General features: G+C 70.0%; 50 protein-coding genes and 6 pseudogenes (1 of these 56 running past the window's edge). 34 read left to right on the forward strand and 22 right to left on the reverse strand.

All coding sequences use genetic code 11. The annotated features are described in order from the left end of the window. The first annotated feature begins 1088 nt into the window (after positions 1–1088). Together ACZ58N_RS26975 and ACZ58N_RS26980 are read left to right on the forward strand one after the other, a co-directional pair. On the forward strand, positions 1089–1397 hold the full coding sequence (locus ACZ58N_RS26975) for a DUF6247 family protein (protein WP_471164768.1): 309 nt from the start codon (positions 1089–1091) through the stop codon (positions 1395–1397). Beyond that, on the forward strand, positions 1394–1657 hold the full coding sequence (locus ACZ58N_RS26980) for a hypothetical protein (RefSeq protein WP_471164771.1): 264 nt from the start codon (positions 1394–1396) through the stop codon (positions 1655–1657). Before ACZ58N_RS26975 ends, ACZ58N_RS26980 begins: the two co-directional genes overlap by 4 nt. On the opposite strand, the gene ACZ58N_RS26985 is transcribed toward ACZ58N_RS26980, so the two are convergent. Then, positions 1654–1875, reverse strand: coding sequence for a hypothetical protein (locus ACZ58N_RS26985; protein ID WP_471164774.1), 222 nt, complete (start codon positions 1873–1875; stop codon positions 1654–1656). The two genes, ACZ58N_RS26980 and ACZ58N_RS26985, sit on opposite strands and share 4 nt — an antisense overlap. A gap of 279 nt (positions 1876–2154) precedes the next feature. Continuing rightward, positions 2155–2520, reverse strand: coding sequence for a winged helix-turn-helix transcriptional regulator (locus ACZ58N_RS26990; protein ID WP_471164776.1), 366 nt, complete (start codon positions 2518–2520; stop codon positions 2155–2157). A gap of 65 nt (positions 2521–2585) precedes the next feature. On the opposite strand from ACZ58N_RS26990, the gene ACZ58N_RS26995 reads away from it, so the two are divergent. Next, entirely contained in the window at positions 2586–3434 is an 849-nt protein-coding gene (locus ACZ58N_RS26995; RefSeq protein WP_471164778.1) for an NmrA family NAD(P)-binding protein, read from the forward strand. 126 nt (positions 3435–3560) lie between these two features. Here the strand turns inward: ACZ58N_RS26995 and ACZ58N_RS27000 are convergent, their stop codons facing one another. Next, positions 3561–3875, reverse strand: a complete 315-nt coding sequence (locus ACZ58N_RS27000; RefSeq protein ID WP_471164781.1) for a hypothetical protein — start codon at positions 3873–3875, stop codon at positions 3561–3563. Between the two features lie 107 nt (positions 3876–3982). Here ACZ58N_RS27000 and ACZ58N_RS27005 point away from each other — a divergent pair, with 107 nt between their 5' ends. Then, entirely contained in the window at positions 3983–4258 is a 276-nt protein-coding gene (locus ACZ58N_RS27005; protein ID WP_471164784.1) for a DUF6354 family protein, read from the forward strand. Between the two features lie 223 nt (positions 4259–4481). Here the strand turns inward: ACZ58N_RS27005 and ACZ58N_RS27010 are convergent, their stop codons facing one another. Continuing rightward, a complete protein-coding gene (locus tag ACZ58N_RS27010) occupies positions 4482–5777 on the reverse strand; it encodes a hypothetical protein (RefSeq protein WP_471164786.1) in 1296 nt (431 codons plus the stop codon). Positions 5778–6695: 918 nt separating this feature from the next. Here ACZ58N_RS27010 and ACZ58N_RS27015 point away from each other — a divergent pair. From ACZ58N_RS27015 to ACZ58N_RS27035, 5 genes are all read left to right on the forward strand, one after another. Continuing rightward, positions 6696–7952: a beta-propeller fold lactonase family protein gene (locus tag ACZ58N_RS27015; protein ID WP_471164789.1), complete on the forward strand. Its 1257-nt coding sequence runs from the start codon at positions 6696–6698 to the stop codon at positions 7950–7952. Positions 7953–8656: 704 nt separating this feature from the next. Beyond that, entirely contained in the window at positions 8657–9091 is a 435-nt protein-coding gene (locus ACZ58N_RS27020; protein ID WP_471164791.1) for a nucleoside/nucleotide kinase family protein, read from the forward strand. Beyond that, positions 9084–9836 (forward strand): ABC transporter ATP-binding protein, encoded by a 753-nt coding sequence (locus ACZ58N_RS27025; protein ID WP_471164794.1) that lies wholly within the window; start codon positions 9084–9086, stop codon positions 9834–9836. The genes ACZ58N_RS27020 and ACZ58N_RS27025 overlap by 8 nt, the downstream gene beginning before the upstream one ends. A gap of 5 nt (positions 9837–9841) precedes the next feature. Then, complete coding sequence (locus ACZ58N_RS27030; protein WP_471164797.1) at positions 9842–11212, forward strand: FtsX-like permease family protein; 1371 nt, start codon at positions 9842–9844, stop codon at positions 11210–11212. A gap of 103 nt (positions 11213–11315) precedes the next feature. Next, the gene (locus tag ACZ58N_RS27035) at positions 11316–12548 is read left to right on the forward strand and encodes a sensor histidine kinase (RefSeq protein WP_471164799.1); all 1233 of its coding nucleotides are present in this window, start codon (positions 11316–11318) and stop codon (positions 12546–12548) included. Between the two features lie 9 nt (positions 12549–12557). Here the strand turns inward: ACZ58N_RS27035 and ACZ58N_RS27040 are convergent, their stop codons facing one another. Beyond that, positions 12558–13223: a response regulator gene (locus ACZ58N_RS27040; protein ID WP_471164802.1), complete on the reverse strand. Its 666-nt coding sequence runs from the start codon at positions 13221–13223 to the stop codon at positions 12558–12560. A 428-nt stretch (positions 13224–13651) separates the two neighbouring features. Between ACZ58N_RS27040 and ACZ58N_RS27045 the strand changes: the two genes are divergently transcribed. Next, complete coding sequence (locus tag ACZ58N_RS27045; RefSeq protein WP_471161533.1) at positions 13652–13789, forward strand: hypothetical protein; 138 nt, start codon at positions 13652–13654, stop codon at positions 13787–13789. A 463-nt stretch (positions 13790–14252) separates the two neighbouring features. Here the strand turns inward: ACZ58N_RS27045 and ACZ58N_RS27050 are convergent, their stop codons facing one another. From ACZ58N_RS27050 to ACZ58N_RS27060, 3 genes are all read right to left on the reverse strand, one after another. Next, positions 14253–14729 (reverse strand): hypothetical protein, encoded by a 477-nt coding sequence (locus ACZ58N_RS27050; RefSeq protein WP_471164805.1) that lies wholly within the window; start codon positions 14727–14729, stop codon positions 14253–14255. Next, positions 14726–21814, reverse strand: a complete 7089-nt coding sequence (locus ACZ58N_RS27055; protein ID WP_471164807.1) for a polymorphic toxin-type HINT domain-containing protein — start codon at positions 21812–21814, stop codon at positions 14726–14728. Before ACZ58N_RS27055 ends, ACZ58N_RS27050 begins: the two co-directional genes overlap by 4 nt. 116 nt (positions 21815–21930) lie before the next feature. After that, entirely contained in the window at positions 21931–26304 is a 4374-nt protein-coding gene (locus ACZ58N_RS27060) for a LamG domain-containing protein (RefSeq protein WP_471164810.1), read from the reverse strand. Between the two features lie 361 nt (positions 26305–26665). On the opposite strand from ACZ58N_RS27060, the pseudogene ACZ58N_RS27065 reads away from it, so the two are divergent. Beyond that, a pseudogene (locus ACZ58N_RS27065) lies at positions 26666–26773 on the forward strand (HipA family kinase); the annotation flags it as partial. A 266-nt stretch (positions 26774–27039) separates the two neighbouring features. Here ACZ58N_RS27065 and ACZ58N_RS27070 read toward each other — a convergent pair. From ACZ58N_RS27070 to ACZ58N_RS27080, 3 genes are all read right to left on the reverse strand, one after another. Beyond that, positions 27040–27297, reverse strand: coding sequence for a hypothetical protein (locus ACZ58N_RS27070; RefSeq protein WP_471164812.1), 258 nt, complete (start codon positions 27295–27297; stop codon positions 27040–27042). A gap of 23 nt (positions 27298–27320) precedes the next feature. Further along, on the reverse strand, positions 27321–27569 hold the full coding sequence (locus ACZ58N_RS27075) for a hypothetical protein (protein WP_471164815.1): 249 nt from the start codon (positions 27567–27569) through the stop codon (positions 27321–27323). A gap of 117 nt (positions 27570–27686) precedes the next feature. Further along, entirely contained in the window at positions 27687–28145 is a 459-nt protein-coding gene (locus ACZ58N_RS27080) for a hypothetical protein (RefSeq protein WP_471161486.1), read from the reverse strand. 291 nt (positions 28146–28436) lie between these two features. Between ACZ58N_RS27080 and ACZ58N_RS27085 the strand changes: the two genes are divergently transcribed. The 4 genes and pseudogenes from ACZ58N_RS27085 to ACZ58N_RS27100 all read left to right on the forward strand — a co-directional run bounded on the left by ACZ58N_RS27085 (position 28437) and on the right by ACZ58N_RS27100 (position 30103). After that, complete coding sequence (locus ACZ58N_RS27085; protein WP_471164817.1) at positions 28437–28637, forward strand: hypothetical protein; 201 nt, start codon at positions 28437–28439, stop codon at positions 28635–28637. After that, a pseudogene (locus tag ACZ58N_RS27090) lies at positions 28609–29130 on the forward strand (DUF6879 family protein); the annotation flags it as partial. The gene ACZ58N_RS27085 and the pseudogene ACZ58N_RS27090, both read left to right, overlap by 29 nt. A gap of 80 nt (positions 29131–29210) precedes the next feature. Further along, a pseudogene (locus ACZ58N_RS27095) lies at positions 29211–29543 on the forward strand (helix-turn-helix domain-containing protein); the annotation flags it as partial. After that, entirely contained in the window at positions 29495–30103 is a 609-nt protein-coding gene (locus tag ACZ58N_RS27100) for a hypothetical protein (protein WP_471165182.1), read from the forward strand. The pseudogene ACZ58N_RS27095 and the gene ACZ58N_RS27100, both read left to right, overlap by 49 nt. Positions 30104–30198: 95 nt before the next feature. Here ACZ58N_RS27100 and ACZ58N_RS27105 read toward each other — a convergent pair whose 3' ends face one another. The 3 genes from ACZ58N_RS27105 to ACZ58N_RS27115 form a co-directional block, all read right to left on the reverse strand. Further along, positions 30199–30792, reverse strand: coding sequence for a class I SAM-dependent methyltransferase (locus ACZ58N_RS27105; RefSeq protein ID WP_471164820.1), 594 nt, complete (start codon positions 30790–30792; stop codon positions 30199–30201). Positions 30793–31567: 775 nt separating this feature from the next. After that, positions 31568–31927: a hypothetical protein gene (locus ACZ58N_RS27110; protein ID WP_471164823.1), complete on the reverse strand. Its 360-nt coding sequence runs from the start codon at positions 31925–31927 to the stop codon at positions 31568–31570. A 301-nt stretch (positions 31928–32228) separates the two neighbouring features. Then, entirely contained in the window at positions 32229–33845 is a 1617-nt protein-coding gene (locus ACZ58N_RS27115) for a sulfatase-like hydrolase/transferase (protein ID WP_471164826.1), read from the reverse strand. A 642-nt stretch (positions 33846–34487) separates the two neighbouring features. Between ACZ58N_RS27115 and ACZ58N_RS27120 the strand changes: the two genes are divergently transcribed. Together ACZ58N_RS27120 and ACZ58N_RS27125 are read left to right on the forward strand one after the other, a co-directional pair. Further along, entirely contained in the window at positions 34488–35255 is a 768-nt protein-coding gene (locus tag ACZ58N_RS27120; RefSeq protein WP_471164829.1) for a hypothetical protein, read from the forward strand. Between the two features lie 429 nt (positions 35256–35684). Continuing rightward, positions 35685–35783, forward strand: coding sequence for a zinc finger domain-containing protein (locus tag ACZ58N_RS27125; RefSeq protein ID WP_471164832.1), 99 nt, complete (start codon positions 35685–35687; stop codon positions 35781–35783). A gap of 87 nt (positions 35784–35870) precedes the next feature. On the opposite strand, the gene ACZ58N_RS27130 is transcribed toward ACZ58N_RS27125, so the two are convergent. Next, positions 35871–36635, reverse strand: a complete 765-nt coding sequence (locus ACZ58N_RS27130) for an ASCH domain-containing protein (RefSeq protein ID WP_471164835.1) — start codon at positions 36633–36635, stop codon at positions 35871–35873. Between the two features lie 226 nt (positions 36636–36861). Between ACZ58N_RS27130 and ACZ58N_RS27135 the strand changes: the two genes are divergently transcribed. Together ACZ58N_RS27135 and ACZ58N_RS27140 are read left to right on the forward strand one after the other, a co-directional pair. Beyond that, positions 36862–37119, forward strand: a complete 258-nt coding sequence (locus ACZ58N_RS27135) for a hypothetical protein (RefSeq protein WP_471164838.1) — start codon at positions 36862–36864, stop codon at positions 37117–37119. A gap of 107 nt (positions 37120–37226) precedes the next feature. Beyond that, complete coding sequence (locus ACZ58N_RS27140) at positions 37227–37616, forward strand: hypothetical protein (RefSeq protein WP_471164841.1); 390 nt, start codon at positions 37227–37229, stop codon at positions 37614–37616. A gap of 664 nt (positions 37617–38280) precedes the next feature. On the opposite strand, the gene tnpA is transcribed toward ACZ58N_RS27140, so the two are convergent. Beyond that, positions 38281–38700 carry an IS200/IS605 family transposase gene (gene tnpA / locus ACZ58N_RS27145; protein WP_471165162.1) on the reverse strand — a complete coding sequence of 140 codons (420 nt, stop codon included), beginning with the start codon at positions 38698–38700 and terminating at the stop codon, positions 38281–38283. Between tnpA and ACZ58N_RS27150 the strand changes: the two genes are divergently transcribed. From ACZ58N_RS27150 to ACZ58N_RS27170, 5 genes and pseudogenes are all read left to right on the forward strand, one after another. Continuing rightward, positions 38648–39277: a hypothetical protein gene (locus ACZ58N_RS27150; protein ID WP_471165185.1), complete on the forward strand. Its 630-nt coding sequence runs from the start codon at positions 38648–38650 to the stop codon at positions 39275–39277. The genes tnpA and ACZ58N_RS27150 overlap by 53 nt on opposite strands. Beyond that, positions 39199–40101: an RNA-guided endonuclease TnpB family protein gene (locus ACZ58N_RS27155; protein WP_471165165.1), complete on the forward strand. Its 903-nt coding sequence runs from the start codon at positions 39199–39201 to the stop codon at positions 40099–40101. Before ACZ58N_RS27150 ends, ACZ58N_RS27155 begins: the two co-directional genes overlap by 79 nt. Positions 40102–40888: 787 nt before the next feature. Further along, the gene (locus ACZ58N_RS27160) at positions 40889–42073 is read left to right on the forward strand and encodes a serine hydrolase domain-containing protein (protein WP_471164843.1); all 1185 of its coding nucleotides are present in this window, start codon (positions 40889–40891) and stop codon (positions 42071–42073) included. Between the two features lie 22 nt (positions 42074–42095). Continuing rightward, positions 42096–42323, forward strand: a pseudogene (locus ACZ58N_RS27165) (ISAzo13-like element transposase-related protein); the annotation flags it as partial. 830 nt (positions 42324–43153) lie between these two features. Then, positions 43154–43639 carry a WapI family immunity protein gene (locus ACZ58N_RS27170; RefSeq protein WP_471164845.1) on the forward strand — a complete coding sequence of 162 codons (486 nt, stop codon included), beginning with the start codon at positions 43154–43156 and terminating at the stop codon, positions 43637–43639. A gap of 175 nt (positions 43640–43814) precedes the next feature. Here the strand turns inward: ACZ58N_RS27170 and ACZ58N_RS27175 are convergent, their stop codons facing one another. The 5 genes and pseudogenes from ACZ58N_RS27175 to ACZ58N_RS27195 form a co-directional block, all read right to left on the reverse strand. Then, positions 43815–44333: a hypothetical protein gene (locus ACZ58N_RS27175; protein ID WP_471164848.1), complete on the reverse strand. Its 519-nt coding sequence runs from the start codon at positions 44331–44333 to the stop codon at positions 43815–43817. Positions 44334–44622: 289 nt separating this feature from the next. Further along, complete coding sequence (locus ACZ58N_RS27180) at positions 44623–46029, reverse strand: TerD family protein (RefSeq protein ID WP_471164850.1); 1407 nt, start codon at positions 46027–46029, stop codon at positions 44623–44625. Between the two features lie 631 nt (positions 46030–46660). Next, a complete protein-coding gene (locus ACZ58N_RS27185; protein WP_471164852.1) occupies positions 46661–47221 on the reverse strand; it encodes a hypothetical protein in 561 nt (186 codons plus the stop codon). Between the two features lie 282 nt (positions 47222–47503). Further along, positions 47504–47818, reverse strand: coding sequence for a hypothetical protein (locus ACZ58N_RS27190; RefSeq protein WP_471164855.1), 315 nt, complete (start codon positions 47816–47818; stop codon positions 47504–47506). Positions 47819–48617: 799 nt separating this feature from the next. After that, a pseudogene (locus ACZ58N_RS27195) lies at positions 48618–48818 on the reverse strand (IS5/IS1182 family transposase); the annotation flags it as partial. Between the two features lie 1226 nt (positions 48819–50044). Between ACZ58N_RS27195 and ACZ58N_RS27200 the strand changes: the two are divergent. After that, entirely contained in the window at positions 50045–50629 is a 585-nt protein-coding gene (locus ACZ58N_RS27200) for a hypothetical protein (RefSeq protein WP_471164858.1), read from the forward strand. A 47-nt stretch (positions 50630–50676) separates the two neighbouring features. On the opposite strand, the gene ACZ58N_RS27205 is transcribed toward ACZ58N_RS27200, so the two are convergent. After that, the gene (locus ACZ58N_RS27205; RefSeq protein ID WP_471164861.1) at positions 50677–51048 is read right to left on the reverse strand and encodes a VOC family protein; all 372 of its coding nucleotides are present in this window, start codon (positions 51046–51048) and stop codon (positions 50677–50679) included. A 1853-nt stretch (positions 51049–52901) separates the two neighbouring features. Between ACZ58N_RS27205 and ACZ58N_RS27210 the strand changes: the two genes are divergently transcribed. The 9 genes and pseudogenes from ACZ58N_RS27210 to ACZ58N_RS27250 all read left to right on the forward strand — a co-directional run. Beyond that, positions 52902–53315 (forward strand): PPOX class F420-dependent oxidoreductase, encoded by a 414-nt coding sequence (locus ACZ58N_RS27210; protein ID WP_471164864.1) that lies wholly within the window; start codon positions 52902–52904, stop codon positions 53313–53315. Between the two features lie 465 nt (positions 53316–53780). After that, the gene (locus ACZ58N_RS27215) at positions 53781–54320 is read left to right on the forward strand and encodes a VOC family protein (RefSeq protein ID WP_471164867.1); all 540 of its coding nucleotides are present in this window, start codon (positions 53781–53783) and stop codon (positions 54318–54320) included. A gap of 7 nt (positions 54321–54327) precedes the next feature. Continuing rightward, complete coding sequence (locus ACZ58N_RS27220; RefSeq protein ID WP_471164870.1) at positions 54328–54798, forward strand: CGNR zinc finger domain-containing protein; 471 nt, start codon at positions 54328–54330, stop codon at positions 54796–54798. Between the two features lie 164 nt (positions 54799–54962). Beyond that, on the forward strand, positions 54963–55421 hold the full coding sequence (locus ACZ58N_RS27225) for a DUF5946 family protein (RefSeq protein WP_471164872.1): 459 nt from the start codon (positions 54963–54965) through the stop codon (positions 55419–55421). Then, positions 55418–55927: a DUF5946 family protein gene (locus ACZ58N_RS27230; RefSeq protein WP_471164873.1), complete on the forward strand. Its 510-nt coding sequence runs from the start codon at positions 55418–55420 to the stop codon at positions 55925–55927. The genes ACZ58N_RS27225 and ACZ58N_RS27230 overlap by 4 nt, the downstream gene beginning before the upstream one ends. 138 nt (positions 55928–56065) lie before the next feature. After that, positions 56066–56293, forward strand: coding sequence for a hypothetical protein (locus ACZ58N_RS27235; protein ID WP_471164875.1), 228 nt, complete (start codon positions 56066–56068; stop codon positions 56291–56293). 62 nt (positions 56294–56355) lie between these two features. Beyond that, positions 56356–56646, forward strand: coding sequence for a S1 RNA-binding domain-containing protein (locus tag ACZ58N_RS27240; protein WP_471164877.1), 291 nt, complete (start codon positions 56356–56358; stop codon positions 56644–56646). A 56-nt stretch (positions 56647–56702) separates the two neighbouring features. After that, positions 56703–56882 (forward strand): annotated as a pseudogene (locus ACZ58N_RS27245) (transposase); the annotation flags it as partial. Between the two features lie 451 nt (positions 56883–57333). Beyond that, positions 57334–57671, forward strand: partial view of an SDR family oxidoreductase gene (locus ACZ58N_RS27250; RefSeq protein ID WP_471164879.1) — the start only. Its footprint extends 478 nt past the window's final position; only the first 338 of its 816 coding nucleotides appear in the window; its start codon is at positions 57334–57336; its stop codon lies beyond the right edge, outside the window.

Here is a 57671-nt window from a genome sequence, read left to right on the forward strand (position 1 = left end):
AACTCCGGCGGGTAGTTCTTCATGACCACGAGATGTCCGTTCTCAGATCCTCAGGATCCAGTGTCTCGTGTGTTCAGGATTCGGGGTCAAGGCCCTTCACCCTTGCCGACGTCCAGGCCGAGGAACACGTCGATGGTGCTGGTGTCGATCACGTGCAGGCCCCTCCATCACGCTTTCGTCCGGCCTGCCTCGGCACCGAGCTGCCACATCCACGTTACGGAGAGCTCCGGACCCGAAGGCCGGAGGCCCCATTGCGGAGCCACGAAAACGGTAACGGGGGGGGCACCGCCCCGAGCACCGGCGGACGCGGTACGAGGGGGGTGGACCTCAGGGTCTCCCGCAACCGGGCGGCGTCGTCGAAGGGTGGCGGTAGCGGATGCCCGTGCGTCAACGCGGTGAGCGCCGGGGCGACCCAGGCCACCCTCGGTCAGGTCCGCCGCCTCGCATGCCCGCCGTGCAGCGAGCAATGCCACTGCACGCCGGACCTCAGGACCCGCTGCACCGAGGGCGTGGACCAGGTCACTGTCGATGGTGAGCAGACCCAGGACGTTGCTTCCGTGGACACGGCGCAGCCTCTCGTTCGGCAGCCTTCCGCCTCACTGCCACCTCTCATGGTGCAGTTGCGGATCCCCCGTGATGCCTACCTCATCTGCGACCAACTTGTGCACAAGGCCCCCTGTTGGGGACGGCCTCGGAAGTCCCTGTCGGATCGGCCGTCCCATGCCTCGCATCATGTCGCAGGCCACTGACACGCCCGGCACCACGGCCGGGTGATCGACGATGAACCGTCCGGCGACTCAGGCGTGCATGGGCAGCGCCACGGCCGGCTGTTCAGATTGCTGTGGTGTGCAGATCGAAGCGGAGGCTTCGTCGCGGAGGCTCCGGGCGTACGGTCGACATGTCCTGCTGATGCCCCGGGGCGAACCGTGGAACGAGGGTCGCGACGAGGTGCGCGGCCGCCCTGGCGGCTTCGGGCGTCTCGTCGCGCGTCCGGTCGTGGCCCCGTGCTGCGGCATCCGTCCGTACCTCCCCGGTTTGGCCTGCGGCGCTCTATCGTTGCCGCTAGCACCCGCTGCCAGGAAGAGCCGATGAGAGCCCAGCCCGACCACGCACGCACCACCCCGTACGCACCACCCGCGTCCGGCGTTGCGGCTGAACTCCTGGCCCAGCTCCGCGCGGACCGCCGTGCCGAGCAGTGGGTGCCGGCCTTCGAGCGGGACTGGCCGAAGGCGCTGGAGGAGGCCCGCCACGCGTTCAGGCTGACTCCGCTGCACGAGGTGGTGCGCACCTGGCAGCTGAGCGTGGCCGAAGGCCCGGTCATCGACGCGTCCATGGACTTCGGACAGGATGACGCCGACCTCGTGGGCCTGGACGAGGTCCTCGGCGGCCGCCCGTGACCGACGAGCAGACCTGGGCGGCCCGTCTGTCCCCACAGGCCGCGAAGACCCTCGCGGAGCTCCCCGAGACGGCCCGGGAGATGGTCCGCGACGTCCTCGACATCGCGGTGCGCTCCCCCTGGGGATGGCCGCAGTGGAACGCCGGCGACCCGGAGGGCCAGGACGTCCGCGCCGCGTCCGTCGGCCGCCTGTCCGTCGTCTACGTGGCCAATCGGCTGACCCGGCGGCTCTCCGTTCTGGGCATCGTCTGGCTCGCCTAGGTCCGGTCCGTGGCCGCAGTCCGGTGTCGGCCGACACATCGGCTGCCGCCCGCGGCGAGCTCGGCCGCGTCGGTCAGGACAGCACTGTCGAAGGCCTCGGGGACGCTCGCCATCCGGCCGGAGAGCAGTTCCCGCGCCCGACTGCGCGGATCGGGCCCGCCGACGGCGGGGAGCGCCGCGCATCGGGCGGCGTACTCGGGCCAGAGCGCAATCGGCACGAGGACCGGGTCGCGCCGGGCGGAAACCAACAGCCGATTGACGGCCGCCGCGATCCGCCTCCGTCCGCTTGTCGCCGGCCCGGAGCCACGCCCGGGAAGCCACGCCAGGCGTGAGAGGTCCGTAGGTGTTCAGATCCGGCAGGGCAGCAGAAGCCCTGCCGGATCGGCCCATGCGGACCGTCAGTCCGGTTCGGCGGGCTCACGACCCTCTCGGTATCGGCAGCAGCGGCGGGAACGGCGCTGGTACGGACAGCGCCGGACGCCGACCCGGGCAGGCCGTCAGCGGCCCGGCTCCTCGTATACCGGCGGGGCGGCGCCCGCAGGGTCCGGCACGGTCAGTGCCCAGCCCGCCATCGACTCCAGTACGTCCCTCAGACGCTCGCCCAACGGGGTGAGCCGGTACTCGACCCGCGGAGGGATCTCCGCGTAGGCAGTGCGTATGACGATGCCGCTGTCCTGGAACTGGCGCAACCGCCGGGTGAGCGTGTGCGGACTGATGCCCGGCAGGGCGTCCCGCAACTCGGTGAAGCGTCGCGGCCCGGGCAACAGCTCGCGCACGATGAGCGTGGCCCAAGGCCCCCCGAGGAGTACGAGAAAGCGGGCGACGCCGCACTCCGGCAGCTTTTCGGGATGTTCCTTCGTCATTTTTGCGAGCCTAACCCATTGGTGCAGTTGATGTAACTGGGGCACCTCGTGCCCTAATGGGGCTCATGACCTACGTGATCCACGGCGCCACCGGCGCCCAGGGAGCCCCCGTCGCCGCCGCGCTCGCCGCAGCCGGCAAGCCCGTGACCGCCCTCACCCGCAACGCCTCCGCCGTCGTGCCCGGAGCGCGGGTGGTTCCGACCGACTACTCCTCTCCCGAGCAACTGATCGTGGCCTACCGCGGCGCGCAGGGCGTCTTCGTGCATCTGCCGATGGCCGCGGAGGAGGACCGCCGGCGGTACGCGGCGAACGTGATCGCCGCCGTCAAGGAGACCCGCCCGGGCCGCGTGGTCGTCTCCACCAGCGGCGACGACTCCGGCCTCCACGACCCCTCCGGCAACGCCCTGGGCGCGCTGGTGGCCGGGCTGGAGGAATCCGGGGCGTCCTACGCGGTGGTCGCCCCGCGGCTGTACATGGAGAACCTGCTGCTGCCGCCGGTCTTCGCCACCACCCAGGAGAGCGGCGTGCTGCGCTATCCGCTGCGGCCCGGCTTCCCCGTTGGATGGTCCTCCCACCTGGACGTCGCCGATGTCGTGACCGCGCTCTTCGAGCAGACCGGGATCACGGGCACGGTCTCCGTCGGACAGGACCCGGCCGTCACGGGTCCGCAGCTCGCGGAGGCCTTCGCCGGGCGGCTCGGCCGGCCGGTGACGTACGAGGCGATGGAGCCCGCCGCCTTCGGCACGCTGATCGCCCCACTCTTCGGTGAGCAGGCCGCCACCGGCGTCGCGGGGTTCTACGCGTTCCTGGGCACGCTCTCCGACTTCCCCGTCGACGCCGACCGGTCCGCCCAGAAGCTGCTGGGCGTCTCGCCCCGCACGCCGGCGCAGTGGCTGGCCGCCCTTGACCTCTGACACCCCACGCAAACGGCTTCCGCCCTGACGGGCGGAAGCCGCGCAGGAGCGGCGACCCGAGGCGGTCGGCCCAGTGTGCTCACGGATCGATTCGTGGGTCGGGGCCGCCTCGGTGTTCACAGCCTGTCAGCCCGCGGTGCTCCCCATCCTGGTCGGGTTGGCGGGCCCGCCGCTGACGCGGTGGTGGTGTCCTGGCGGTACACGTTGACATGAGGCGGCATGCACGCAGGTCCGTAACCCGTCACGGAAGAGGCACTCCTCACCCAGCTCGCCGAGCCTGCGCTGCTGCTCCTCGTTCGGCTTGCCGAAGTACGGGCGTTGGTCGGCGAGCCAGCGGCTGACGCCCTGGCCGTGCCCGGTGCCCCCGGGCATGACATCGTCGAGGAGGGCGCCGCCGGCGAGGAGTTGGGTGAGGTAGGCGCGGTGGCGCTGCCGGTCCACCGTCCACCCCGTCCTCGGACCGTGCCGGAGCTGCACCCGTTTCGCCCCGCTGGAACTTCAGGCTGTACCGCGGAGAACCTTTGGGACCACGAACGGTTCGCCGATGAGTGCGCGCCCGCGACCGCCGCCTGCATGTGACGAAGGTCGGGGCGGCACGGGCCGAACTGCTCGTCGAGCATGACCTCGGGGGCCGAACCGGCAGTGCGACTCACGCCGGCCTGACCCGCCTGCGGTCCACCGCCTTCGAACTGATCGAGGACCCCGCCGACCACGCCCCCCGGTACCTGGCCCTCCTGGCCGCGATTTCCGCGGCCCACCGCAAGGGCGCCACCCCCACGGACTACGCAAACGCCGCACTTCGCGTCCTTCGCGACACTCCGTGAACCCGCCGTCCACGCGAAGGCGTAGGACCAGGCATGTGCCACTTGGTTCTCTTCAAGGATCACGCCGGCCGCTTCAGTTCCGCCATGAGATGCCGTCTACCCCGCCCGGCCGTCGGCACGCCGTACCTGCTGCCGAGCTGGTACCGGACCTTATGGCGCGCAGTGATTGCGGGAGGTTCCGGGGCTGGGAACGCCTTGATGGCCCGGGGCGGCCTTCGAGTCGTCAGCCGCCGATGACGGCATGCTGGGTGCCGTCGCCCGGGCGGCCCAGGAACATCCACAGGCCGTAGCCGTAGAGGTCGCTCCGGACGAATCGCTGGGATTCGTCTTCGTCGCGCGGCGGGGCGAGGACGATCGGGTCGCCGGGTGCTGCGCCCCACCGCAGTGCCAGCCCCGACTCCTTGGTGAGGAAGCGGTAGACCGCTCCGGTCCGGACCACGGTCTCGTCGTCCTCTGAGTGGTCCTCTGCGTCGTCGACAAGGTCGAAGCCAGGGACGCGGGAAACGTCATGGAAGGCCCCGTCGGTCCACTCCTGCAGCCGGAAGCGCTGTGCGTCGTGCTCCGCGGGCTCGTACTGCGCGATGCCCGCACCAGGCTCGACGCCTGCCGCCTGGAGGGCCTTGCCCGAATGGTGGACCAGGATGCGGTGGTACCCCTCGCCGTCCGGTTCCAGCAGGAAGTGCGCCAGGTCGTACTGGAGCGGCACGTCGAGCGCCGTCAGCAGGGCGGCGCCGTCGGCTGCGGTCCGGGGTTCGGACACACCGGGCCCAGGGGCCGGTGCCGGTCGCAGGGAAGCGGTGAGGGAGGCCAGGGCAGCGGCGGCGACCGCGACGTCGGAGAGCAGGAGCTCGGGGTTGAGGGCGCGTACGACAGCCTCGGTCAGCGGATGCTGCCGGGCGATGATGTGCCGCACTGCCGCGGCCAGGGCGAACGAGGAGCGTTCGACCCCGAGCATGTCGCCCATCATCAACGTCGCGGGGGCGGGGGCGATCAGATCGGTCAGGACGAACAGCGCCCGGTCGTCACTCTCGTAGGCGTCCCCGACACCGGCGTCGTCCCGTATGACGTCGGCCGTCCGCCAGGCGGTGTCCTGCGGCAGACGCCACATGACGGCGGTGATGAAGGGCAGCTCGCCATCCCCGGGGTTGCCCGACTCCGGTTGGTGGAGGCAGGACCGCAAGGCGTTGGGCACTTCCGCGAGGATTCGCCTCCAGGTGTCCTGCTGCGAGGGTTCGTACGGTGCGGAGTTCGCGTCGACGTCCCAGAGGAAGATGATGGCGCCCTGTTCCTGGTGGAAGTGCGCTTGCAGCCACCGTTCGCCCTCGTTGGGGATGCGCAGGGCGATGCCGGCTCCGCAGGAGCACACGACCGCATCGACGCCGTACGGAGCATGGCCGCCCACGATCAGGCCGATGGTGGCGAGCGCCTCGGCCCGTTCGAGCAGTCGCGGTACCTCGGGCATCAAAGCCGCGGCCTGGTGGACGGATGGAGACGGGCGGTCGACGGGGTTCGTCTGCATGGACGCCATTGAACAGGCCGCCACTGACAGGCTTGGTGTCGGGTTGCGGCCCGTTCGAGCGGATCGACCTTTCCGTCACCGCACTGCCCGACAGGCAGTATCCCCCGAATGGCTCCTGGTTCAGGTGCGCGGCAGGCCATGGCTCGGTGGCGGATGCAGGTGTTCGGTGGTGCTGCCGGGCGGGCGACCTTGCCGACCGCGGCAGCCGGCCGAACTGGTTCGTGGGATCGAGGCTCGCCCACCACCTGTCCGTGTCCCTGCCCCGAGTTCGCGAACGCTTCGAGCCCGTCGTCTGTGACGCGGACCGCGCGCCGGCCGAACAGCGGATCCGTGAGACCTCGGTGCTCCTGCGCTGCGCCGGGCAGGCCGAGGGCGCGGGCGACGGCGTCGCCACCCTCCGCGACTTCCTGGCGGTGGCCGCCGCACACTCCGCGGCCCACGTCCGCGACCGCGTCCGGGCAGCGGCCGAGGCCATCGAGCAAGCCGCCCGCGCACCGGGTACTCGCCGTCCGGAGGGCTGGGCCCGTGCCGCATGGCGCGCCTCGACCCGTGCCCCGGAACACGCATCCCGCGCCGCACGGGGTGGTGGCGTCACGGTTGTCCCCGTACGAGAGGGTGTCAGGGCGGTCGGCTCCGAGGACGCGGATGGAGTCGTGGAGGAGGGCTTGGTGGAGGTCGCGTGCGGTGGCCGGGAACGGTGGCCGGGAGCGGCCTCTCCCTGTGTCCGGTCAGCTCTGCACAGGTCGGTGGACAGCCTGGAGGCCTGGCTGTTGACCTTGCCCCGGAGCGTAGGCCGGGATTGCGGTATTTGGAGTACTGACGACATGTCACGATTGATAATCGGATATATCTACGCATACAACGTTCCTCGCAGCTCGAACAGGGACACCCCCTGATCGGGTCGTTCGAGGAGGATCCATGCAGCACTTCGCCGTCCGCGGGAATCCGCGTGTGGGGAGCGACCGGGGTTACCTGTCGAAGCGCGCCGTTCGAAAGGCATCGTGCACGGTACTCGCTGCCGCAGCCGTTCTTACGCCGTCCGTCGCCCTGGCGGCTCCTGCCGCACCCGGCACGTACGCATACGTCGCCAACACGGGTCAGGGCAAGGTCCGGGTGTTCGACACCGCCACCAACGCCCTCGTTGCGAGCATCGACACCGGAGCGTTCAGCGGGCCCCTGCAGGTCGCCGCCACCCGAAACGGCAAGAAGGTCTACGTGACGGAGCGGGACTCGGGCGCCGTATCGGCCATCGACGCTCTCACCAACACCGTGGTGGCCGAAATCCCCACGGGGAACGGCACTCCGGAGAGCGTGGTCATCTCGCCGGACGACAGTCGCGCCTATGTCACCGTGGAGGGCAGCGGACCGGCCAACCGTGTGGTGGCGATCAACACCGCCACCAATGCCGTCGTGGGCACCCTGGAGACGGGGGCGGACACACTCCCGAACGGGCTGGTGGTGTCCCCGGACGGGAAGCGCCTCTACGTCGCCTACCGGGGCGCAGGGGTGGTGGCAGTGATCGACTCGGCGACCATGTCGCTCATCACGACGGTGGACGTCGGACCGAGCGCACCGCGAAAGGTGGCCATCTCGCCGAGCGGCGCACGTGTCTACGTCACCGAGAACACCTCGGGTGAGGTTTCGGTCATCGACACCGCCACCAACACGGTCGTGGTGCCGATTCCGGTCAACCAGGGGCTGGAGGGCGTGGAGGTCTCGCTGGACGGAAAGCGCGTCTACGTCGCCGACCGGAACAACGCCCGGGTGGCGGTCATCGACGCCGCCACGAACAGCGTCGTCACTTCGATCCCCACCACTCTGGATCCCGCGGAAATGGCGGTTTCCCCCACCGGAGCCCGGCTGTACGTCAGCCACCCCAACGGCGCGCACGGGGTATCGGTCATCGACCTCGCCACCAACTCCGTATCCGCGACCATCGACAGTCCCCAAGGCGCGCTCATCGGAATCGACCTGGGCTCGGTGCCGGGGACCTCAAAGGTGTCCTGCCCGGCCGGCAGCGTGCTGACGGGCGGCGGCTTCGGATCCAGCGGTCCCGCACCGGATCAGCTCGTCAGCAGGCCGGTACCCGGTACCAACGACTGGGAGGTGAACGGACAGAACAGGACGCGGGACGACGTCACCCTCACACCGTACGCCGTCTGTGCCACGCCATGACGGCCTCGCGACGGCCCGAAGGCAGCCGCCGACTGCCCACGGGGCCCGGGTCCACTCCAGCGAACGATGATCAGGAGTATGCGCATGCCGTCTGAAAGCACAGCAGTGACGCGGCGGAGTCGTCCGCCACGCCGAACCGGATGGGTCGCCGGAGCCGTTGTCTCGCTCGTCCTCACGGGTGCCGGTTTCGCGGCGCCCGCAGCTGCCGCCACCCCGCAGGACTCGTCGGACGCGCGGTACCTGACGGTGGATCCGCCTCCGCGGCACGACCGATGCGCCGAGGGACGGCCATGGGACGAGTCGTGCGAGCCCCACCCCGGAGAGCCTCCGTTTCCTCCCGGGCCTCCCGGCCCTCCCGGACCGGCTGGGCCTGCTGGACCGTCCGGACCGGCCGGAGCCCCCGGTCCTCCGGGAGCCCAGGGCGCTCCGGGGGTCCCCGGCCCGGCCGGCACCCCGGGATCAGCCGGGCCCGCCGGGCCTCAGGGAGTGGCCGGACCCGCGGGCCCTCCTGGTCCCCCCGGACGCGTTTCCACCCTCGTCATCACGGGCCAGCCCGTCCTGATCCCCGCGGCCCCGTAGCGTCACAGGGCGCCGCGCGGGCTGCCGCACGGCCGGCACGACCACGTGCTGCCGGCCGCGCGGTGCGCCTGGCGATGTCCTGCGCCGGCTCGGGAAAGCTCAGTCCGTAGGGTGAGGGTCGGCGGGTGACGGGCGTCGACCGTTCGAAAGGGAACGACATGACGGGGCATGGGTTCATCGCGGTGACGGGCCTGGAGGGGGCAGCCGCGGTGCAGGCCCAGGACTCCTTCGAATCGATCCACGCCGACGTGTTTGCGGAGCCCCCACACAGCGAGACCGGGGACGAGATGGCCGCTGCCTTTCGTCGCTTCCCCGTTCAGGCCGCGAAGGCCGGTTTCCGGGCTGCCCTGGCAAGGGACGCGAGGGGAGAACCCATCGGCATGGCATACGGCCACCTGCTCCGGCCCGACACGGTGTGGTGGGACGAGCTGACCCGGCCTGTGACCGACGAGATGCGGCGCGAGGACGGCCGGCGCAGGTTCGGTTTTCCGAACCCTCAGGACGGGTGCGGGCACGATCGATCTCCGGGCGGCGGCCTCCCAGGATGGAGGCATGGCTGAAACGATGACGGAGATCGAGGCGGTGACCGCCGCCCGGGCGAAGGACGTGCACCGTGAGTACGGGCGCGGGGGCGCCGTGGTACGGGCGTTGCGCGGAGTGTCGGTGGACATTCTGTCCGGGACGTTCACGGCGGTGATGGGGCCTTCGGGATCCGGCAAGACCACGTTGCTGCACTGTCTCGCGGGAATGGACCGGCCCACGCGCGGCTCGGTCTGGTGGGCTGGTACGGAGGTGTCGCGGCTCCCGGAGCGGCGGCTGGCCGTGCTGAGGCGCAGTCGGGTCGGGTTCGTGTTCCAGGCCTTCAACCTGATGCCCGCGATGACGGTGGCACAGAACGTAGAGCTGCCCGGACGGCTGGCCGGTGAGCGACCCGATCGGGGCCGGGTGCTGGAGGCATTGGAGCGGGTGGGGCTGGCGGGGCGTGCGGGGCACCGGCCCGGTCAGTTGTCGGGCGGGCAGCAGCAGAGGGTGGCGATCGCGCGGGCTCTGGTCTCCCGGCCCCGGGTGCTCTTCGCCGACGAGCCGACGGGCGCGTTGGACCGGGCCACCGGACACGAGATCCTCGCCCTGCTGCGCGAGGGGGTGGACCGTGATGGCGGTACCTGCGTGATGGTGACGCACGATCCGGTCGCCGCCGCGTACGCGGATCGGGTGCTGCTGCTCGCCGACGGTCTGCTCGTGGAGGAGATGCAGCGGCCGAGCGCGGCCAGGATCAGCGAGTGCCTGAGCCGGCTGGGCGGGTGAGGCGGATGACTGCGATCGCCCTCGGGCAGATGCGCCGGCGCCCGGCCTCCTTCGTCGGCCTGGCGGTCGCGCTGTTCCTCGCCATCGCCACGGTGACGCTCTTCGGCGGGCTGTTCGCGGCGGAGGTGACGGCCTCCACCGCTGTGCGTGAGCGGACGGCGGGGCCGGGAGTGATGGTGATCGCCGGGGCCTTCGGTGAGATTTCGGTCCTGGTCGCGTTCTTCGTGGTGGTGAACGCGTTGGGCTTCGCGATTGGCCAGCAGTCCCGTGAGCTGGCCCTGTTGAGGACCGTCGCCGCGACCCCGCGCCAGGCGCGAAGGCTGGTACGCGGCCAGGTGGTGGTGACCACGCTGCTGATGGCCCTGCCGGGGTGGGCTGCCGGTGCGGTGGGGGGCCGGCTCGCCCTCGCCGCCTTGCAGCGGCAAGGGATGGCGACGTCAGGCCTGCGCGTGCCGGGGACGCCCCTGCCGGCTCTGGTCGCGGTAGCGGTCGTACTCGCCGTCGGCCTGGCGGCTTCGGCCGTCGCGGCTCGGCGTGTGTCGCGGATCGCGCCTGCGGCGGCGTTGACCGCGAGTTCGACCGAGCACGCCCGTACGGGTGTCGCACGTCTGCTGGTCGGTGCCGTAGCGCTGACCGGGGGGGTCCTGCTGCTGCGACTGGCCGCGACGCGGCCGCCGGAGCAGGTGGACAAGGCCGGGCAGGCCGCACTGCTCGCCTCGCTGGTCCTGCTCATCGCGGTGGGCCTTGCCGGGCCGCCGGCTGCGCGCGCCTTGGCGGCCGCGCTGGGCGGGCCGCTACGGGCCGTGGTGCCCGGTGCGGGCTGGCTCGCCGATGCCAACCTGCGAGGCTACGCGCGGCGGTTGTCCTCCGCCGTGGTCCCCGTGGCGCTGCTCGTGGGGCTCTCTGGGACCATGATCGTCATGACGAGCACCGCCGCGCATGCCGCGGGTCACACGGGGACCGGGGTCGCTTCCGCCACGGACGTCTGGCTGCGCCAGGCGGAGCTGGCACTGCTGACCTGCTTCGCCGCGGTGTCCACCATCAACACCCTGGTCGCCGTGACCGCCGACCGGCGCCGCGAGTTCGCACTGCTGCGGCTCCTCGGGGCGACGCGGGCTCAGCTGCTCCGCATGCTGAGTGCTGAGGCGGGACTGACCGCGGCGGTCGGGGTGCTGCTCGGCGCGGTGGTGGCGGGCGCGGCGTCGGCGGCTTTCAGTATGGCGGTGACCGGTTCGGCGCTGCCACAGGTGCCGGCGGCCGACTGCTGGTGGATCGTCGCGGGCGCGGTGCTGCTGACCGTTCCGAGCATCCTGGCCACAGGGGTGTGGGCGGTCCGCGGTCCGGCGGCGGAGTTGGTGGGCGGCAGCCGTGACTGACCGCGCCGGCGGCTCGGCGCCGTCGCGGCGCGCGGGGGCAGGTACCGGGGCGGAGACCGGCTCGGCCCCGGAGTCCTGTGGCGGGCCGGCTGGTGCCGGTGTCGTGCCGCGCGGGTACCTCTCCGTCCGGGCCGGGGAATGGGCCTTCGCAGTGGTCGGTCTGCCGCTCGCGCTGCTCGGCGGAGTGTACGCGGTCGCCGTCGTGTACGCGGGCTCGCTGCTCTCGCTGACCGTGCTCGGCCTGCCGTTCGTGGCCATCGCGCTGCGGGGCGCACGCGGCTGGGGCACACTCCACCGGTGGTTCCTGGAGCGGTTGTTGGGCGAGTACGTCCAGGCCCCGGCCGGGCTCGCCCGCCAGGGCGGTGTCCTTGCCCGCGGTCGTGCCATGCTGGCCGACCCGGTCGCGTGGCGGACACTCCTCTACCTGGTGCTGCGGTTGCCGCTCGGCGTACTGGGCTTCGCCGGCGCCGTACTCCTTCCCCTCGGGTGTGGCTGGCTGGCCGGTTTCCCGCTCTGGAAACGTCTGTTGGAGACGGGCCCGCAACCGGTCGGCTGGCTGGATCCCAGCTGTGTGGTGTTGGGCGCGGTGCTCCTGTCCGCGGTGCCCGGTGCCGTCCGGGTGCTGAGCCGGGCAGAACGCCACCTCGCGCGTCAACTGCTCAGTCCCGCCCGGGCCCAGAGGCGTGTCCGGGAACTGGAGGCCGCCCGCGCCGTCCTGCTCATGGAGAACACAGACCGGCTCCGCCGCCTGGAGCGTGATCTCCACGACGGTACCCAGGCGCGGCTCGTTGCCCTGGCCATCACCCTGTCCCTGGCCGACGACGCCCTCGAACCCGCCGCCCCGGACCACGAACGGCTGCGCACCCTGGTGGGCCGGGCCCGCGGCCAGACCGATGAGACGATCACCGAACTGCGCCGACTGACCCAGGGCCTGCACCCGGTTGCCCTGGACCACGGCCTCGACCGGGCCCTGCCGGGCCTCGCCGCCGTCTGCCCCGTCCCTGTCACCATGCGGCTGGACCTGTCACCACGTCCCCACCCCGTGGTCGAACAGGCACTCTACTTCTGCGCCGCCGAGCTGCTGGCCAACATCGCCAAGCACAGTGGTGCCCGCTCGGCCGAGCTCACGGCGGCCACCGCCGGCGGACGCGTGCGCCTGACCGTGCACGACGACGGCTGCGGCGGCGCGGCACCCGGTACCGGGGGCAAAGCCGGGGGCGGCACCGGCCTGGCGGGGCTGGCCGAGCGGCTCGCCGCGGTCGACGGCTCCCTGCGGATCGACAGCCCGCCCGGCGGGCCCACCACGATCACCGCCGAACTGCCGACGCACCCGTGACATCCCGGATCACCCCGCAATCTCGGACAGGTAGGCCAGGACCGCTTTGACCCGCCGGTTCTCGCTCCCCGTCGGGGGCAGGTCGAACTTGGTGAAGACCGCGGCCACATGCTTCTCCACCGCCCGCTCGGACACGACGAGCAGGGCGGCCACGGAACGGTTCGAGTGGCCCTGCGCCATCAGCTCCAGCACCTCGCGCTCACGCGGCGTCAAAGCATCCACCCGGCCGCGCTGCCCACCACGCATCAACTGGGTGACCACCTCCGGATCAAGGGCAGTACCCCCGCCGGCGACCCGGTGCAACGCGTCCACGAACTCCGAGGTGCGGGCGACCCGCTCCTTCAGCAGGTAACCGATGCCCGCCGCACCCTCCGCGAGCAGCCTGGACGCCCAGCCGTGCTCGACGTGCTGGGAAAAGACCAGGATGCCGGTCCCAGGGGTCCGCGCACGGATCTCAAGGGCGGCACGGATGCCCTCATCGGTATGGGTGGGCGGCATACGGACATCCACCACCGCCACGTCCGGCCGGTGTACGGCCACGGCGTCCACCAGCTCGGCACCGGTCCCGGCCGTGGCCACCACCTCGCACCCGCGAGCCCCGAGCAACTCGACCATGCCCTCACGCAGAATGACCGAGTCCTCGGCCAGAACCACACGCAACTCTTTGTTGATCACCACCCCAGTATCCGGCGCCCGGCTCGCAGCACAGCGACGGGCAGGTGCCGGTCCAGCATCGGAGCCGGGTTCCTTGGTGGCGGTGCGCCGGAGGTTGGCCATGTGCTGTCCGATGGTCGGCGCCGAAGGCACGATAAGGCGCAGCCTCGAATGGCCTCCGATGCTCCCGGCGGAAGTCGCCGCAGCCCGGGATCAGATGCCGGGCCGGTTGACCGTGCCGGGGATCCACCGGCGCGGCATCGGATTCGTCCAGGTCCTGACCGATCGGCGACCGGTCTCGGGGAGTGAATTGGCTGCCCGGGACTGCCACGGGACTGCCCGGGACTGCCTCGGGACAACGACGGGACAGCTGCCCCATGAAGGTCGGGACCGTATTCGGAGATCCTGACGACGTCGCTCCAGGGGGGAGCTGACGAAAGGAGATGCTGATGCCGCAGTTGGAAATCGAATTCCCGGCCATTGCGCAGAACTGGCTGGCGGTCGAGAGCGTCCCGCAGATCGGGCGGGACGCGGCGGAGGAGCGTGCCTGGGTTCCCGCGTACTGGGCGACGCCCGCCGCCGCCTGAGGTTGGACACGGACCGGGGGTGCCAGTTTCGGGCGCCCCCGGTCCGTGTTTTCCGTTTGCCTCGGGCCTTGCTCCGCTGCTCCCGTGCGACGGCGACCTGTTCCTCGGCGGCCTTGACCTGACCGCATGCCTGGCCTGCCGCAAGCTGATACCGGCGGCCAACACCGCCACGACCATGGAACCGACAGCGATGAAATCTCCTGCATCCATGGGGCGGAATCTGGCGTGTCACCGCCATGCGGGGTCCACGCTCCGTCGCCGCGGGTTCCAGCTCGGCGCAGCGGTAAGGAGGATAGTGCGCCCTCTGTGCGCCGGGTGATGCGCCCGGGCAGCATGCCCCCCGTGTCCACGCTCCGGGGGACACCTCACCCAGTGGACGCCCCCGGCATCCTGAACAGGGCGCGCACGCCGAAGGGCGGCCCCAGTGGGGGACCGCCCTCCGGTACGTCGATCCGCCGCGCTGCTACGCGGCGCCGGCGACCAGCCGGTCCAGGGCCGCGCGGACCCCGGCGACGCGGTGCTTCCAGTCCTCACCGCGCAGGACGTCCCCGTCCCACTCGACCACGGGTCCGGCGCCGCTCACGCAGTAGCCGTACACCTGCTCGGCCACGTCCGGCGTGAGGATGTGGTCGTAGTGGAAGGCCCCCTCGTAGGCGGCCCAGGCCACGGCCGGACCGTCCGCGCACACGCGTTCCAGGCAGGCCCGCGTGTAGTCCCGCAGGTCGAGAGCGGTGTCCTCGAACGTCAGGTCGTACGAGACCACCCCGAGCCGTTCCAGCGGCTCCGGCGCGGACTCCAGCGGGAACGGGAGGAAATCGTCCGGGACCAGCCCCGCCACGTGGAACGCCTCGCGCGGCAGCGGTGTGTCACCGGCACCAATCACGAAGACGAGGACCGTGGCCGGCCCGCTCCAGGAGATGGCTTCCTGTACTTCGCTCAATTCAGGCCCCACTTCTCGATGTTCTCCGGAGTCGGGGCGAAGGCGGAGAGGACCTTGCCCTGGTGGGGGCCTTCCTTCGCCACGAACAGCACCACGATCTTCCCGTCGACGGTCTTGGCGAAGCCCTTGGACTGGGTGCCTCCGATCTTCCAGTCGAAGGTCTGGTCCGGATTGGTCAGGTTGGGCGAGAACTTCTCCTCGAAGATCTTGCGCTGCGACTCGACGCTGCCCTTGTTCGGCAGCAAGCCGTCCTTGATCAAGTAGCGCATCGCGTGGCCGCCGCCCTTGTTCATCCCCTGGAAGGCGTCGCCGACCGTGTCGTCCGAGAAGCCGATCTTGCACTTCGAGTTGTGGACCAGCACCGGGGTGGTGCCCGCGAACACGAAGTACGTGTGCAGGTCGTCGACCGTGAGGTTGTACGTCCTCGCCCGCTGCGTGAACGCCCGGTTGGCCGTCACGAGGACCGTGTCACCGGACTCGGTGAGCAGGGTCGTCCCCGCGGTGAGCGCCGCGGCGTTCACCCAGGCCCGCCGGGACGGGGACCAGAACGGGTGTTCATGGGTGGCGGTGAGCTTCTCGACACCGCTGTCCGTCGCGAGGGACAGCTCGTTGAAGTGCCGGTCCGTCTCCGTGGTGATGAGCTTGGTGACCTTGCGGACCCCGGTTTCACCCGACTCCGGGTCCGTCGTGCGCACCTGGTCGCCGAGCGCGATGTCCTCGATGTTCTTGGCGGAACCGTCGGCCATCAGCACCTTGGTGCCCGCGGTGAAGCACTCGCACGCCGAGAAGGCGTCCTCCAGGCGCTTGTACTGCCGCCCCAGCTTGAGGAAGTCACCGAAGGGAAGGAAGGCGACCACGCCGGCGGTGGCGCCGACGACGTCCCCCTCGTCCGCCGACCGCTTGACGTCGTACGCGTCGCAGCCGGCGCCGAGGACCGGAACCCAGCCGCACATCGCGATCAGGAGTTCCTTCACGACCTCGGGATTGCCCTGCTGCGCCATGCACTCCTTGCAGGCCGGGTAGCCGCTGCCGTCGCTCGAACTGCTCGAACGCTGGTGCTCGGGCGCCTTCGGCGGTCCGTAGACCAGCTTGTACTGCGGCTTGCCCACCGTCGAGCACTGGTTCATGCCCATGGCGTAGTGGCACTGCTGCTTGCCGGGCGTGACCTTGATGTGCGCCTTTCCGGAGGAGACCGCACGCCCCGCGGTGACGATCGTGTTCACGATCTTGCGGCCCTGGGTGAGCAGTTTCCACCACGGCGTGCTGAGGATCAGGTCGAGGACCCAGTCCAGGAACGACATGCCGGTCGGGTCGGCGAAGGTCGCCGGGTTGTTCCCCGCGTACCCGTAGCCATTGAGGGTTTGCGGCTTCTCCGCCTCCAGCAGCGGGTCCGGGCTGATGAAGCGGCCCGTGGACGGGTCGTACTGGCGTGCCCCGAGGTGGGTGAGACCGGTTGCGTCGTCGGTACCGCCGACGAAGCCCTTCGAGCCGGCCCAGGCCGTCGGCTCCTTGCCCCGCGGGGCGCCGAACGGCATGGTCCGCCTGTGGTCCACCGCGCCGGACACCGCGTCGACGCTGACCGTCCCGGTGTTGTGGTGGTCACTGACCTGGAAGGAGACGGTGCCGTCGTCGCTGCGCACGGCCGTCGCGCTGCCCAGCTGGTAGTAGCGGGTGGCCGCGGGCTTGGCCGCGCCCTTGCGCAGGACGAGCTCGGTGGTGCCGAGGTAGAGCGTGGTCCGCTCGGCGTTGGGGTCGGAGTTGTCCTTGCTGTGGGCCACCAGGCGGGTGCCGTCGGCCGCGTAGACGTACTCGGTCGTCTTCGTGGCCGTGCCCTCGGTGGGGTGGGTGGCCTTGTCCTCCAGCTTGACGAGGCGGCCCTCGACGTCCCAGTCCAGCTTCTGCTCACTGGTGGCGCCGGGACCCGGCTTGAGGCTGCGCGTCACGGTGTTGCCCGAGTCGTCGTAGCCGTAGGACTCCACGACCGCGGGGTCGGCGCCGGTCTTGGAGCTCGTGCCGGACAGCGCGTGCGGGCGGGGCGCTCCCGCCGCCGGGTAGGAGTAGGTGCGCAGGCTGTTCTTGGCGCTGTTCCCCGTCAGGTCGTGGCGGGTTTCCGTCTTGCGGGTGCCGTCGGTGTTGTAGGTGTAGCTGTTCCAGTACGGCGCCGGGCCGCCGATCTCGGCCGGAGTGGGCGACGGCGGGCACTGGGTGCTCTTGGAGGTGAATTCCTCGGTCACGCGCGCCAGGTGGTCGTGACGGAAGCACTGGGTCTCGGTGCCGACGCGGGACACGTCGCTGATGGACTTGACATTGCCCGCTTCGTCGTAGCCGTAGGTCACGGCGCTGACGGCCTGGGCGATGCCGTACTGGTCGGTGCGGCGGCTCGCGAGTCGCTGCGTGCCGTACTCGTAGGCGTCGGTGATCCAGGTGTCCTGGCCGCCCGCCTTGAGGGTGGTCTGCAGCGACTTGCCGGTCAGCGTGTACGTCTGCCCGGAGAGGTAGCCGCCCAGGTTGCCGCTGATGCCGGTGACCTGGCGCAGGTCGTTGTAGGTGTAGGCGAGGGACTCGGCCGCGAGGTTGCCCGCCGCCGGGTAGGAGGCCGTCTTCTGCGTGCCGTCCAGGTTGTAGGTGCCGGCGGTGGTGTACGTGCCGGCCAGGGCTTCCTGCCCGGGCACGGAGGGCACGGTGAGCGTGGTCCGGCCGGGGCGGTACAGGGCGTCGTAGTTCGTGAAGGTGTTCTTGTACTCGTACGTCGCGCCGTTGATCCGCGCGTAACGCGTGCCGGAGGCCAGCTTGCCCTGGGCGCCGGCGGGGTCCCAGGTCTGGGACGTCAGGAGCGGTCCGGTGGCCGAGCCCTCACGGCTTTCCAGCTGCCGGGACAGGTTGTCGTACGTGTATGCGACGGTCTTGAGCCGGCCGTCCGTGACAGAGGTGTTCTGGCCGCGGTCGTTGTACTTCTTGACCGACGTGCCGCTGTCCGGGTCGACCGCCTCGATCTGGCGTCCGAGCTGGTCGTACTTCCAGCTCCAGACACTGCCCGCCGTGTCGGTGAGCTTGGCCAGCGCGCCGGTGGGCGCGTACTGGTAGTGGGTGCTGTCGTACGGCCCGGTCGGCGTGGCCTCCTTGTGGGTGCGGACCTCCGTGGTGCGGCCGAGCGCGTCGGAGAGGGTGGTGGTGGCGACTCCGCCCTTGGGGGGCGTGACGCTGACCCGGTCGCCGGAGTACTCGGTGCGCGTGACCGCCAGGGGAACCCCGACGCCGTTGCCCTTGAGCAGGGTCGACTTGGTCGGTCGGCCCATCGCGTCGTACTCGACCGCGGTCTGAGTCTCGACGCCGGTGGCGTCCTCGACCTTGAAGAGGGCCCCGGAGGGCGCCTTCTTGGCGTAGTACGGCGAGTAGCTCAGCGCGGCCCGGCCCATGGCGTCGTAGAACGTGTCCGTGAGGACCATGCCGCCCTCGGCGGCCCGCTTCTGGGTCTGGCGGGGACGGACGAAGCCGTCGTACAGGGTGTACTCGGCGTCCTGGGAGCCGTCGTTGTTCAGGGTGAGGCTCGCCACCGAGGCGATGCCGCCCTCCGCCGTGCTGTACCGGTACTCGGCGTTGGGGCTCTGGCCGTTCACCTTCGAGCGGTTCGGCTGCCACACCTTGCGGGTGCGGCCCAGGGCGTCGTACTCGATGTCCGTGCGGCGCCCGGTGGTGTCCACGACCGATACCGGCAGGGCGCGCCCCGCGTCGAAGGTGGTCGTCGTGGTCTGGGCGGTGGCCGCCACGCCCGCCGTCGCCGGCGGGGTCGTCGACTTCATGGACGTCGGGCGACCGGTGGCCGGGGTGTACACGGTGGTGCTGACGTGCGCCTGCGGGTGGGCGGTGGTCGTCGGCGCGGCCGACTCGTTCGCCGGGTTGTGGACGCTGGTCGACGCGAGGCCCGTGACCTTCAGCGGGCGGCCGTAGACGTCGTACGTCGTGGTGTTGTCCAGGTAGACGGCCTGCGTCGCCGAGCGCGTCTTGAGCACGCCGATGGTGGTCGCCAGGCCCTTGGTGGGCGCGGCGCCGTGGCCTTGGCCGTCGTAGCGGGTGCGGACGTCGGAGAGGACGTCGGAGGTGCCGTCGGCGCGGGTCACCCGGTTGACGGCCTTGGCGCAGTCGCCGGCGACCGTCTCGACGCGCACGGGGGCGTTGAAGATCCCGACCGCGGGGTTGTCGGCGTACGTCGTGCGGGTGCACCTGTCGTCCGTCGTGTTGGCCACGTCGCCGAGTTCCTCGGAGGCGGTGGCCCGTCCGCGGCTGTCGAACTCGGGGGTGTTGACCTTGACCTCACGCCAAGCGCTGCCCGCGCCCTTGTCCAGGGAGACGAACGAGCGGGTGGTGCCGACGTTGGTGATGTTGGCCGTGGTCGTGCCCCAGTCGCGGACGCGCTCGGCGGTCTGCTTCTTCCACGGGGTCTTGACCTCCTTCTGGAGGATCTTCCCGCCGGGGGCGTCGTACTCCTCCGTCCGATACTCGAACCCGCGCCAGGCCTCGTCGTCGACGAGGGTGGTGCCCTCGCCGTCGGCGACGCTCACGGAGCGCTTCTTGGCCTTGTCCGAGGGGTCGCTGCGGTCGCCGTCCATGCCCCGCAGGAAGTAGTGGTCCTCCTGCGAGACGAACGCCTGGTTGGAGCCTGTCTCGACGCGGGTGTGCGCGTACCCGCGCCACTGCGACCAGGTCTTGAGCTTCTCGCGGGTCAGGCCGTCGTCGTCGTCGAAGTGCCAGGCCGCTCCGCCCAGGTAGGTGTACTTCGTCATGGTGTCCGGCGCGCCGCCGGTGCGGTCGGTCGCGATGACCGTGTCGACGACGTACTTGTTGAACCACTCGTTCGTCACCGGCTGGGTGTCGATCGGCTGGTACTTGACCGGGAAGCACCGGGTCTTGTTGTCCTGCGGAGTCGGCAGGCTCGACCAGGAGCAGGCGGGGGCCGAGTAGTTGGCGTCGATCTGGCCGCCGTACTCGTCCGAGATGGTCGTCAGGCGCTTCTTGTGGAAGGGGAGGCGCCCGTCACCGTCCTTGTCGAGGCGGTTCGGCATCGGGGTGTACGAGAAGGTGGTCTTCGGGATGGCGATCGGTGTGGTGGCCGCCAGGCCCGTGTGCTGCACCGACGACAGCAGCAGTTGGTAGTCGCTGTCCGCGGTGCCCCAGTGGTAGTCGAGCTTCCAGCGGTCGGTGTCCTTGTAGGTGCCGTCGGCCTGGAGCGTCTGGGTGGTGATCGTGTCGAGGCGGGTGGTGGTGAAGAAGGTCGGGGAGAACCGGCCCTTGTCGCAGTCCGTGCCCGCCTTGCAGTTCCGGTCCCAGGGCGTGTCGTACCAGTACTGGCGATTGGCGTCGATCTTGGCGAAGTCGCAGACCGTGCCGGACTCCAGGCAGCGCCCGGTGGTACCGAAGGTCACGCGTGCCATCGGCTTGACCGTGGCGGAGTGGATGTCGGCCTTCTGCTGGCCGTACTCGATGCGCTCCAGCGTGCCGCCGCGCTCGTACGGGGTGTCGTCCGCAGCCTTCATGTTGCGGCCGTAGGAGTTCGTCTCCGGCTTGTACCAGTAGGTGATGTCGTTGCCCTTGGCGTCCACGACCAGGTCGAGGTTCCAGCGCCAGCCCTGCTGGCACCAGGACGCGGCGAAGGTGGCGGCGTGGCAGGGCTCGTTGGCGTCGTCGCCGAAGACGGGCACGGTGTAGACCGACTTGGTCTCCGGCTTTCCGGCCGCCCAGTTGGGCAGGCGGTTGTAGCCGAAGTGGTACTGGGTGCCGTCGGGCGTGACGGCCTTGAAGTACTCGCCGTCGTTGTCGCCGTTGCCGCGCGCGGAGTCGCGGACGCGGACCACCTTGGTGCCGTCGTCGCCCTGGACCCGCCACTCGTCGGCGCCGACGGGTATCAGCTCGCCGGAGTGCCCGTCGAAGCTGATCGTCGCGTTGTCGTAGGCCCAGCAGAGGTCACCCGGCTTGATGCCGTTGTTCTCGACCCCGTCGTCGGCGCAGGGCTTGTACGCGCGCTCGACGAAGCCTTGGCCCATGCCGAAGCCGTCACCGGCCCAGGAGGACTGGTTGTTGCTGTTCGCGCTGCGTCCGTCGATGGAGGCGGAGGAGTACGAGAGGCCGATGCCGGGCTTCAGGTCGCCCGGGACGGGCGGGACGCCGATGTCGTAGCTCCAGGCGAAGGAACCGCCGTTGAGATCGGTGCTCCAGCGACCCGAGGCGGCCATCGGGGTGGCCGTGAAGTCCCCGGAGGGGCCGGAGGCGGCCGGGGCGGCCGCCAGGACTATGGCACCGCCGCCGGCGCCGAGGGCGCTCTTCGAGGCGGTACGGGCGCCTGCGGCCGAGCCTGCCGGGAGGGTGACGCCCTTGGCGCCGACCCGGCCCTTCTCGGCGTCGTTGACGCTGTCGAGCGGGGCCTGGGTACGGCATTCGGGCCGGTCGGGCGTGGTCAGGACACAGGCGGGCAGCTGCACCAGGCGCAGCCGCTCGCCGTAGCCGGCGCCGCCCGCCCGGGCGAAACCGCTGTAGTCCAGCGCGACGTCGACCTCGGAGGCCCGGGAGCCGGTGTCGGCGCGGCCGACGGTGAGCAGGACCCCGTCCACGCCGGCCTTCTTGGCGGCGGCGCGGTCCAGCACCTCGACCGTGACGGCCACGGGGGGTGCGGACGGCGCCGAGGCGCGAGCCGGGGCGCCGGCGGCCGGGCGGGCGAACTCCACCGGGGCCCCGGCAGCGGCCGCGGACAGCAGTACCGGCAGCTTGCCGGCCCGCAGAGGCGCGGCCGCGGCGGGGGAGGCCGGGGCGGGGGTGGTGGGGGTGGACAGCACGGCGGTGGCCGAGGCCTTCGCCGGCCAGGTGACCTTCGGCTTGGGGGGCGGTGCGGGAACAGCGGTCTTGCGGCCCTTGACCGCGGTGCTCGACGTGCCCTTGACGGGACGCTCGTGCGAGCGGGCCGCGGGGGCCTGGGAGTTGGCGACGGCCGGCGTCTCGGGCACGGCCTGCAGCAAGGTGGCCAGCACCGTGCCGCTGACGAGTACGGCGATGCGTGCCGTACCGCGTCCGCGTCTGCGGCGGATGGGGAAGCTCACGTAAGGATCCTCGATGTGCCGTCCGGGCGCGCGCCCGGACGGACTGATGGGAAGTGGAGCCCCCCGCTCCGACCGGCGCGGGGCCGGACGGAGCGGGGGGACGGGAGGTGGCGGGCCTACAGCCCGGGGGACTTGGTGTCGAGCTCGTCGCCCAGGGCAGAGAGCATGATCACCTGGGCGTGGCTCAGCACGCCCTGGTAGGCCCACATGTCGTCGACCTCGCCGGACAGGTGGTTCTTCCACTGCCCGCCCGTGCGGGTCCGGCCGAACTGGATGCCGCCGGCGGCGACGAAGGCAGATGGGGCTCCCGCCCAGGAGACGTGGTCGGTGCACCCGGGGGCGCTGCCGTCGTCGGGGCAGAGCTGGTTCTCCAGGTTCCCGTTGACGTACAGGGTGAGCTGGTCGGAGAACCCGTCGTAGACGACCGCAAGGTGGTTCCAGTTCTCCAGGAACAGGGACGCGTCATAGGTGTGGATCACGCTGGTGTGCGTGGCCGAGGCTCCGTCGGCGTTCGCGACCGTGGCCTGCCACCAGCCGGTGGCCTGGCCGTCGACGATCTTGTTGAACTTCCACCCCACGGTGAGGGCGCTCTCGTTGGCACCTGCGACCGACAGCACCGTCATGTCGCGCTCGGGCGATCCGGCCGTCTGCGCCCAGCCGGCGAGGGAGAAGCTCTCGTCGGTGCGCAGCGGGGCGGTGGCGGTGGCCGCGTACCCGGTGGTGCCGTTGAGGTTCAGGCTGCCGGTCCCGATAACACCGCCGCCGGGGTTGATCGCGGCCTGCCCGTACAGGGTGGCCCCGGCGGCGCCCGCGGGCTCCCCGGGAGTGACGTTGCCGGGGGCCTGGTTGAACTTCCACCGGCCGACCAGCTGCGGCCGCTGCTGGACCATGTCCTGGATCTCCGGGCCGGTCAGGACGCGGTCGAAGAGCCGTACGTCGTCCACCGTGCCGCCGGTGAAGAACTCGCTCGCGCCACCGGCGCGGCCGACCGCTCCGATGCGCAGGTTCCCCTTGCCGTTCCAGGGAGTGGTCTGCGTGTAGGCGGTCTCGCTGACCAGGTATCCGTTGATGTACAACCGGATCTTCTGGGCCGTGGAGTCGGAGACGCCGACCAGGTGAGTCCATTCGTTGTTCGGCGTACTGAAGCAGGGAGCGCCGTTGACCTTCGTGCCGGCCGTGCAGGCCGGCTGCCACGTGGTGACGAGCTGGGCGTCCGCGGTGTCCGCCTTGTACCGGCCGAACTTCCACTTCTTGTCGGCGGCCGAGTAGTACAGCGAGAACTCGTTGTTCTGCGCGCCGGTCTGGCCGACGGCCATTCTGGGGACGGTGTCGCCCGCCGCGATGGCCGGGAGCTTCACCCAGGAGGAGACGGCGAAGCTGCGGGTGCCGTCGACCTGCGGGCCCTTGACGTCCGCGTACCCGTTCGCGCCGAATCGCACGGCCTTGCCGGACACTCCGGGCACGCCCGTCTCGATGGTGCCGGTGGGCACGGCGGCGCCTGCCTCGGACCGGCCGGCCATCTCGGGGCCGGTGCCGTCCAGCGACCAGACGGCCTTCGCGCCGGGGCCGGTGACGACGGCGCCGTCCTTGGCTGCGGTGACCTCGGCCGGGCTCAGGACGCGGTCCCAGACCCGGATGTCGTCCAGCGAGCCCTTCCAGGCGTCGGTGTACGCGCTGCGGTACTTGAGCCGACCGATTTCCAGCGAGCCGCGAGCCGACCAGGCGGTCACGGCGGTCACCGGCGTGCCGGCGACACCGTTCACGTACAGGGTCGCCGTCTTGGCCTGGGCGTTGTACACGCCGGTCAGATGGGTCCACTCGCCGGCTACGGGCGCGGTCGCAGAGGTGGCCATGGCCCAGGTGGGGATGGCGACCGCGTCCGCGGACGGCATCTGCAGGGTCCACTTGCCGGTGTGCAGGCCCAGCCCGAAGGCGTGCTGGACCCGGCCGCTCTGGCTGACCGCCGAGGCGGAGTTGCCGGCGACCTCCGCGGCGTTGACCCAGGCGGAGACGGTGAAGCTCTTGTCCGTCTCCAGGACCGCGCCCGCGGTGCTGAGGTGGTCGGTCGGGGTCTTGTCGGCGGCGAGCGCGCCGGACAGGGTCACGCCCTCGCCGCGGACGGCGGGGACACCCGGGACGGCGCCTCCCGCCAGCGTGGCGGGGTGGTTGCCGCCCTCGCCCGGAAGGGCGTCGGCGTCGGCGTCCATGGACCAGCCCGCGCGCTGCGGTTGGCCGTTGAGGACGTTGAAGTAGTAAGTGGTGTTCTCGGACGCGTTGCCGGCGGCGTCCATGGCCCGGACGGACAGGAAGTGCGGACCGTCGGTGGTCATCAGCAGGTTCACCGAGCGGGCGGCGCCGCCGGTGGTGGCCACCTCGCGGGCGCTGGAGGGCGACTGGTCGAGGCCGTACTGGTACTTCACCGCGTCCGCGGAGGCGGTGTCGAAGGAGAACGTGCCGTACTTGCCGACGCCGTCGGTCCAGGGCAGCTCGGCCTGGGCATCGGTGGAGCCGGGGAACGCGGACGAGGTGACGACCGGCCCGACGGGAGCCGAGGTGTCGATCCGGAAGTAGCAGTCGGTCGGCGTGGTGCCCGTGGAACTCCACGGACTCCACTCACTGCCGTCCCAGGCCCGGGCCTCCCAGCCGACGGTGGTCTCCTTCGGCACGGCCGCCGGCAGGGTGACCGAGAAGAGGGAGCCGGAGGCCTTGAAGGTGCCGGACGACGGGGCCGTGCCCTCCGCACCGGTCGACCACCAGCGCCGCTTGAACACGCCCGCGCTGTCGCTCCACGCGGCCGCGAACTGGACGCCCAGCTTGTCGCCATCGGGGTCGAAGACCTTGGCGGTGACCTGGGGGTGCTTGGTGATCGGGAGGGTGCTGCTGGAGCAGACCGACCCCGGGGACATGGTCAGGTCCTTCATCTGCGGCTGCTTGGGCGGCAGGTTGTAGCCGATCTGGACGGACGCGGTGCCGCTGAAGCGCTTCCAGGCGTACCCGTCCGACTCGTTCTCCGCCTTCAGTCCCAGGGTGACGTCGACCCAGTCGCCGTTGGCGGCCTGCTGGAACTTGTCCCGCAGGGTCTTCGAGGTGGATCCGCCGAACTCCACATAGCCCGAGGCGCAATTGGTGTGGCCACGGGCTGCCTGGATGGTCTGGAGGTGCTGCGACCAGAACGCCGGGGAGCTGGAGTTGGACCAGTTCGTACCGGTGCCGATGCGGCCGGTGGCGTACAGCTGGAGCGGCTTCTTCGTGCAGCTGAAGGAGTGGGTCTCCCACACGTTCAGCTTCGCCGAGAGGATGTTCTTCCCCACGAAGGAGCGGCCCTTGACCGGTATGGAGTAGAGCACCCGCTTGAGATCGTTGGAGGCGCAGGCCGCGTCGATGCAGTAGCCCGTGCCGAAGTCGCCCCCGAACTTGTAGTAGGAGTTGCCCGGCCAGGCGCGGGAGATGCCCGCCCAGGCTCCGGCCTTCGGCGTGTCCAGGTTCGGGTCGATGAGCACCGGGTAGACCGTCCCGGGCGCGTCCAGGAGCGCGCGGTCCGGCGTCAGTACCAGGGACTTCTGGTCGTCGGCAATGGTGAGCCCGACGGGGGCGGCGTGCGCGGCGTCGTCGGCGACGAGCACGCTCTGCCGCCCTGACGGGGCGCTCATGGCCTTCCCGGCCCGGGCGGCCTCGGGCTGGGTACCGGAGACGTGGTCCGGTACCGGCGGCAGGGCCGTGCTCTGCGGGAGGCCGCCCGAGGAGTCGAACATGACGGGCCTCGGCGCCTCGAAGACGGTGCCGCCGCCCGCGGTGTCCACCGCGGCCACCGAACCGTCCGCGTTGCGGCGCATGGTCAGGCCCTTGGCCGACATGTCCAGCGTCAGCTGGTTCAGCTGCGGGTTCTTCGCGGCTTCGGGCGTCTTGACGACGAAGAACTGGGTGAATCCGCCCTCCGTCGCAGTCATCCGCAGGTCGATGTCGGGCAGGATCGACGGATACACGGCGGTGGCCCCGTCGACGACGGGCCGCGGCAGCGGCCGGGGCCAGCTGAGGGCCAGCTCCTTGCCGGCCCGGCCTATCCGCACCAGCGGCCGGTCGCCGCCGCCACCGGAGAACTCCAGGTCCGTGAGCGTGGCCCCGGGCGCGAGGGCGCCGGACGGCGTGCTGCGGAGCGTGGTGTCGATGTCCTGCCAGTTACCGTCCTTGCGGGTGCGGACGGGCTTGGTGTGGATGGTCGCCAGGAGCGTCCCGTCGGGCTTCGCCGACACGTCGCTCGTCTCGGTCCGCAGCGAAGGGACGCCGACGTCCTTGTTGCTGCGGCGGGCCTCCGCGACGGCGAGGGACTCGGGAGAGCCGGCCTGGTCGGAGCCGGCTCCACCGGCCGCGGAGGTCGCGCTGCGCGCGCCCGGATCCGCTGTCGCGGCCGTCGGCGCCACACCGGAGAGGGCGACGCCGGACAGCACCCCCAGTGCTGTGATGCGTGTGAAGACGCGACGCCGGCCGGGCATGCGTCTGCGATCGGGCAAAAACCCCACGTGAGGATCCCCCAGAAGAACAGGAACGATACGAACGTCCGAATGCAATGGATCTTGCGAAGGGAAGTCAAGACTCCTCCCGGGAGCCCGGAGGTGCCCTCGGACGGGCCGTCGTTACCTGCGAGTAGCGGCATCCGCGACAAGAGGGCGGGTTACATGGCCCGTTGAGGGGGCGCTCCTTATCAGGCGGACCTGTGGACGGCCCCCGGCAGCACCATGGCTTTGGGAAAATATTTGCTTACTCTTTACTGTCTATGGCGTTTCAACGCGCGCATGAGAGAAGGGAAGTTGGTGGACGGCCTGCGGCCCGGTGCCGGATAGCCTGGGCTGATGTTTGTCCGAAGTGATCGCGACCCATTACGTCACGCCCCTGCGTGAGGGCGGCTCGCTACCGGGGATCGTCGAGGCCGACGATCTCGGGACCTGCGTCATGAAGTTGTCCATCCAGTAGCGCTGACCTGCGTAGGGTGTCGACCCGTGCCCGCGTGGATGGTCCGTGGAGGTCGAGGTCGTCCGGGTCGACGAACTTGTCGACCCCGCGCCCGCAGGGATGCTCCGGGGATGCCGTGCGGGCGCAGCGGTGGAATGCCGCCCCAGGCGTACCCCCGTCAAGTTATGCAGGGAGGGGCGGACCTTGACGGCGTAAGCGGGGGAGTCAGGGTATGGCTGCTGCTCGCCGACTTTGCCGTAGCCCCACCCCTCGTACGCCTACTGCACCTTCGGGTGCGTGGTGTCCACGAGCAGCACGGCCAAGGCTTCCAGCCGGCCGTCCAGGAGTGTCGTGTGCAGCCGCTCGGCCGCGCCGGTCTTGCGCCACTTCGCCAGCACCATCAACTCCGACACCGCGAACGTCACCGTCTTCTCCGGCACGGGGTCGAGGTGCCCCCGCCACCATTCCCAGCCGTCGGTGAGCGGTGCTCCGCACGCGTAGCCGACCGGCTCGCCGCCGTCGTAGCCATGACGCACACGAAGCCGGAGTTCTCTCCCCCTCAGTGGTCCCCGAACCACGGGAAGCGCTGGGCGAACTCGTCGTCGGCCGGGTACTCCGGGATGCGGGCGTGGACGTCGATGAGGGTCCAGTCGTTGGCGGTGGCGGAGCCCGGAGCCGCCGTGAGTAGGTCAAGGTTGATCTGTTGGGCCCGGCCGGGGCGGCCCGCCAGGTCCGGCGGAGCCTTCCTCGACCGGCAGCGCTGCGAGAACGAGTCGAGCAGCAACTCCTGGCGCTTCGACGACTGCAAGAAGTTGTTCCCCGGCCAGACCGGTCTCAGCGGCTGGGACTGATCCCGCCCATCGCAAGGCCCCGCCCCGGCACCGCGCCGTCCGGCCGGCCGGCGGGAGCTTCGTCGTTCCCGGAGTCAGTAGCTGAACGAGACGACCGCCTCCGACGAGCACAGGTCCGCCCACCGCGTCCGGTCGACACACACCTTGATCACCGCGCGCGCCCCGTGCGCGTCGTGGCGCAACCGACGGGAGAGGGAACCGGACGCGCTGGTGTCGGTACGCAAGGTCTGACTGGACCCGGCGCTCTCCCACTTGCCGTTCTTGAGGAAGAAGAACTCGGCCTCCACGTAGACCGGATCCCCATCCCCGGCCCGCAGGTCACGCCAGTTCGCGCCGACGGTGGCGTAAACGCCGCCGTTGTTGGCGAAGTCCCCGTTGGCGGAGGCGACGTTTCCGGCGGAGACGCGGGCGTGGATCGGCCCCCAGGACTTCCCGGCAGCTTGCGCGGTCGGCGCCGCGACCAGGGACGCGGCCACTGACGCCGCTGCCAGGGCGGACGCGGTCAGGATTGTGCGGAAACGGGCTCGTCGCATCGTGGCCTCTTTCGTTGGTTCCGACCGGCAGATCCTCCCACAGTGGGACATAGCCGGTGCGGAAAACTCCCGGATGGGGCGGTCCGGATCAGGCGGGGGCTTCGGCATTTTCCGGACTCAAATCCGGCCAACCTCACGGCCGTTCCGACCCTGCCCCTTCACGATCTCCCTCGCCTCCACGAACGTCGTCCGCAAATCCTCGCAATCACCTGGACAGGGGAGAGCCCCGTGACGCCACGGTTCGGCGGGATGGACCCCACTACCACGGGCGGCGGATCTCCCACCGTGTGGGTGGACGACGTGAAGCGGGAGCCGGTGATCCAGGGCTGGGTTCCGGACGAGGAATTGCCGGCGAAGATCAGCACGACCGAGTGGGTATCCGGCCACGACACCGGTATTCCCGAAGGTGAGAACGCGACCCGCGTGCCGCCCCGTATGGCCGCGATCCCGAGCAAGGCTCTCGATGACGCAGAAAGCGCCGGACTTCTCTGAACTCCTCGGCTCCGCCCGACACACGGCGGCCCACCTGGCGATGCGCGACGTCTACTGCGTGGGCGAGGAGGTCGACACCTTCAACCGGTTCCTGTCGACCGGCGAGGCCGACCTGGACCCGCAGTCGCCGCTCTGGGTGGGCTGGACCCCGATCGCCCGCGAGGCGGTCGGCCGCGGCGTGGTCATGCGGCGGGCCCGGATCGTCTCCGAGCCGGTCACCGTCTACATCCGCTACGAGCACGCCCTCACCCCCGTCAACATCGCGATCGGCGAGGATGTCCGCCGGCTCCCCCGCCGTTGTGCGTCGGACATCGCCCTGCCGGGCAACGACCTGTGGTTGATCGACGACCGCTTGGTGATGTCCCACTGGTGGACCGGTGAGGGCGACTGGGCCGGCCACGAGTTCACCGAAAATCCGGCGGTGGTCAAGATGGTCGCCGACGCCTTCGAAACGGTGTGGAAGCGCGCGATCCCTCACGCCGAGTACACCGTCTTGCCCCGACACGACGGTTCCAATGCCCTCTTCACCCCTCCTCCCGCGCGCAGTCGGCCCGCGAGGCCCTTGCCGTACGCCTGTCCCACATCCGCAAGGACGCCGGTCTCACCGGGCGCGAGTTGTTCGCCCGGTGCGGCTGGCATCCCGCGAAGACGACCAGGATCCAGAAGGCCGAGATGGCGCCCTCGGACGCGGACATCCGCACTTGGTGTTCCTTCTGCGGGGCCGAGGATCAGGTCGGCGACCTGATCGCCACCTCTCGCGTCGTGGAATCCATGTACCAGGAGTGGCGCAAGCTGCACCGCAACGGTATGCGCACGGCCCAGGAGGACTGGACGACCGGGCAGGAACAGACCCGGGTGTGTCGGGTGTACGTGTCGAACGCTGTGCCCGGCTTCCTCCAGACCCCGCCTGCGCCACCGCGCTCATCCCCTTCGGCGCGCCGACCGAGGTGCCGGTCCGGCCCGGCGCGGTCAGCGAGCGGTGGGCCCGCCGGCTCACCATGTGCGACCCGACCGTCGCTCACGTCGTTCTCGCCCAGGGCAAGAAGGCGGAGGCGTTCTTCATCGACCCGCTCACCGATATGCCGGTCCTGCGTACCGCCGACCATGAAGGCAAGCAGGTCTGGGGGTTCCACGCCCCGCTTTCCCTCCCGGCCGGGGACGCCGAACTCGCCTCGGTGGTCCTGCACCACACCGTGTGGGTCACCACCAGCGACGGCCACCTCCACCCCGCCCCCTGCACCCCCTCCGAGCACCTGTGGTGGGGCGACGGCTGGGCGACCACCCCAGCGAGGCTGCCACCGTCATCAACCCGGCCTGGACAACCTCGGCGCCACTCCCAACCTGCGCGAGCACTGGAACGCACCCAAGGGCCTGGCCGCGCTGTTCAACGAGGACCACAAGCAGGGCACCGAGCTCACCGCAGCACTTTGCTGCACGCCCGCCTGACCCCGCCCCGAACACGCTGAACCCACGTCATTGACAGCCGCACCGCAAAGGGCCTCGCGGGTCTCGCCCACCGGGGCCGGGCGGAGAGGCAAGTTGTGCGGGGACCGGGGGCACGTCACGTCCTCGTGAGGACGGCCACCAGGTAGTCGGACCCCTCGGCATAGGGCTGCAGGTCCCACGTGGACAGCAGGAGGCCGGGGGACAGGCCGGCGGCCTCGGCGTCCTGCAGGAATTCTTCGGGCGGGTAGCCGCGTTCGGTGCCGAACCCGATCACCGCCCGCCCCCCTGCCCGTAGGTGCTTCGCGAACCGGCCCAGGACGGTGCGGCGCGTGTCGGGGGCGAGGAAGGTCATCACGTTCCCGGCACACACCAGCACATCGAAGCCCTTGGCGGGGAGGTCGAGCTCGGAGAGATCCCGAGTGAGCCATTGCGCTCCGGGGTGATCGGTGCGGGCCGCGGCGACGAGGGCCGGGTCGAGGTCGACACCCGTGACGTCGTGTCCGGCCCGGGCCAGATATCCGCCGACCCGGCCGGGACCGCAGCCCGCGTCGAGGATCCGGGCTCCGCGAGGAACCATCGCGTCGACGAGGCGGGCCTCACCATGCAGATCGACGCCGTCCTCGGCGAGCTTCCGAAAGCGGTCGATGTACCACTGAGAGTGACCCGGGTTCTCCTTGAGAAGGGCGAGCCAACCGTTCTTGTCGTTCACCCAGCCAACTATGCCTGCCCCGGCGTAGAGGCATGACACATCTCCTCTACTCGCAGTGGAGTCGACGTATGGCAGACGAAACGAGCATCAAGGTGAGCGCGGCGACCCGCGACCGTCTGGCGGCGCCGGCGACCGAGCAGGGCACTACGATCCGGCAGCTGGTCGAGGAACTCGCCGAGGGCCGGCCGACCCAGGCCGAGTACGCGGAGCGCGCCGAGCAGGCCCGCGCCGAGCTCGCCGCCGTGCTCGGCACGGTGCCGAGCGAGGAGCCGGGGCGAGGGCCCGCGGACTCCTGGAGCGTCTCGGCGCCGGCCAGGACGTGGCAGCCGCGTGGTGGGGCCGATCGCCGTCGTTCTGGATCACACGACCGCTACCGCCCTTCACGACCCCGAGGACCCGTTCAACGATGCCGTTGCCGCGTTCTACGTCCAAGCCTCGGGCGGCCTGGGCACCCTCTACGCGCCGGTGCTGTCCCTGACCGCGGGTGACACCAAGCGGACCGGCCTGCTCGCCTGCATGAACGGGCTGCGGTTCATCGAGATCGAGCCTTTCGATACCTCCGCGGCCCTGTCCGCCACCGGGCTCCTGCGCGCCGGGCACCCCTGGGCTGCCGTCCACGCCATCCACGCGGCGGATCAGTGGGCGCACCGGTTTTCCAGGGGTCGGTTCGGCACCCGCAATCACGCCGTCCCGACCCGTCGGCGGGTGGCCTTACGGATCGGTCGGCGGTGCGCGGCCCGGAGCGACGATCGGGGTGGGAGGTGTGGCATGGCGGTCAGCTCACTCCGGTCGTGTCGCCTGCTTCGCTGGGGCGGGTCTGCTGCTTGAGCTGCATCCGGGCCTTCACCAGGGTCTCGCGCGGGACTGTGGCCCAGTGCGGGTGGTCGACCACGGCGGTCGAGAGTTCGCGGAGCTCGGCCACCATCCGGGTGACGGTCTGCTTCTGCTCCTCGGTCCAGCCGGGGCTGTCGGGGACATCGCCGCGGTGGGAGAACCGCTCGCCGCGCGTCCAGCCCTTCATGGGTTCCACACTCCAGGGCAGGCCGGCCAGGTAGGCGCGGTACTCGGCATGGGCGCGATGGAGGCGCTCCTGCAACTGCAGGAGGTCGTCGGGGAAGGCCGCGTTCGAGGTCACAAGTTGAATCGTGAACCTGTTCGATTCGGGGAGGCTGTCGGGCACTCCGACGAGTCACCGGTTCGGTAGGCCGATCACCAGGCCCGGTGATGTCCGCTGCCATCCGCAGGATCGGCGCAGTGCCGGGTTTCCAGCCGTCGGCAGCTGCGCACCGATCCCCCCTTGGCAGTGAGCGGCGGTACCTCGGCCCTTCCCGGGGTCGAGTCGCGGAACGCCGATCGGGAGCCCGGGTGTTCCTGGCGTGTGCGGCGCTGGGCGCGGGATGTGTTCCGGGCAGTACCGCCTGACGCCCCGCCGCGCGTCAGCGCCCGGTGGTGACCGCCGCCGGGTCCGCGTCGCCGTGCCAGGTGGGCCAGCCCAGGAGACGGGGTCGTTCGGTGACCCAGGCGCGGGTGTCGGCCCCGATCTCGGTGTCGATCAGCTGCTCCAGCAGTGCGCTGTAGCGGGCGACCAGGTCGAGGTGGGCGGGGTCGGAGGCCAGGTTGCGCATCTCGGCCGGGTCCTCCTGCCGGTCGTAGAGGACGACGTCGTTGTGGGCGAACAGGTCGTCGAGGGAACGCGGGCGGTTGGGGTGGAGGGGGGCGAAGTAGCGGCCGAAGGTGTAGCGCTGGTCGGTGTAGGCGCGCAGGAAGCCCCGCTTGGCCCAGTCGGGGCGCAGCTCTCCGGCGGCGATCCGTCGGGGGGCGTCGGCGTCGGCGAACTCGAACCAGAAGGCCGAGTCCAGCATCATGATCGACTCGATGGCGCTCAGCGCGCCGTCGCGAACCCGCCCACCCTGCAGTGCGGGTGTCAGGGAACGACCCTTGAGAGCGGGGTGGCGGGTGGCGATCTCGGCCCCGTCGAGACCCGCGAAGTCCAGGAGCGTGGGGGCGAGGTCGACCGCGGAGGCGAGGGCGTCCGTCCTGGTCCCCGCGGGCAGGTCGGGGTGGGCGATCACGAGGGGGACGTGGAGGTTCTCGTCGTAGACGAGGCTGCCCTTCTGGCGCAGTCCGTGGGAGCCGGCCATCTCGCCGTGGTCGGCGGTGAGGACCACCACGGTGTTGTCGGCCTGTCCGGAGGCGTCCAGGGCGTCCAGCACGTGCTCGATGCTGCGGTCGACGTCCCGCATCGCGTTGAGGTAGAAGTTCAGGCCGTCGTACCAGTGCTGGTCGGAGGCCACCGGCCCGAAGACGGTGTCGGTCATGCGCCGGTACTCGGTGATCGCGGGGGCGGCGCCGGACAGGTCGTCGTACAGGCTGGCAGGCAGGTCGAAGTCCCAGCGGCGCCGGTAGACCGGGATGTCGGCGGCGGCCTTCATGCGTACGGCGTGGGCGAGGACCGGCGGGAGCTGCACCTGGGGCAGGCCGCCGTAGTCGAAGCTCATGATGTCGTGAGGGTTGACGAAGTTGACCGCCATGAACCACGGACGGTCGGTGGCGGCGACGGCGGGCGCGCGGTCGCGGAGCCAGTGCACGGCCTGTCCGGCGATCACCGGGTCGAGCTTCAGACCCGCCCAGGCTCCGCCGTCGATGTCGCCCCAGTCGTTGAACTCGCTGAATCCGTAAGGTTCGAGGGCGTCGGTCGTGGGGGCCGGGTTCCGGGGGGACACGTAGGCGTTGGAAAGGTGCCACTTGCCCTTGTAGGCGCAGTAGTAGCCGGCGGAGCGCAGCATCGTGCCCAACGTGCCCAGGCTCGGGTCGAGCGGGCGGATGTAGGGCATGTTGTCGTTGTCGTAGATCTCGGTCAGCGGCACGTGCTGCCCGGTGTAGATGACGGAGCGCGCCGAGCTGCACTGCGCGGAGGCGGTGTAGTAGCGGTCGAAGGTGACGCCGCGGGCGGCGATCCGCTCCCTCGCGGGCAGCGAGTACCCCTGCGCGCGCGGAAGGACGGCGCGCTCCTCGTCGGTGACGATCAGCAGAATGTTGGGACGACGTGCCACGGGCCAACCTGTCCTTCACGTCTGGTCCGTCCGCACGGCCACCGAACGAACGCTCCGGGCTGTTCCTCCGTGACCCTAGGTGTGGCGTCCGCGCGCCGCCGTGCATGACACAGCCGAACGGTCCGCCCGCGTCGGCGGTCGTGGCGGCCCGGACTACGCCCACCTCGTGGGCCTGGGTGATGAGGTCCGTGGCGACCTTCAGGGCGGCCGGACGGGTCTCCTGCATGAAGTGGTACAGCACGGCGCCGGCCAGCATCGCCTCGCTGTAGCGGCGCAGCACCTCACCTTTGGTCTCCAGCGTGAGGAACCGGCCCTCCGCTCATGTGATCAGCTCGTCGATGGGCCGTGTCAGGTCCTCGAAGATGCTGATGATGATGTCTTACTTGGCCTTGAGGTGGTAATACAGCGCCGCCTTCGTGACCTCCTCAACACGAGCCGTCGGCTGACACCGTGCAGCGGTCACTGACAGGCAGGACTCCGCCACAGCAGGGGAGGACGCGGACACCTCGGGCCGGCTCATCAACACCAGCCACCAGGTGATCAGGAACGGACCCGGGTACCGCCCCAACGCGCTGCCCAGGACGCGAGCGCTGTCGCGGCACTCAACGCCGACTGATCCACACCTCTGTAGGCTCGACGGTCATGAACATGCGCCTTGCCGTCCGGAACGACCTGCCGGGCGATCCGCCCATCCGGCGGGTCTTCCGGGACGTCATCGCCGACCGTCTGACGGGCCCGCAGCCGCCGCAGGCCGCGATGTTGTTCCAGTCTTCGGTCGACCCGTTCTGGACGGACGACAGGTTCTTCCTCGGCGACTTCTACAACGAGATCCTCCACCAGGACACCTGCGGGCCGGGCACCGCCGACGGAGTTCCCCTGCTGGCGGCACTTGCCGTCGACGACCGGGTGCCACCACGACAGCGTTTCGAAGCGATCGGCCTGCTGTTCAGCACGGCCACCGTCACCGACCGCCACCTGGCCGACTGCTGGCCCGACTCACCGCGGCACGCGGATCCGGAGAGTGAGGACCGAGCCCGCGAGGCCGTCCGGTCCTGCACACCGCATCTGCTCGCCCGGTGGGCATCCGAATGTCCGGCAGTTCGGCTGGCCCTCGCCGGCCTCGCCGTGGTGTTCCCCACGGCCCGCACGCTGCCCGCCCTGACCCCACGGCTTCGGGGCTTCGTCGAGCAGCACCCACAGGGGACCGACGTCGGCGACTACGTGCGTTTCATCCTGGTGCTGGCCGCCGAGAACGACGACCGGACCCTCGCGACCGTCGAGTCGCTCACCGACGCCTATTGGAAGGGCACCTCCCGCGGAGCACCGACACCGGCCCGAGCACTCCACCTGCTCGGCCAGATGCTGAACCGGGTCGGAAACGGCCTCACACGATCACGCCCTGGGGAATAACGTGACGGTGGACGTGCGGAATTGCGCGACCGTCCACAGCCAGGCCGCCGTCGACCAGTACGTCACGTTGTGACCCCTCGAAGGGTCAATGAGGACTCAAGGGGTCCCAACGCCATCCGGTCGGCCGCCTCGCGGCTCCCGTCGGCCGTCCTCATCGCTCCTTCGAGGGGTCGCAACAGCGCTTCGCAGAGGGCTGGGCGGTCGGGGTGCGGTGGTACTCCTCGACCGCCCGAGGGGGCACAACATGTCGTGCTGACCACCTCCGGCAGGTCAGGCCGCGGGCACAGCCGCCCTGACGGCTGATCACGTTTGCCTGGCGGGCACGATTCGGTCGGCGTAGCGTGACGGACGAGCACCGAGTCGACCAGGGGTGACAACCGACACTCGCTGGCGGCTACTATCCCGCCCGGCTCCGCGTCGGTCTTGGCCGTGGAGTGCCCCGACTGCGGGAGCGGACCGCAGCAGCCCTGCCATTTCCCGCGCGGATCCCACCGAGGGAGGGTGGAACGAGCCGCCGGCCTGGTATGACGTCATCCGATCCCGCTGCCCGCACCCGCTGATGCCTGGTGACCGGGTACGCGCCCGCGTCGAGCACGTCTTCGCCCACCAAGATCCTTAAGCGGTGCCCTGCTTGTCCTTCTTGTCGTTGGTTCGGAAGGTGATGACGTCGACTTCATCGGTTCCCGCCAAGTCCGGGTAGTGGCCCTTGAGGGCTTCTCGGAGTTCGGATGCGGTCGTCAGCCCTTCAGCTTGGGCGTCCCGATTGGTGAGGTCACCGACCCGACAGTGCCTGATGTCGGTCACCTCTGCCGACAGGACGACTTCGGGATCGCTCGCAAACACCAGCCGTGCGGGGCCGAGCTGCGCCGGGTCCCGGAAGCGGGTGGTTTTGGTCTTGGCGCCGGAGCGGACGGCTTCGAGGTAGCGGGGGTTGAACCGAATGATCGGGGGACCGGCTGTCTCGGGGTCTTGGTGGAGCAATGGGTCGAGACCGTTCATGCCGGCCTCCGGGGTCCATCGCTGAGCCAGCGGCATCAGGTCGGCGGCGAGCACGGACCTGAGCCCCGCGGGGGTGGGCACGATGACGCGCATGGTGGGGTAGTGGTCCACGAAGACCTGCCGATCTCGCCCGCACGGGCCGATGACCCCACGCCCGTGGTTTCCCACGGCGACGATGCAGCGCATCTGGCGGGCGCCCTGGGCCCGCGCGGCTCCCAGGGCCACGAGTTCGGCGCAGGGCCCGCCGGTGAAGTGGTAGAGGTTCACGCCGGCGAACATCCGGTAGTCGGCGGCCATGACCGCGGCGCCCACCGTGTGGATCCCGTCCTCGTCGGGCCCTGCGTCGGTATGCGCGTCAATGGTGCGGCGTGCCAGCTCCACGAGCTCACGCTCGTCATCATCGAGCGCTCGTGCGGATGACGGGACGTACATCCTTTTGACCTTTCGTTCCTTCAGCAGTCACCCAAGATCATTCCACGCCACGCAGGCGGGCTCCACAGAGTTTCGGCTTGCCTTGGCCGAACCCGGACTCGCCGTGTCTGAGCAGTCCATGACATGACTGTCGGGTGGCTACGGACTCTGTGCTGATCGGCTCAGCCTGCAATTCATGAACCTGGATGCCGAACTGACCGCTCTGGCCGTCCAAGAGGATCTTCCCGACGACCTTGTGTGGAGATTGCTCCAGCACCCGCAGGCCCGCCGCGCGGCGGCTCTGCTGCGCAAGGACCTGTCGGCCGAGTTGATCGAGGAGGTCATCAGGCTCGGCTCCACACGCACTCCCGCCACGAACGGGCGTGCCTGCGACGCTGAGAGCTCGCTTGGCGGAGCATCCGGAACCGTCCGACCGGTGTTGCTGGCGCCGTGATCGCGAAGGTTCACCGGTCCGGGGGCAGTCGGGGGAGCTCGGAGTCGGGATGGCCCGGTCGATGGTGCGGCGGATTGTTGTGTCCCCGGCTCTGCGACGATTGCTGTGTGAGCAAGCAGCAGTGGGACGCATTGAGCAAGCCCGAAGAAGCCTTCATGGTCAATTCCTGTGAGATTGATATCCTGCCCGGTGTCTGGGGCGATTTCGACGAGGCTGATCAGTCCCGACCGGTTCGCGAACTGGCTGAAATTCTGCTCGCTCTCATCGATCGTGGGTGGATCGAGGTTCGCCGACTCGCGCCGTGGATCTCCCCTTCGGGGGAGGCTGGTTTGCAGCCCGGAGAGTTGCTGTCTCGTGATCAACTTCCGGCGGTTCTCGAAGACGCGGCCAACTGGGAGTATCCGGAGGACGGCAACTGGCTCGGCGCGTTGACGCTGGTCGAGACCGAAGCGGGAAGGAAGATCACTCGTCTTTCTCCCGAGGAGATGGCCGAATAGGTCTTGATAGCGGGAAGCCTCTGGCCGCTGCCAACGGTCGGCCGCTGCCAACGGTCGGGGGCTGCCAACGGTTGGCCGCTCCGGAGCAGGCCCTTTGCGCCGCGGAGGCGCATTCGTTCGCGGGGGTACTGGCCGGTGGGGGTTTTCGTGTCGGGCTGACTTCGTGAGGGCCGCCAGGCCCTGTGTCCTCATCCCACTCTGTATCGGCCACGATCCGTGTTGATGCATTTTGCGGCCGCGCGGTGTGCCCGAGGGTGCCCTTTTGGCTTCCCGTCCACCTCAGTGGCCAGGAGGTCGACGGGTCGTCGAGCCAGGAGTGGTGTGTGCCGTTTGGAGTGACAGTGAGGCCGAAGCGGTTCGGGCCCGGGATTCCTTGATCACGCCACCAGCGGTGGGCCTCCTTGATCTCGTCCCACAGTCGGCGCGGCCCGTGCTGGTAGACGGCGAACCGGTCGGCGTTGCGGCCGTCGTGGTCGACGGCCGCCCACGATGAGCCGTCGCTGGTGGCGGCCCTCAGCCGGTCCACGACCTCGGGCACCGGCTCGTCGTGCCAGGTGTGCCACCTGATTTCTCGCAGGGAGTACCGCCCTTCAGGGCGGTAGGGAATGCGTCCTTGGGGCGGAGGCGCGGAGCCCCGGGGTTCTCTACGCCTCCGCCTTGGCGGTCAGATGGGACGGTTCTGCTGCTCGATGTAGCGGCGGACGATCGCGAGGGGTGCGCCGTCGACGGACCCGGCGAAGTAGGAGCCGGCCCACAGTCGCTGCGCCCGCCAGTAGTGCCGGACCAGTTCGGGGTACTCCTGGCGGAGCCTGCGGGAGCTGACGCCCTTGAGGGAGTTGACCAGCTTGGAAACGGCGACCTTGGGCGGGAAGTTCACGAGCAGGTGGACGTGGTTTGCCTCGCCGTTGAACTCGACCAGCTCGCACTCGAAGTCCTTGCAGACCGCCCGCACGATCTCCTCCATGCGCGTCAGGTGGGCGTCGGTGAAGACGCAGTGCATGAGCGCGGGCCGGGTGTTCGGGTGTCGTCGTGTGGTCTGGAACGATGCGCCGGCCCGGATCAAGCCGGTGAAGGCCGGGAACAAGCTCCTCGGCAACCCGAAGGAGCGGATCGCGCAGGGCCCGTACCTGCGGGTGCCGAAGAACCCGGAGCTCGCCAAGGTGCTCATCACCAACGCTAAGAAGACCGAAGAGAGGGCGTTCCTGTCCGATGCCCCGGTCGGTGTGCTCCAGCAGACCCTCCGGGACCTGGACGCGGCATGGAAGGCGCACGAGGACTCCAAGTCCGGCAAGCGCAAGGGCCCGAACGTCCAGCCGCCGCGCTTCAAGTCCAAGAAGGACAACCGGCAGTCCGCACGCTTCACCAGGTCGGACCGCTGGTCGATCACCGGGGACGGCCGGCTGCACCTGCCGAAGATCGGTGACGTGCGGGTGAAGTGGACCCGCGACCTGCCCTCCGACCCGACCGGCGTCACGCTGTTCAAGGACCGGTCCGGCCGGTACTTCGCCTCCTTCGTCGTGGACACCGACCCGCCGCCGACATCCTGCCGTCCACCGACGGCGAGCAGGGCATCGACCTCGGCCTGTCCCGCTTCGCGGTCCTGTCCGACGGCACGCACATCTCCTCCCCGAAGTACCTGCGGAGGGCGGAGAAGAAGCTGAAGAAACGGCAGCGGGAGCTGTCGCGGAAGAAGAAGGGCAGCAGCAACCGGGACAAGGCCCGGATCAAGGTCGCCCGTGCTCACGCTGCCGTGGCCGATGCGCGCCGCAACTTCCACCACCAGTGGTCCCACAAGCTCACCAGCGAAAACCAAGCGGTGTTCACCGAGACCCTGAACGTGAAAGGACTGGCACGCACCCGCCTGGCCAAGAGCGTGCACAACGCGGGCTGGGCCCGGTTCGTGACCATGCTGGAGTACAAGGCCGCACGTCGCGGCCGGTCCTTCGCCAAGGTCGACCGAGCCTTCCCGTCCTCGCAGATATGTTCCGCCTGCGGACACCGAGACGGCCCCAAGCCCCTCAACGTACGGGCCTGGATCTGCACGAACTGCGAGGTCCGGCACGACCGGGACTGGAACGCCGGACGACGTCCTCCACGAAGGCCGCCGCACCCTCGCGGCCTGAACCACATCACCACCCACCCCCGGACGGGGGGCCCGTGCTTCAGCGCGGGGAGGCGGACGTCAGGCGTCGCACAGTCGGTGGCCGATGGCGAAAGCGGCACGGGCGGGGGTCGGCCACGACGGGCGTCCCGCAGGCAGGATCCGGCCGGCGCCCCGGAACGCATGCCGGCCGGGTTCTGTCATGAACGGGGCTCGATGGGACCCGTGGCCCGGTGCCGGCACGCGGACGGTCGGCACCCGAACCCGGGCGACGGTCGGGAGGGCTGCGGGGATGGTGTTGCGGCCACCGGTGGAGCCGATGTTGGCGCAGGCCGCCGAGGCCATCGCGCCCGTACGCCCCGGCGCCGCCGCGGTGGCGTTTGAGCAGACGCTCGACGGGCACCGGATGCTCGTGTTCAACCCGGACGGCCCGAACGGTCGGGTGCTGTTCCAGACCCGTCGCGGGGTCCTGGTCTGGGCGGCGTTCCCCGGCCTGGTCGCGGCGGCCGAGCAGCTCCCTCGCAGCGGGATTCGATGTCCGGCCGGGAGTCGGCCCGCCGAGCAAGGACGCGCAACCGACACGCCCCCGGCCCGCGGCCGCGTGATTGCCCGCAGGGTCGCCCGTGGGGCGGCCCGTGAGGTGGCCGGCGCGATCGTGGAGGCGGCGGTGAGCGCGTGGGGGCCGGAGTGTGCCGAGGTCGCGGCGAGTACTGGTGGTGGCCGCGCAGGCCGCCGGCGGGCTGCGCCGAGGCCGAGGGGGCGCCCGCGCACCTGACCGCGCCCGTGCGGGCACCCGGGCCGCCCTTCGGGGCGGCTCGGATGTCCCCGGGGCGGGTGCCCCGCCGGTTCTCCCAGGCGCGGCGAATCCGGGCTTCGCCTACGCGTACGCGACGTGTGGCGCAACGCCCGCAACTCGCCCGACTCGATGGGAACTTGACAGCCTTTGGGCGCGTTCTTAGGGATTTGTTCCATGTTCGGGGGTCGGGCTCGATCTGTGTTTGGGGCGGTTGATCCCCTGAGGTAACTCGCCCTCCACCCGCAGGGGTTCCCCCCACATCCTCGGCACGGATCTCAGGGTGCGCTCTCCCCCCGGCAGACGAGGCGTCGCACCACTCCCGATCGTGAGGATGGTGCTCGTCCTGAACGGCATGTCACCCACCGGAGTCACTGTATGAAGACGGTCCCCCGCATCACTCTCGCCGCCCTCCTGGTCGGCGCCGTGCTCGTCCCGCTCACGGGTACCGCGCTGGCCGCACCGACCACCTCCACCCACCTCAGGGGCCAGGGCACCGCCACCCCCGCGACCGGCAGCCCCAGCTCCGGGGTGCAGGCGCTGCAGAAGGCCCTGCAGAGCGTGCCGGACGCCGATGTCTCCGCCGCGCTCATCAGAGTCGGCGGCACCGAGACCTGGTCCGGCACGGCCGGGGTCCGCGACCGCGTCACCCAGGCCCCCGCCCGGCCCGACGCCCACTTCCGCGCCGGTTCCGTCACCAAGATCGTCACCGCCGCCACCGTCCTCAGCCTGGTCGAGGACGGCAAGGTCGCACTCGACGCCCGCGCCGACCGCTACCTGCCCGGCCTCTTCCCCGCCGACTTCCCCACCGAGCGGATCCCCACCGTCCGCCAGCTCCTCGACTACACCAGCGGTCTGCGCAACGGCGCGAGCCTCGGCGAGAGCGACGAGGAACTGTACGCCAACCGCTTCCGCACCCTCACCCCCCGCCAGGTCGTCGCGGCCTCCCTGGCCGGCGGCTCCCTGTCCGCCCCCGGCACGGTCCAGCGCTACGCCAACATCCACTACACGGTCCTGGGGCTGCTCATCGAGAGCGTCACCAAGGACACGTACGCCCACCAGGCCGAACTTCGCGTTCTGCGTCCGCTGGGCATGCGGAACACGAGCTTTCCGACCACCGGCGACCCGTTCGTGCACGGCGTCCGGAATCGGGCGTACGCACAGGTTGACGGGCACCGCGTCGACGTGACGGAGTGGAACATGACGGACCGTCGAGCGGCCGGCGACATGATCTCGACCACCACCGACCTCGAACGACTCCTGACCGGCCTCTTCTCCGGCGCTCTGCTGCCTGCTCCGCTCCTGGACACCATGCTGAGCCTCCCCGCCGGCAATGTCGCCTACGAGGGCGACCGACGGTACGGAATGGGCTTCCAGCAGCTCGACCTAGGCAACGGCAGGATCATCTGGGCGAAGACCGGCTCACGCCCCGGCTACCACACCGTCATCGGCGGCGACCGGAACCTGTCGCGCACGCTCGTCTACTCGCTGAACGCCGAGAGCGCAAAGGACAACGGCGAGAAGCTGGCCTACCGCTTCGCCCTCCCCGCCTTCCTCAACTGACCCGCCCACCCCCCACCGGTCGCCTCTGGGGCGGGTACGGCGGTGGGGTGGTGGCCCCAAGCGGGTCGCGGACCTCGATCCGGGGCTGCGGTCAGCACTCTTGGCGCTGGTGGAACCGGATGAGCGTCGGGACGCCGGCCTGCTGCGGGTGGAAGGGTTCAGTCTGCAGGCGACCGCCAAGACCCTTGAAGGCAGCCTGCACCCGGACCGCGATGCCCAGTTCCGATACCTGAACGAGCAGGCGCGCGAGCGCCGACCCTTACGGAATGACGGCGTCGCCTACCGCACGGGCCGCGCCGACGCCCTCTGCTCAGGACGCGGATCGGACCCGTCTGACGGAGCCGACGGCCACCCAGTCGCCCCCGGTCCCTGGACGGCCAGCCCACGCCCGGCCAGACCCTGCAGGTGTTGGACCACGGTGCGACGAGTGAACCCGACGGCCTCGCAAAGCTCCTCCAGCCCGCTCTCCCGGCCTTCGGCGGCCGTCAGCGCCCTCCACGTGCGCCGTGCGGACCGGCCGAGACCCCCGTCCGCCTTGCTCGCGAAGACCGAAGCCCGCGGACTGGGCCCGGCCCGTCAGCGGTCGCGTCCTGGGCGGGTAGCTGTGCTCCGCCCAGGTGTTTCGCATCGGCGGACGGGACCGGTGCGGCCGGAGCAGAGGCCGCTCTCTGGGCTGTCCGCTCCGCACGGGACCGGCCCACTGCTCGCACCGGTTCAGCAGTGCCACGAGTGGTTGCCAGCGGGGACAGGGCCGACCGGAGTTGGTTCCACCGCCCGTCGACGGCCAGTCATCCCCCAGCCCTGCCTGCGAATGTGCCGGGGCATGGCGTCAACCGTCCGCCACGGCCGGCGAGGCGTTCGGGTCGGGGGGCCTGTGAGGGTGCGGATGAGAACCGACGACGACGGCCCCACACAGCGCCTGGCCCGCATCCCGGCTCAGGCCGGCAGGGTCCTGTCACGAGCGGGACGGGCCGGAACCGGGCCCCGGTGCTGGCACGCGGCCCACCGGCCCTCTGACCTGCGCGTCTGGGGTGGAGGGCGCGGATCGTCCTGCCGGCCGCCGCGTGACATCCTGACCCGGTGCTCCTCAACGATTCCGCAAGCAGCGTCGACCTTCGCCCGGTGCGCTACCAGTTCGCCGAGGCCCGGGGCGACTCGTACGACGACAACTGGCTGGACATCGAAGGCACGTTGACGACTCCCGAGGGCAGCTGGTCCTTCACCGATCCATGTCTGCTCACCGATGAGGCCACCCGAGTGTCCGCCTGGCTGCGCGCGGTGGTCGCCGGGACGGTGACCGTGACCGCACCTGATGCCGAGGGCGAGCTTTCGCCGGACACCTGGTTCATTGAGCCGCTCGTGGCTTTCAGCCTCGCCGATCGGAGCGAGGGCGGGGCCGCGGTGATTCGGATCCATCTGTCCTTGGAGGCCGTGCCCCCGTGGCAACAGGATGACGACCGAGCCGACATCCACCAGTACGTCGTGCAGGTCATGGTGGACGCTGCGACCCTGCTTCACGCGGCTGACCAGTGGGACCTCGCCATGGCTTCCTTCCCGCCCCGCTGATCACTGTCGAGTACCATGCCCCCGGCGGGCGCCGGCCGGCGCGCACACTGGAACCGGTACCCAATTGGCAAACGTCCGACGGCGGATTGCCGGTCCACCTGGTGTTCCAGAAGCTGAATCACTGTTTGACGTCTTTCGCGATGCCCGTTGGGGAGCAGCCCGTTTGGATGGTGTGTTACCAGCCGTGTTCGCAGGGGCCGGTGAGGTGGTGGCCGATCTGGCGGGCGAGGTGCTGTGGGCGGTCATCGTCGTAGGGGTGTACGTGGGCGTAGACGGTGTTGCCTTTGGCGGGTTCGTGATTGGCGTTGCGGTTGAAGCATGCCTGTACGCCGGTGCGTGCGTGTTCGGGGCCGAGGTCGAGCTCGGGTATCGCCGGCCAGGACAGGACCATCCAGGCGAGCTGTCCCCACGTCGCGCGGGACAGGACCTCGGGCGCCCTTGCCAGGAGGTCACTGGTTACCGGTGCTTCCACCGATACCGTCAGCGGGAGCAGAGAGGCCGGCGTGGCATCGTCCTGCGGCAGCTCCGGCCCCCGAAGGTAGGTATCGCCTCCCCAGAACAAGGTGCGTGGGAACAGGGCGGGCGGGAGCAGGCGCGCGGCACACCGAACATCGTCCACCCCGGACAGTCCGGCATCCAGGTCCACCGTCGCGGTACTCGGCAGCTCCCCGCACCCGACCAGAAGCTCGGCCACGGCAATCGTGTCCTCTATGCTCCCGGTCTCGCTCCGATAGAGCGGGTGGGCCCTCGAATCCCCCATGACCGCCTCACTCTTTCAAGACCGCATTGCCTATTTTCGCCAAAGGTACGCGCTGAATCATTCGGGGTGCGTCGCGGGTGCCGAGGGGCGGGGATGGATGCCGGATGCGCGTCTTCCGTGATCAGTTCCCCACCCGTAGCCCGCCGCAGCGACCCCTACCTCCGCCGCGCACACCGCCGATCACGCATGGGATCACCGTCTGATGTCTTTTGGCGGACCGGACCTATCGACGCCATGCCCTTCGTCCTCCCCGGGAGGGCTCGATCGGGTCGGCTGGATCGAGGGTGAGTTCCCACTGGTGCCTGCTCTTGTCGATGGTGACCAGGATGGGCCCGCTGGGCAGGGAGACCTTCTCCCGGACTTTGCGACCGTTCCATTCGTACACGAGGCGCTTGGCAGGGCGCCTCAGGTCACTGGGGGAGTCACCCCAGTGGTAGTGCATCTGGAACCAGCCCTTGTGCGGGTCTTCCGCCCGCACTTTCAACTCGGCCGCGGGGCCGGTGCGGACGAAGACTTCCCGGCCGCTGCCCACCATGGTGCCGAAGTCCATTGGTAGGGCCGCGGACAGGGGCAGGACCGTGAGCTGCCATGCCCCGGAGTTGCTCACCTTCAGGGTCAGCGGCCCGCCCTTGCGGTTGGGCACCATCAGGGTTCGGCCGTAGTGATCAGGTAGGTCGGACAGGAACACATCGTCTTCGCGGCCGGGAATCTTGACGGAGATGAAGTTGTACTCCTGTGTCCGCGCCTCCAGGATCACCGGCTCCCCGTTGGGTGGAAACGGCAGGTCCACGATGACCGACTTCGTACCCTTGCCGCGAAAGACGCGTGGCTCGAACGTGAAGAAGTCGGCCGCCCAGGACGGGGGCCCGAAGGATGTGCCGACGGCGTACGCGGGGAGGAACCCTGCGGTCGCGGGATCGCTCACCGGGCCGGACCCGGACAACGCCTGGTCCGGCCGGGACACATATTGTCCCGGTGTCGACGGCATCGTGGGTGACACAACGCCGGCCGTCTTGCTCACCCCGGCGAGCGGCACCGGGCCGTTCGCGCCCGGTACGGCCGGCGACGCCGAGGGGATCACCGATGCCGGTGGTGACATCGCCATCAGCGCTCCCGCGCCCCCGATGTCCTTCGTCAGACCTGCGAGCCCGTCCTCGTAGCCCTGACCCACCGCGCGGAACCGCCATGCCCCATTGCGCCGGTACAGCTCACCGAGCACGAACGCGGTTTCGGCGGAGGCGTCCGTGATCGGGTACTGAGCGACGATGGTTCCGTCGAGGGTGCTCAACTGGGCGAACAGCCCGTGGACCTGTCCGAAGGTCCCGTCCGCGCAGAACCCCGCTATCAGCACCCGCTGGACGTCGGGTTCGACACGGGGCAGGTCCAGCTCCAGCCAATCGGCCAGCTGTCCGGCACCGTGTCCCCTGCCGATGTGTCGAACGGCGCCCGACGGGTGAACGGTCCGGCCGTGGAAGACGATGTCGGCATGGCTGCGCACTGCACCGGACGCGTCGAGGAGAAGGGCCGCCGCTGACATGGTCGGCGCATCCGGCACCGACTCTCGACCCACGGCGACACGTAGAGGGGCGGCGGGGATGGGCGCGTTCGCACCCTTGATCATGTGGGTCATACGGCACATGGTGACAGCGGACCAGACACCTGGAGAAGATCTCCCGTGCCCAATACGCAACTCTTCGCCGCCGTATGGCGCCAGGCCGTACCGATGACGGGTCCGACCGGAGGTGCCCCAGGCATCGGATACCCGCCTGTCCGGCGGTGCGCCGACCCGGGCCCGTCGATTGGGAGCCGGCGCGGTCGCCTCAGGTGAGTCCGAACCTTGGGATGGTCCCGCAACAGGACGCGAAGGCCGCTGCGGCCCGATCGGGCAGGAGACCGTCGACCGGGTGATCGGTGCCATGTCGATGAGGATCGTCGCGTGGGTCCGTCTCCATGGGGGTGAGGACCGTTCGCAGGCTTGTGCGGTCGTTGTCGGGAACCGATGCCAGGAGGTAGGCCGGTCCGGCTTCCGGAGCCTGTGCCAGGCCGAGAAGTCGATCGAGCCGGTACTCGATGATCGGCTCACTCGCCCCGTCGCCCACCGTGGTGCGATGCAGGGTGATCCTGTTCCCCGAACCGTCGGGCGAGGCGCTCAGCACGGTGTCCGGACCCGAGACGAGCAGGTGCTCCGGGTAGTGCCCGGCCGTTCGAATCCAGTCCTCCAGTCCTCCAGTCCTCCTGGCGGCCGAGACCGACGGTCCGGCTCAGATCGGCCACGGTACGTGCCCGCCGGCGGCCAGGAAGAACCGGCGCCCGCCCAACCAGGCGGCCGAGCGCACGGCCGCCTCAAAGGAGATCGGATACCGCAGCTGGTCGCCAGCCGCCTCACCGACCCGGGTCAGGCCGAGCGTTCCATCCCCGGCTCCGTACGTGACTCCGGAACCGGAAAGCACCCATGGTTCGCCGCCAGGGCCGGCCAGCAACACTGCACCCTCGTCGAAACCTCCCCCGATGGCGGTCAGAGAACCTTCGTACCAACGGACCACGGCTGAGCCGGCCATGACCAGCACGTCCCCAGCGGGACCTATGAGCGCGGCGCCGCGGCAGCCGGGCATGGCCAAGAACCATTGAGCCCCACCATGCGCCGGGTCGAGGTCCACCAAGCCGTCCTCGCACGTCACGAGCAGCGAGTTCGCAGCACGCCAGGCCATACCCGTCGGTCGCGCCTGCGTTGCCTCACCGACGAGGAGAGTCTCAGAGGCAGCGCCGGTCCACGTACGCGTCGGCACGTTCACCGCACGGGCCAGTCGATCGGTCGTGGTCATCACCAGCGGCGGGTCCTGCGACATCGAGCCGGTACGAGCGGGCCCGGCCTGCGAGCTTTGTCCTGCAGAACGCCCGGTTCGAGGCGATGGCGATCGCGTGCCGCTCCTCGCGTTCGGCGAGAATCCGGAGCGGCAGCTCGGTGCCGCGCCGGTCCGGTGTGACGTGGCCCGGCCAGTCGATCCAGTCCTTGGCCGGGTCCAGAGGGTGAGGTCGCTGCTGGTGGCGGCCAGGGGTTGGGCGGACAAGGCCCCTTCGAGGGGCGGCCTCATGACGGCTGGCCTTCACCGCCTCCACCAGAACCCGGGCCATGCCACGACCGCTCCGGCCAGGAGCGTCCCTGCCGTGAGGAGGAAGGGGGCAAGGACGGGGCGGCGGCGTGGGTCGGCAGAGACTGCAGCCCACATGAGGGGGACCGACAGGGCAAAGGTCCAGGTGCCGACCAGCATCGTGTGGAGGATCCACACCGCGAGGGCGACGCCGCCCAGTGCTGAGGCCGCCACGAAGGAGTTGCGGTGGCGGTGCAGTGCGAGAGGCAGGGCCACGACCGCCGCCGTCCCGCCGATGATCGCCCCGTATCCGAGACGGGATCCGTCCAAGAGAGGCGAGTAGTAGACAGCTGGTGGCAGCGGCGCCAGGAGGGCGAACACGGTGAGGGTGAGCTGCCAGGGATGTGCCCAGCCTGGCGGCCACCTCCGCAGCCACTTCCGGTGCGTCGTCGTGTTCCATCGGCATGCGGCGCGTCTCGGGATCGGATCCATGACCGCCTCTCTCATCTCTCGGGTGGGCACCCGCGCGCCTTGTGTTGCTGTTGCGGGAATCACGGGTGGCTGGCGGGCTCGGGACGAAGGTCCCAGGGGGCTGGTGGTGACGGTCGACCGGCCATGCTGGACTGGCAGGGGCGCAACGCGAAGGCCCGCCCACGCCTCGCACTGACGTGATCTTGCAGGCGCTTTCCGCGGACTGTCGGAGGCCCGCAGCGGCCACTGCCTCGAACATCCCGCCGCGATTTTCGCCCCCGTTGGCCAAGGGGGCGGTTCGGACAATCGGCGGCCTTCCAGGGCGCACCGCCGAGCACCATCGCTCCAGCCCGCCGTTCGGGCCGCGTCCGGCTTGTCGCGCCCCGGCCCCGAACCGCGACTTCTCCGGCCGTGAACCGGAGAGGTGCACTGCCGCGAACGGGTCGTGCCAGCGGCTGACCGCGGGGGGCGAGTGGGCACCCTGCCCGTCTGGGGTGGTTCATGGCCCCAGCCAAGCATGGAGCCACAGGCCCGGCTGGCTGGAATACGACACCATCCTTGCGGACATGTTCGTGTGAGAGCTACTTGCCAAGGGCTGTCCGTAAAGGATCTTCATGCGGCCCAGACATCCTTGGCGGCCGTGCGGCCCGCTGCTCTGTCCGGCGAGGGCAAGGTCGTGCCTCCTGGCTAGGCCCAGCAAGGCGTGGTGGACGCCGTCGCTTCTGAGACGGCAGTCACGGCGGATCTTCCACGTCTCCATGCGGGCGAAGACGTGCTCGACCCGGGCGTGGACATGCTTGTGAGAGGTGTTGTGGTCCTTTGTTCAGGCCGGGAGCTCGGCCTGGCCGAGCTTGCGACGCGCCCTGCAACCCGCAACACGGGGCAGCCCGGCACCGGCAACGTCTCCTTGCTGCGGCCCGCACACAGCAGGACGGTTCCCGTAGGCTCGGGTACTTGCCTTTCTGCGGAGATGGCGGTGGTGGCCCGCGACGGGGATGTCGCGGTCGCTGTGGGGGCGTCGGCGCCCGCAGCGCTGGACACCCATGCCTCGGGCGCGGTCCGCAGGTGCGTCCGGATGCGCCGCCAGGGTGGGTCCTACAGTCCGAAGAGCTCTTCACACCCGGCCAGTCCGTGGGCGGTGACGGATGGATGTTCGCGGCTTGGCCAGGTGTCGCATGAGAGCCGGAAGCGCTGTGACTCGACGACTGTGCCGTGCAGGACGTCGCGGGTGATGCCGTCAGCCTGGTATCCCAGGCGGTGTGACACGGATGTGGCAGGCGCGTTGTCCGTGAACATCGATGTCGCCGACTCCGCGCCGAGTTCAACGAAGGCGAGGGACGACCGCGGCGGCCAGAACGCCTCGCTTCCCCGGCCGGGAAGGATTCCTTTCGCGGTCAGCCTCCACTCGACCCCGACACGCTCCACCCGCAGTGCGGCGGAGTCGAGGGCCAGAGGCGCGTTCGGAGCGGAGGCCGAGGTCTCCTCGCCGGATGCGGTGCCGCGCAAGGTCTGCCGTACGGACCGTTGGGCTGTCCGCAGGGCGTCCTCCGAGGAGAGTGCCGCTGTGGCCAGAAACGCTCATCGTGTCCGCCTCGACTGGAGCGGTCCGACGAGCCGGCGCCTATCGGTGTGCTGGCATCGGTGGTTACGCCGTCTCGTAGGAACCGGGGGAGCACCGAACACTTCTGCGCCAATTGCCGCCTGCCCCATCGGTCCGCGGTCCGTCGGTCCGCGGTCCGTCGATCCGCGGGCTGCCCGCCACCCCGGTGGTGCGGGCGGGACACGGCGATCCGGGGCCTGCCACCGGACTTGGCGGACGGGGCCGCGGGGCATCGGCAGATCCCGACCGCGATGGAAATGTCGTTGCCTCCGGCGAGGCATGGTGCCAGATTTCCGTAAGTAGGTTCTTCCGAACATGCCGCACATCATGTTTCCTGACGCTACGAGAGGTTCAAGGGAATTCTGAACCTTGATGCCTGAGCGGGTCGAACCAGGTAGTTCATCTTCCCTCGCGCGTGCATTCGTGTCATGCTCCGTGATCCCCGGAAGATGACCGTCGGAAGTGAGAAGAGCATGTTGCCCGAAGTGGGATCAGATCCCCGTTCGTGCACCGACTGCGGGCAGCTGGAGTACGCGGGTGCGCCCCTTTGCCGGGCCTGTGTCACGAAAGTGGACGCGATCGTCGACGACGCCTGGCGGCAATTCGTCCGGGACACCGGCATCCCGGACGCCATAACCGGCGCCGAGACGGAGGCATGGGCGCGTCTGGTCATCGAGGACCTGGCAGCCCATGACTGGCGCGTCGTCGACGCGGCCTACGACCGGATACCCTGTATCGAGTGCGGGCACGCCCTGTCCCGAGGCCCGGCACATTGCGTGGAGTGCACCGCGGCGCACGCCTATCGCTACGGGGCGGTGGAGACCGACCGCCCGAGCGTGCCGCCGGGCAACGAACACGCAATCCGCGTGAACGTCTCCGCCGTCCGCCGGCCGGAGGGGCTCTCCGAGCACGAGCTCACCGCCCGGCGCCTGGTACTGCCGTACCTGCTGGTCGGCATGCTCCCCACGACGGCCCAAGCGCAGCGCTTGGCCGCCGAACTGCGCAGCACACCCCCGGGCCGGGCCGCCGCGGTCGTAGCCCGGCAGTTCCGGTCCCGCGACGGGTCCTGACGGACAGTCCGTGGTCCCGCCGCCCCAGGGACGGGGCCACGGCCCGATCAGCGGCCGGCTCGCTGATTGAAGTGCAGCTTGTGCCCGTCGGGGGCGTCCACGAGCGCGTACGTGCCCCACGGCTCCTCCTTCGGGTCGGTCACCGTCGCGCCGCGCTCCCGCAACTCTGCGACCGTTGCCGCCACATCGTCGGCGGCGAAGATCAGGTACGCGCCCTCACCAGGGGACTTGTCGAACGCCTCTGCTTTCGACAGGACGACCGAGGTCTGCGCCCCGGTCGGCCTGACCTCCAGCCAGCGGGCTCCCCCTCCCATGTCCACGTCGGTGATCAGTTCGAACCCGAGGACGTCGCGGTAGAAGGCCAGGGACTCATCCTGGTCGGTCACGTAGAGGGTTGTGGAAGAAATGTTCGTGATCATTTGAATACCTTGTCCGTGAACGAACTCGATCGAGTTCTCGCCGTCAGAATTCCCGTTGGGCGGCCGCCCGGGACGAGGTCGTTCCGAAATCGCGCGTCCCACCGGGGCTCGTTGGAGCGATGTCCAACATATCGCCACTTTAACAACGGGCGGTTGTTCGGGAGGCCTTCCGCGACGTTGACGTCGTATTCATGCCGGCCGGCCCTGTGGGACGGTGATTGCCTGGGCACATGGACGGCTTAGAGACGGGTAGGACGCCCTTCGCCGCCCCTCCGCAATCGCCCTGCCGCCTGTGTCCGCCTTGAGCTTGTGCGTGGCTTCACCTGCCATGTATCCAGGGGGAGGCGACGCGGTTCCGCTCCAGGTCAGAGTGTGTTGCGAAGATGCCCGGACCGCAGAACGGGGCCCGAGTGTGCGTTCCTTGCCGACCCGCCAGCCCGTCAGAGAGCGAACTCCTGGTCATGAACGACAGGTCCCAGGACCGGGAGTGCGCCGCCGGTCGGACCCCCCAACGAGCGGCGGCCGTGTCGAGCGCTTCATCACCGCCCGCGGTGATGACGTGGCCGAGCAGGTACTCAGGGCGCGAGCGGCGTGGCGCTCCACGGGCCGCCCCGGGAGGGCGATCACCCTGCTGGGCAGCGGTGTGGTGGCCGCGGGCGGCATTCAGTATCGACGGCGCCTTCGAAGGGCACGCGCGCGACCTGGGCGTCGTCTTCGTCGACCTGCCCCTCATCGTCCTCGGCGGCGTACTGACTCCCCTGTGGGCATGGACGCCGACCAGGCGCCGGGGCAGTTCGATCTGGGCCGTGGCACTCATCGCCATCGGTGCGTACTCGCTCGGAGCGTGGGGGTTCATGGAGTGGTGGACTCCTCGACAACACTCTGACCCCGGCTACGGGGCCGGAATCTGACCGCACACAGCGCGGTCCAGAGAGAGTTCCGGCACCGGGGCCGTCAGGCCGACGCTCCTGGCGCCGCCATGTCGCGGCGCTGCCGACGCGTCGCGAGCGGGTGTCTGGTGTTCTCGGGAATCGGCCGCGCTGGCACCGCGTCTCGGCCTTGCACGGGGAAGCGGTCTGTTCCCACGCGGTGGCGAGAGATGTGGAAGCGCGCGGTGACCCGTGTCCATACCCCCGTTCCGCCATTGAAGACCCCGGTGACCGCGCCGCCCCGGGCTTCCGTGCACTCTGCGGCTCGTTGCAGGCCTCGCCGTGTCGTCTCGGCTGCTGATGCCTCTGGCAGCGGCCGGCGCCGCTGCCGCGGTGGCCTGGTCAGCCGTGGCGGCAACCGGTTCTGCGGGCTGCGGGTGGGGCGGCACGCACTGCGCCTGCTTCCTCGCCGCGCCGACCGCTTCCGACTCGATGGGCGGACGGCCGGGCCGCCGTTCGGGAGCCGCTGGGGATGGTGCCGGCCCTGGCGGAGGGCATCGCCGTCGTGGGTACGGCAGCCGCCGGCCGGCAGTCTCGACATGGTTGCCGCGCAGCGGGGCGATGTCGTGCTGATGGATCTGCGCATGCTGGGGATGTACGGGATGTACGGGACGGTGAGACGCACATCAACAACCTGTTCGCCAAGGCTTACATCCGGTAGCGGGCGGACGCGGTCCGCCGGGCGCTCGCCGCGAGCCTCGCATGACCCTGCCCGCACACGCCGGGCCGCGTGAAGCAGCGCCGCCGTGCGACCTGTCGATGGAGCGCGCTGCCCGTCCCCGGGCCGTCGCCGTGATCGAACCTCCGGGCAGCCCGTCGTGAGTAGTCAGCGGTCGGGAGAACGCGGTGTTGCCGGCCACGGTAGGCATCGTCCCGGGTCGAATTCAGGTGCGGGTACCGCGGTGCGGCGGCTACGTTCCCCGCGTGACAGCCACTCTGAACGATTACGTACGGGCGCTGCTCGACGCTCCCGTTCCCGCGGTCCTCGCGACCGTCAACCCGGATGGCAGCCCTCAGACGTCCGTGGTCTGGGTCGGCCGCGAGGGGGACGACCTGCTCGTCTCGACGGCCGCTGGGCGCCGCAAGGAGCGCAACCTCCGCCGCGACCCCCGCGCCAGCCTGACCCTTTTCGATCCCGCGAACCCCTTGCGCTACGCGGAGATACGGGGCCTCGCCACGATCTCGACGGACACCGACCGGTCGCTGGCGGTCGCCCTGGCCGAGCAGTACGAGGGACCCGGCGCGGGCCGGGGCTACCTGGAGCTCCCGGCGGACGTCGTCCGGGTTGCGGTGCGCATCAGTCCGACCAAGGTGGTCGGAACCGCGGCCGCCGGCTGACGCCCGGCTCGTGGGGCGGCCCGCGAGCCGCCCCGCGCTTCGGGTGGTGGGCTGCCAACGGGGCGGATCCGGGCGCCGGTTGTGGTCGCCCCAGCAGCCATACGCCGTCGACCGCCATCCGTGCCAGGAGCGGCGGCCCCCAGCGGCCGAGCAGGGCGACCCGACGTGCACGAAGGCGGCGAGCAGCGTGTCCCACCGCCCGGCGAGATTCAGCGGCCCGGGCATCCGTCACACAGGAGGGCTGCAGGGGGCGTTGCCGCCGAGCGAGTGGATCATAGGCCAGACGGGAAGTCCATCGCCGGACGCGGGCAGCTGTGCTGACCAGTTCTTCGCCTCCGCACACCGCCCCTGGGAGCCGGGCTGCCGGACCGAGGTACACGGAGAGGCAGTAGACGGCTTCCCAGAATGTAGTTCCTTCGAGCGCGACTTGCCCCTGCCGTAACGTAAGGGGGAATAGTGGCCGGCATGCGCACTACAGAGAATGATGTAACCGACCGCGGTGCCGCTGGGCCAGGTGCAGCACCAGTCGAACCGGTCGAGAGCATCGACACGTCGATTTACAGGATGCCGTTTTTCGCGACGCTGCAGGTTCGTGACCTGGCGGTTTCCCTCCGCTGGTATTCCGAAGGGCTGGGCATGCACCTGCTGGCCACCATGGGACGCCGCGACGACGGCACGACTGCCCTGGTTCACCTGCGCCGGTGGCGCTACCAGGACCTGCTCCTCATCCCTGCTGCAGGCCTGGTGGAACGCGGCAGCGGACTCACGCTGTCCATGGCTGCCAGGCTTGAGGAGCTCGACGAGCTGGCCAAACGCGCCACGCGTACGGGACTGGGAGAGGTCGAGGGGCCGGCGCCGACCGGGTGGGGCACCCACGATCTGCGAGCCACCGACCCCGACGGCAATACCGTCATCTTCACTGCCCCGCTCGATTCACGGCCGCAAGCCGCCGGTCTCTCAGGCTTCACCGTTGACGTTTCGGCCGGCGCTTCTCCCGATCGCTGAGGCAGTCATGGAAGCACTCTCCCGAGGCACACCGCCGGTAGGTGATTGGCTGACCGCGAGGCGGCCATTTCCGCAGATGCGCTCCGCCCTGCTGGACGCCGAGGCGTATCTCAACGGTTACAAGAAAACAGAGCACCGCTCGGCGTGGCGTCGGCTGCAGTATTCCGCGGCCGACGAGTGTGCCGTGCTCACCGCGTTGAATGCCCTTCTGGCTGTTGACGCCGCCGTCCTGGCCGTTGGGCGCGGCGACGGGCAGTGGTCGTTGACTGCCCGTGGCACCCTGCCACACCGGGAGAGTTCCGCAGTCCTGGCGATCACGGCCCTCGTTCAGCAGGGGGGCATCGACCGGTTCAAGCGCTGCCGTCGCTCCGCGTGCGACCACGTCTTTCTGGACTGGACCAACGGTGCAACTCGGGTGAACTGTCGACTCCACCCCTCCCTCCTCCTTGTCGGTGACGGCTTGTCCCCAGCCGGCTGATGTGCCGCCGTCGGCAAGGAAGCCACCGCGCCGCGCCCGGCTCCCTACCGAATTGCGAGTATCCGCTCATGCCAGGGACCCACGAGACCAGTGCGTACCCGATGCGCCAGTGCATCGGGTGCCAAGGCCGGGTGCCCGACGTCACAGGGCCGGTACACCCGTACATGCGCGCTTCTCCCGGCTGCTGGCAGTGGTACTGCGAGTTCACAGCTGACTGGCTGGGCGCCGTCTCGTCAGCGGAGTTGCGCTTGCTGCATGTCGACTGCTTCGCCGTACAGCACGCTGCGGGCGCCGAGCACGACCGTCGCCAGCGCCAATCGGTAGCCGTCCACCTGACCGCACTGTGTCTCTTCCACGAGTACGGCATCACGGCGGAACAGGTCCACCACTACCGCAACCGCACCAGTCGGACGGTGCTGCCTCGTCTTGGCTTGGCCGACTGGCCTCACCTTGGACAACCACCCTCCTTGGGCGCCGTCACCGTCGCGGAACTTCACCACGGGTGGCATGCGGGTGAGACGGGGCCGGCCACGGCCTGGATCGAGGAGTCCTGGCAGGCGTGGTCCCCGCACCACTCCACCATCCGCTCCTGGGCACAGGCACTTTTGGAAGGAACGAAATGAACACATCCGAATCACGTACGGTCTGCTCCGGCTGCGGGCTGTCGGCGGCAGCCACTGGTGACGTGCTGCCGGATCACCCGAAGGCGTCCGCCGAGTGCTTCGCGCTCTACACCCAGCTGCTGGCCCGTTCGTACCGGGACCCGGCCTACCGGGGTGTGCACCAGATGGTTGTCGATGCCTACAACACCCAGCATCCGGAGGGCACCGACCATCGCACCGTCCAGGCCGTGGGGGTGTGCCTGATGACGTTGTGCCTCTTTCTGGAAGAAGGGGTCGACCCGAGGGGAGGACCCCGACTGCACAAGTCCATGGCCCGAAACCCGGTCTTCACCTGGCTGAGACCTCCGCACCTGCAGGGTCTGATGACCGTCGCGGACATCGTCACCGCCACCGCCCCGAGCGAGCACGAACGCCTCGTTCGGGAATGGTGCCGGACAATCTGGCAGGCATGGACACCACACCACCACGAGGTACGAAGGTGGATCGCTCTCGGCGGCTACAGGTGAGCTGAAAGGGTTTCGCTGAACGCTGCGGCAAACCCCTCGCCGTCGATGCCGTCCTGATCGGGGAGTTGGCCTCCGGAGCCAGGCGTGGGGCCTTCAGTCTGTCGAGGCCATGGTCGGCCCGCGATGTCGTGTGCCAGGGTGACGGTATGGATTGGCAGTCTGAGAGCCCGGAACTCTGGGGCGTTTCTGGAGTTCCTGCACTACGGCGACATCCTGTCCGGCACCGTTGCGGCGATCGAGCGATTCGGGGTCTTCGTGGCCCTGGACGACGGGCCTGCCCACCCGCTCTTTCCCGGTGTCGGGTTCATCGTCATCCCCGAACCGTCCTGGCGGCACATCAACGCCCCACCGATGTCGTTCAGGTAGGCCGGCGCGTCTCGTGCGAGTTCCTCCAATTCGACACCTACAACGCGGAGGCCAGACTGTCCTTGAAGGCACTGGAGCCCGACCCCCTCCAGGCTTTCGCCGACTGCACAGCGGTGGGTCAGGAACTCCGTGGGACGGTGGAAAGGGCGCTCCCCTTCGGCGTCATCGTCGACCTCGGGGATGGGACCGCTGGGCTGGTCCCCTTCAGGGACGCCTCCGGTCGGCCTGTGGTGAGTTCGGTGGAAGACTTCGAGGTCAGCGAGAAGATCACCGTCGTCGTCGCGGAAATTGACCTGCCGACCCGCCGGGTTCTCCTCTCCAGGCCGCAGGGGGCTGGCGCGAAGGTGTCGTGACGGCTATGTGACGGTGGGCGTGCCCCAGCCGTTGATGTGAGCATGGGGCGGGTGATCTGAGTGATGCCGAGTGGGAACGGCTGCGGCCGTTCCTGGCGGTCAGCAACGGGCGTTGCGGCCGGTGCCGGGACCACCGGCAGGTGATCGACGGGATTCTGCACCGGGTGCGGACCGGGGTGCAGGGGCGTGACCTGCCCGAACGGTTCGGGACATGGAAGACCGTCTACGAACGGCACGTGGACCGTCCGCCGGCGGGCCCGCAGCCCTCGGGGACGCCGGTGAGCTCACCGAGAGCCGTCGGACCGCGTTCACGGTCGACGTTCGCGAGGTGCGGGTGCCCGGAAACCGCTGACCTGCACTGGGGATGTTTTTCGGTGAGGTTTTCGAAACTTCACCGGGCACCCGGTGAAGTCCCCGTGGGGTCGGTACGGTCCCCAGGACACGCCGGCCCGCGCTGCGGGCGGGGGGGCGGCTGCGGACCATCGGACTCGGGGCGGGGCCGGTGCCGAGCCGGCGACGCGTGCTGCTCATTGCCGCAGAGCCTGTTTCTGAACCCGGGATCGGTAGGTGTATGTGATTTCGCCGTCCCGTGCGGCGTCCCCCATTGCGGACCGTTTCTGTCCGCATGGGGGGTCATCGTGTGCGTGTGGCCGGAGGGACCGGCGACGAACGACGCGGGGAGTGGGCATGACGTTTCTGGTGGCGGGTGCGACCGGCACGGTCGGGCGGCAGGTGGTGACAGCGCTGCGGGAGGCCGGTGCGCCGGTGCGGGCGCTGACCCGGCGGCCCGGGGCAGCGATGTTCGGTCCGGGGGTCGAGGTGGTCGGCGGTGACCTTACCGACGCGGCGTCGTTGGCGTCGGCGCTGCACGGCGTGACGGCCGTGCACCTGATCAACTTCGGGGGCGACGACTACGCCCCGCTGGAGAACGGCGGGGAGTTGGTGGCGATGATCGAGGCGGCGGGGGTGCGCCGGGTGACCATGCTGGCCGGCTGGTCGGAGTCGACTCTGGAGCCGGCCGTGCG

Source organism: Streptomyces sp. NPDC040432, assembly GCF_055595445.1.

Coding starts and splice junctions, on each gene's coding strand:
- ACZ58N_RS26975 (WP_471164768.1), top strand. CDS start 1,089: ATGAGAGCCCAGCCCGACCACGCACGCACCACCCCGTACGCACCACCC.
- ACZ58N_RS26990 (WP_471164776.1), bottom strand. CDS start 2,520: ATGACGAAGGAACATCCCGAAAAGCTGCCGGAGTGCGGCGTCGCCCGC.
- ACZ58N_RS26995 (WP_471164778.1), top strand. CDS start 2,586: ATGACCTACGTGATCCACGGCGCCACCGGCGCCCAGGGAGCCCCCGTC.
- ACZ58N_RS27010 (WP_471164786.1), bottom strand. CDS start 5,777: ATGCAGACGAACCCCGTCGACCGCCCGTCTCCATCCGTCCACCAGGCC.
- ACZ58N_RS27015 (WP_471164789.1), top strand. CDS start 6,696: ATGCAGCACTTCGCCGTCCGCGGGAATCCGCGTGTGGGGAGCGACCGG.
- ACZ58N_RS27025 (WP_471164794.1), top strand. CDS start 9,084: ATGGCTGAAACGATGACGGAGATCGAGGCGGTGACCGCCGCCCGGGCG.
- ACZ58N_RS27030 (WP_471164797.1), top strand. CDS start 9,842: ATGACTGCGATCGCCCTCGGGCAGATGCGCCGGCGCCCGGCCTCCTTC.
- ACZ58N_RS27045 (WP_471161533.1), top strand. CDS start 13,652: ATGCCGCAGTTGGAAATCGAATTCCCGGCCATTGCGCAGAACTGGCTG.
- ACZ58N_RS27060 (WP_471164810.1), bottom strand. CDS start 26,304: ATGCCCGGCCGGCGTCGCGTCTTCACACGCATCACAGCACTGGGGGTG.
- ACZ58N_RS27080 (WP_471161486.1), bottom strand. CDS start 28,145: ATGCGACGAGCCCGTTTCCGCACAATCCTGACCGCGTCCGCCCTGGCA.
- ACZ58N_RS27120 (WP_471164829.1), top strand. CDS start 34,488: ATGAACATGCGCCTTGCCGTCCGGAACGACCTGCCGGGCGATCCGCCC.
- ACZ58N_RS27135 (WP_471164838.1), top strand. CDS start 36,862: ATGAACCTGGATGCCGAACTGACCGCTCTGGCCGTCCAAGAGGATCTT.
- ACZ58N_RS27160 (WP_471164843.1), top strand. CDS start 40,889: ATGAAGACGGTCCCCCGCATCACTCTCGCCGCCCTCCTGGTCGGCGCC.
- ACZ58N_RS27180 (WP_471164850.1), bottom strand. CDS start 46,029: ATGACCCACATGATCAAGGGTGCGAACGCGCCCATCCCCGCCGCCCCT.
- ACZ58N_RS27185 (WP_471164852.1), bottom strand. CDS start 47,221: ATGACCACGACCGATCGACTGGCCCGTGCGGTGAACGTGCCGACGCGT.
- ACZ58N_RS27205 (WP_471164861.1), bottom strand. CDS start 51,048: ATGATCACGAACATTTCTTCCACAACCCTCTACGTGACCGACCAGGAT.
- ACZ58N_RS27215 (WP_471164867.1), top strand. CDS start 53,781: ATGCGCACTACAGAGAATGATGTAACCGACCGCGGTGCCGCTGGGCCA.
- ACZ58N_RS27220 (WP_471164870.1), top strand. CDS start 54,328: ATGGAAGCACTCTCCCGAGGCACACCGCCGGTAGGTGATTGGCTGACC.
- ACZ58N_RS27225 (WP_471164872.1), top strand. CDS start 54,963: ATGCGCGCTTCTCCCGGCTGCTGGCAGTGGTACTGCGAGTTCACAGCT.
- ACZ58N_RS27230 (WP_471164873.1), top strand. CDS start 55,418: ATGAACACATCCGAATCACGTACGGTCTGCTCCGGCTGCGGGCTGTCG.